Source organism: Novipirellula caenicola, assembly GCF_039545035.1.
Lineage (GTDB): Bacteria > Planctomycetota > Planctomycetia > Pirellulales > Pirellulaceae > Novipirellula > Novipirellula caenicola.
Genome location: NZ_BAABRO010000017.1, coordinates 1 through 57671, shown reverse-complemented (window position 1 = coordinate 57671; position 57671 = coordinate 1). Strand labels below are relative to the sequence as shown.

Genomic DNA, 57671 nt, shown 5'->3' with positions numbered 1-57671 from the left:
CGAACCGTCGGCACGTTGGTGATTTTCAATGATGGCAATCATGGCACGCCCGGTCGCCACTGCGGTCCCATTGAGGGTGTGAACGAATTCGGTTCCCTTTTGACCGGCGCGTTTAAAGCGAACATTCAAGCGTCGCGCTTGATAGTCGGTGCAATTGCTGGTGCTGGTGACTTCGCCCCATTCGCCCGCATCCCCCCGTCCTGGCATCCAGGCTTCGAGATCATACTTTCGGTACGCGGGACCGCCGAGATCGCCGCTGGCGGTATCGATCACGCGGTAGGGCACTTCGAGCTGGTCAAAGATTTCGCATTCCAACGACCGCATTTCTTCATGCAACGCATCGCTTTGGTCCGGCGAACTGAACGCAAACATCTCCACCTTGCTGAATTGATGAACGCGGTACAGGCCTTTGGACGCACGTCCGGCGGCGCCCGCTTCGGTGCGGAAACAGTGGCTCAAACCACACAGCCGGATTGGCAACTGCTCGAGATCGAGGGTTTGACCGGACATCATCCCGCCAAGAGGAATTTCGGCTGTCGCAACGAGATTCAATTCGGTGTTTTCGATGCTATAGATTTGGGTCTCGGGGCCGCGTGGGTTGAACCCGGTCCCTTGCAACACGCTTGTCAGCGCCAAGTCCGGGGTGCTGACCGGCGTGAATCCTCGCTCGGATAAAAACGAGACCGCAAATTGCTGCAGGGCCAAATCGAGCCGAACGGCCGCGTTTCGCAGAAAGTAGAATCCGGCTCCGGCCACTCGGGCGCCGGCTTCGAAGTCGAACAGATCGTGTTTTTCGCCCAGCTCGAGATGGTCGAGCGGCTTGAAATCGAAGGTGGGTTTTGCGGTTTTGCCAAACGACAATTCATTTGCATCCTCCTCGCCGCCGGTCGGTGCGTCGGGATGCGTCAAGTTCGGAATCTGAGCTTGGATCTCGCTGATCTGCTGTTCGAGTTCGTCGTGTTCTCGCTGGGCCGCATCCTTCTGCTCTCGCAGTTGGCGTCCCTTTTCGATCATCTGCTGACGCGTTTCGGCGTCTTTTGCACCGCCGATTCCTTTGCTGACCTCGTTAGCTTGTCGATTCAAATCCTGAGCGTTTTGCAACGCAACAAGCCGACGTTCATCAAGTTGGACCAGTTTTTCAATATCACAATCGACCCCACGACGCTGGCAATTGTCGCTGACCGCTTGCGCATTCTGAATGATAAATTTTCGATCGAGCATAATCTCTATTTGCTTTCGCTTAGTTTTCCGAGTTCATCCCACAGGATCGCCGACGCTGCAATGCCACGGTGGTAATCTTGAATTTTGAATTTTTCGTTGGGGCTATGAGTGTTGTCGTCGGATAACCCCCACCCCATTAACAGACAATCGCATCCCAGCACATCTTGGAAACGGGTGACAATCGGGATCGAGCCGCCTTCGCGAATCATCACCGGCGCGACTCCGAAAGCCGATTCGATCGCCTGCGATGCCGCCACCGCAAACTTGCTTTGCGGGTTGGCCAACATGCCTGGGGCGCCGTGATCCGGTTTCAACGTGTATCGAATCCCTGTCGGGGCATGCTGTTGCAAATGACGCTCGATCGCCGCGGTCAACTGAACCGGGTCTTGGTTGGCGACCAAGCGGAAACTGAATTTGGCCAACGCGGTGGCCGGGATGATGGTTTTGACGCCCTCGCCTTGATGCCCACTTTGCAATCCATTGATATCAAAAGTGGGTCTGGCCCAGCGGCGTTCATCGCTGGTAAAGCCTTTTTCGCCGAACAACTCGCTGACGCCGACCGATTTGGCGAATGCTTCGTCGGACTGAGGCAATTTGGCCCAAGCGTCCCGTTCGGCTTGGCTTAGTTCGATGACATCATCGTAGAAGCCTTCGATCTGAATTCGTCCTTCGCGATCGACCATGGACGACAGCAAATGGCACAGCGCGATCGCCGGATTCATTACCGCCCCCCCAAACGAACCGCTGTGAAGATCTTGGCTTGGTCCGTTGACTTCCAATTCATAGGTTGCGATCCCACGCAGTCCGTAGGTGATCGCGGGCTGGCCGTCGGCGTATTGGCTGCTGTCGCTGATCACGACGCAGTCGCAGGCCAATCGATCGCGAAGCTCGGGCAGCATTCGCTCGAGGTTTTCGCTGCCAACCTCTTCTTCGCCTTCGATCAAAAACTTGATCTGCAGCGGCAGCGGCTGGCCGGTCGCCAACCACTCACAAACGCTTTGCACGTGAGTCAGCAGTTGGCCTTTGTCGTCGGTTGCCCCGCGAGCATACAGATTGCCGTTGCGAACGGTCGGTTCAAAGGGAGGCGATTGCCACTGGTCAATCGGCTCGACCGGCTGGACGTCGTAGTGGCCGTACACCAATGCGACCGGAGCCCCGGGAACGGCGGGCGTTTCGGCAAACACCATCGGATGCCCGTGGGTGGGGATCAATTCGGTGGCCAACCCCGCCTGTTGCAACTTCGCCGCAACCCAATCGGCCGCCGCGGCGGTCTCTGTGCGGCGGGAAGTGTCGCTGCTAATACTAGGAATTTTCAACCACTCGACTAAATCGCTCAAATGGCGATCGGATTTTTTAGCCAGAGTGTCCAACAAATCGGGTAAGTTCATCGAATCGGACTAGGGGATTTTGAACGAAGGAAAATACGGAAGTGTCGTCAAAGCTTGCCACCGCACGACTGAAATTTGCCGCACGAGGCTCAAAAACGTGATAATCAGGACTGCCGACCGATTTGGGACGGCGCTACAATATAGCTTTGTCGCAGAGAACGAAAACGTGAGGCAATCCTACGTTTTATGGCTCAGGGAGACTACCATAGCAGTGCCGGGACCACCTCCGTTTTAGGGGGCCGGCATTTTTGCACGAGGGGCCCTGAGCAGCATGCTCGAAAAAGACCTGCGGTTCGGATCACGATTCGAACGCTTGATTTTGCAGACCACCGAGCGTGCGCCAGCAGCGTCACAGGATTGCCGCCCGAAACAGGCGACACAAAAATGGAAGGGAGGCGAAACGGCACCGATGCAAATCGGTGATTTTCCGACATCGCTTCGCAGAACCGATTCCTCAAGAATTTAACGTATTCGAAAACGATTTTACTGGATCCCCAGTCAACAACCATCAAATGTTGCAAGGAGCATGGTCAGCAATGGCAGATCATCAAACAATGGTGGCCGAACCCGAAGTGGCCAAACCCGAAGTTGAACGTCGCAATCAATCCAAAGCAAAGAAGCAGCCTCGTTACAGCGTCGTGCTGTGGGACGACACCGATCACAGCTACGAATATGTCGTGCTGATGATGAAAAGTCTGTTTCGTCATCCCATCGAAACCGGATTCCAAATTGCCAAGGAAGTCGATAACAGCGGTAAAGCAATCTGCTTGACCACGACGCTCGAGCACGCCGAACTGAAACGCGATCAGATCCATGCGTTTGGCAAAGATGAATTGATCGCCCGCTGCAAAGGCAGCATGTCGGCAACGATCGAACCCGTTCACGACTAATCATGCGGCGTGTCGACCGAGGCAGCCTTGACGCGGTGCAAGGGGCCCGAGGCCGTCAATGCCGGAGATTATTAGGGCCCGAGAGTGCGAGGGCCTGAAAACGTGAGGGCCCAAAAGATTGGTGCCGTCACAGCGGATGGCGTGCGAAAGGCTCACTGTAATTGCGAGTGATCCATCGATATTTACTGCTATCGATACTCACTCGCCAGCGCCCATCATTCACTCGCCAGCGCCCATCCGCGATCACCTAAGAGGCTTCGCCACGCATTTTCGATCGCGCCCGGCTCAGCACCGGGCCGATGCTATTTTCGGCCATGCCAACGCTCTGACTGATCTCTTGGTAACTCTTACCTTCGAGATGGTACATCCGCACCACGTTGGCTTCTTGCGGATCCAGCCTCAGCATCAACTGCTGGACCTCTTCGCGATTTTCGATTCGTGATTGATGCCCGTTGTCGCTCACGGCCTCCTGATTGACCGTTTCCAATTGGCTGGCGGTCTGCGGACCGATTTGCGATGTAGCCAAGCGCCGCGCGATCACGCGGCGTGCGACGACGGTCAAATAGGTCGCCAACGAACAATTGCGGCGGAAACGGCGGAGCACACCGAAGTCGTTGGCGATCAACGCCAAAAACACCTCGGCGACCAGATCATCACGCGTGGATTGATCCAACGTGATTCCACGCGATTCCGCTGTGTGGTTCGCCACATGAACCACCAAACCTAAAAACCGATCGACAAAGTTCTGCCAGGCGCGTGGGGCACGCTCAAGGCATCTTTGCAGAAACTGGCGGTCAACCTCGGAAAGACTCACTGGCGTGATACCAAAACGAATGAGAAATCAATTGCAAACAATGTATCGAGCAACACTCCGCCTACCCCCCATTATGACAGGCGAGAACCGCTGAGTCATTTTCCGCCGGTAAAAAAACGCCAAGCAAAAAACGAACTGTCTGTATTTAGGCAGGAGCCTCTACTTAAGCATGGTAGGTACGGGAGACGCCATTCGCAAGCATTAACCCTATATTCTGCACGGCATCCAACCTTGCCCCCCAACAGCACCGCTACATCGGGTGGTTTTGGAGCCCAAAAATGCCATCGGAGCCCCCGTGTCGCTGCTTCTGCCACCCCCGGCACTTGACTCGCCGAAAGACCGGTGTACCATGACACCAGTACACGCAATCGAGGTAGCGTCCGAATTTTCCGGCTGGGTTGGGATTTCCCAGTCCGGTTGAAATTTTTTGGCTCCCTTGGGATTGCGAACGTGCATGACGCGATGTGGCGTCCTCCCTCTCTTTTGACTTGGGCTCGAAGGCAGTCATGTTCTTTTCAATCGAAACGAGCGGCGACATTCCGATCTACGAGCAGATTGTTCGTCAGGTCAAATTGGCGGTCGCCGATGGCGTGCTCTCGGGCGGCCAGATGCTGCCGAGCGTCCGTCAATTGGCGGCCGATTTAGCGATCAACTCCAATACGATCGCCCGCGCGTATCAGGAACTGCAAAACGATCGCGTGCTCGAACCGCTGCGTGGCCGTGGGATGGTGGTCCGCCGCGATGCCTTGGCTCGCTGTACCAAGGCTCGTAACACGCTGGTTGCCGATGGCGTTCGCCGTGCACTTGCCGACGCGATCGCGGGCGGAATGACTCGGGACGAGCTGCGAGAACTCTTCGAAGCCGAACTCGCCAAGCAGGAAAAACAGACCGCGCCGCTGCATGCCGGAGACGATTCATGCGACTAAGACGCCACCGGACCGAATCCGCTTCCCCGCGTTCACTGTGTCAACGAACGACTTTTCTAGGATCACGCCAATGCAATCGGTAATTTCGCTTCGTCACATCTGCAAACGATTCGGCAACACGATCGCGCTGGACAACATTAATTTGGAAGTGCCGGCGGGAGTCGTCTTCGCGTTGCTGGGCGAAAACGGCGCAGGCAAAACGACGATGATTCGCATCTTGACCGGCTTTCTAAAACCCGATTTTGGGGCGGCCAGCGTGATCGGGCATCCCTGCGACACCGCGGGACTCGAGATTCGCAAATCGATCGGCTACGTCTCGGACGCCCCCGCACTTTATGAATGGATGTCCGCGGGTGAAATTGGTTGGTTTACGTCCGCGTTTTACCCCGAGGGATTTCTCGAGCGTTACCGCGAATTGATTGCCGAATTCGACGTCCCCGAAGGCGTCCGCCTGAAAAGCCTCAGCAAGGGACAGCGTGCGAAAGTCGCATTGGCGTTGGCGATCGCTCATGACCCGTCGCTGTTGGTCCTGGATGAACCGACCAGCGGACTTGATCCGATGGTTCGACGACAATTCTTGGAATCGATGGTGGACCGCGCCGCGCTTGGGCGCACCGTGCTGCTGAGCAGTCATCAAATTAGCGAAGTCGAGCGGGTCGCCGATTGGATTGCGATCCTGCATCAAGGCGAACTGAAACTCGTTCAACCTATGGATGTTTTGCGTCAGTCGACCCACATCGTGGTCGCGACGCTTGACGACGCCATTGCAGCGGTCGAGTCCCCTGCCGGGCAAGTGCTTTCCGAGTCACGCAGTGGTCGCCAAGTCCGCTGGATCGTCAAGGACTTGGCCGACGATTGGCAATCGCGTTATGACGACGCATCGGGAGTCAAGAATTTATCGGCAAGCCAAGCATCGCTGGAAGAAATCTTCATCGCGGTATGCGGTCGCAGCGATCGTCGCACGATCCGTGATGAAAAAGTGAACGCGCAAGTTTAATCAAACGTCGACAAAACCCCGGCCCCCGAACGCCGCACGGTTGTTCAAGAATCACTCGCGTAAAAGTACGACGATGAAACAATTACTGTGGAAAGACGTGCTCACGCTTCGCCCGCTTGTCATCGCGGTCGTCGCTGGCATTCTGCTATTCCAACTGTTTATCACGGCCGGTCAGTACGTTTTCAACGACGCCCCCCTGGACATTGATCCCTACCTTCTGGTTTGGATTCTGATGCCAAACTTGATGGCGTTGGGCGCTCCGGCGATGTTGGTTGGCAACGAAGAAGAAGCAAAAACATTCCTTTGGTTACGCACGTTGCCAGTGCGGTGGCAACGAATCGTCGACGTGAAGTTTGCGGTCGGTTTGGTTGCACTACTTGTCGTCTGGGCGATTGCGTCGCTGGTACTCGCGGTCGTTGTTTTGTTGATTGACGACTCGAGCTCTCCGATGGCGGACGACGTGATTCATCCGATCGGCGTGGCGAGGCTGCTGTTTTTCAGTGTGTTGTTGCTGATTTGCGGATTCATCACCGCCTACCTCGTCCGTTCGCCAATCGGCGGATTGATCCTGTTGATTCCCGTGATCGTCGTGACATCTTGGTTTGCGGTCGGAGTCATCCAAACGATTCTGTTTGGCCACTTCGACACCTATGGCTCGCTGAGCAATGTAAGCACGCGTGATTTTCAAAAGGCGGCGATCTTCGCGATCGGCTATCTCGTTGTGCTATGGGGTGTCCAGCGATTGTTGGGACGTCGACGATTGGTCTCGGTTGACCGCGCGCCGCTGCTTACATCCAACGAGATCGTCCGGCCCTATCAACCACCCGTGGAACGAATCTTCAACCGTCCGAATCCAGTTTTTGCGTTGCTATGGCAGCACGTCGAACAGAGCAAGTGGTTGATGGGGACATTGACGGTGATCGGCTTGATCGTGTTGCTGTTCTGGTATGCGCATCCGTCACGTCTGGACGACGGCATGCAAGTTTTGTCGCAAGTGGCGATGGCCACGATCGCTTCTTGGCTGGGGGCGTTGGCGTTTTATGGCGACACGGTGCGGAGTCGGTCAGTGTATTTTGCGGACCATGGCATTCGCCGGAGTGTGGTTTGGGGAACCCGGATCGGGCCGCCACTGGCGTGTTGTTTGTTACTGGCGGGGATCAGTGTTTGGATGACCGGCGCCGTGACGATGGCGGCGATTATGTTGGCTGCGTTTGCCTTCGGTCAACTCGCCGCGACGGTCACCCCACGGGCGACGCTTGGGTTGCTGACCGCACCGATTTATCCGGCGTTCGGTCTCAGCATCCTGGTTCCATTTTTCGGGCTGTACCCAAACTACGTCTACACGGTCATCTTCATCTTCCCCGTATTACTGCTGGCAACATGGCGGCTCACCAATCGATGGCTCGAACAGCGCCGAGATGTGTGGTTTCAGTGGACGGTGGTTGCGTTCGTCCTGATCGCCTTTGTCACGCCGATGGTGATGGTGGCCGGTTTGCGTTACAGCAGCATGCCCTCGATCGATCCACAGTGGCGAAGCGAGATGTTTCAGCGAAGTCTTGCGATTTCAAACTTGCAAACCAAGAGCACGCTCGAGTCATCCAGTCAAGCGGTTTTGGTCGCGCCGTTTGAAACGGTCTACCACGAGCCTGAGTTTTCGAGTCTGAACGATCGTTTACTTGCCGAACTCAACGAGCTGCAGGAGATTGGTGACGAGGTCAAATTCGGTGAAATCCATGCTTTGTTTCGCGCCAACGAAATCCATCTGCGGCAACAAGGGTTGACCGTCGATGAGGTAGCCGAGATGAAGCGGAACGCACTAAAAGTGATGGCGGCGTGGGCGACAGCGGTGCGTCAAAATGCAGTTCAAGCCACCAGTTCGTTTGGAACCGTCAGTTTGGTTGCGGACTTTGGCGAGGAATTCTTGCTGCGTTACATCGACACGATCGAAGGAACCGACGAACAAATTGCCGAGATTGTTTCGCGGATCCCCGATCAAGAGTTACGCCGAGCCTCGCGCGCAGTCGTGCTCGTGCAAGCTTGGGACGAGTACCAGCGGGGGCGATGGACCAAAGTCACCCCTGATGCGTGGCGGTATGAACGACGCTTTGCCGACGTGCTCTTGAACTCGCCTGCGACATTTTTAAGTCTCGAGCGAGCACGCAGTGACCGTTTCCTCGACAAAGCCGTTCGATTGACGCTCGACCAATTGGAACATGAGTTGCCTCGCAAAGGTTCGCCCGCGTTCGCACAGCGAGCGGAATACTGGAACGAATTTGCTGGCCAGCGAGCGTTTGGTGATGCTCACAAGCCCGCTCGGGTTGCCGATTGGTTCGAGAACTGGACGCTCGATCATGAAAACGCGATCGCCGGTTTACGCAAGCGGTACCTGCAGGCTGAGTAACGGCTAGCAGGTTTTCGACGGCATCCGGATTAACGGGCCACCGATCGACGCCGTCCGGCGTGGGAGAGGGCCAGCCAGGGGGCGGGCAGCGAAGGGACCGGGCAGCTCTGTCGACGGCATTGGGCGCCCCCCAAGCTCGGCCATTTCACTCGCGGATCGACCAAAGATCCTGCGGCGCTCGACCGATACCTTGCTGCATGCCATTAACTTTTCGCGGGGGCATTAACTTTTCTGGGGGAAGATCAGCCGATTTCAGTTTGGGGCACTGCGCAAACTGAACAATTGGAGTGCGATGGCGTAATATGCGAAAACGCTTCCGCAGCCCCCGCTTCAAGGCGACTTCCGCACGCATAGCGTCTATAATTGGCTGTGAAACGATTGTAAAATTCGATTCTCGAACAAGACTTGCTCAATTCCTCAAGGATTTTCACTGATGCAGAATACCCCTTCTCGCCGCAAATTCCTCAAACAATCTACGGTTGCAGCCGCGGGTGCCGCAGCAATCGCAACCAATGTCGCTCGCACCGCTCACGCTGCGGGAAGCGATGAAATCAAATTCGTTGTGATCGGATGTGGCGGACGTGGGTCCGGTGCCGCAGCGAACATCATGAACACCAAAGGCAACGTCAAACTTGTCGCGGTAGCAGACGCGTTCCAGAACAAAGCCGAATACGCGGTCAAACGTCTAGCCCAGTCGCACAAGGACAAAGTCGCCGTCCCCCAAGACCAAATTTTCGCGGGACTGGATGCCTACAAAAAAGCGATCGACACCGATTGTGATCTGGTCGTGATTGCCACTCCCCCCGGATTCAAACCTCAACAATTTGAGTACGCGATCGAAAAAAATCGTCACGTGTTCATGGAAAAACCGGTCGCCTCGGACGCTCCCGGCGTCAAACGCGTGTTGGCGGCTGTCGAAGAATCGAAGAAAAAGAACCGCATGGTCGGCATCGGGCTGCAACGCCGTCACGAGCCACGGTACATCGAAACCATCAAACGAATTCACGATGGTGCAATCGGCGACGTGATCGCACAGCGTGTTTATTGGAACGGCGGCGGTATCTGGTACCGTAACCGTGACAAGGATATGACCGAAATGGCATTCCAAACCAATAACTGGTACCACTTCAATTGGCTCTCGGGCGACCAGATCTGCGAACAACACATTCACAATTTGGATGTCGGTTGCTGGGTCAAGGGAGATTTCCCGGTTGAATGTAACGGCATGGGTGGTCGTGCCCAGCGAGAAGGTGGTGACGCGACCAAGTCACAGATTTTCGACCACACATTCTGTGAGTACACCTTTGCCGACGGATCCAAGATGTTCAGCCAAGGCCGTCACTTGGCGGGCGGTTGGAACCACGTCGGCGAGTTCGCTCACGGCACCAAGGGATCAGCCGATCCATCGGGCACGATCGAAGGCGAAAATCCTTGGAAGTTCAGCGGCAAGAGCCCAGGTGGACATCAACAAGAGCAGCACGATTTGATCGAAGCGTTGATGCGAGGCGACATCTACAACGAAGGTGAATACGGCGCGAAGTCAACCTTCACCGCGATCCTCGGTCGCGAAGCCTGCTACTCGGGCAAGATCGTCAAGTGGGACGAGTTGATGGAAAAGGGTGCAAACCTTTCTCCTGGAATCGACGAGTACACCCTTGAGAGCGATCCTCCGGTGATGCCTGGCCCTAACGGCGAATACCCTGTGCCAGTTCCTGGAAAACACAGCCCGTTCGCGTAACGCGGCATCGAGTTTGACCCGCATTTCAAAAGGCGGTTTCGAATCATCAGGTTCGAAGCCGCCTTTTTTTCTTGCACGTCGTTACTACACGCATGTGTCTTCAGAATCGACCGTCAAATTGACGATGCTGACAATGCCGACGCGATTAGGTTGAACTACACGCTGGCCAAGACGGTCGCGATTGCCGCGCCTTCGGAGGTGTGACTCAGGCACAGAACATGCGACTTCTGTAGCGGCTTAGCAGCGGTGACCCCCGGCTTCGATTCAGCCGAACCGTTCCACTGCAGCGACGGTGGAATTTGCTTGTGCTTCAGCGCTAACACGCCGACTAAGATTTCGATCGATCCGCTGGCCGCACCGGTGTGCCCGAGTTTGGCAATCGGCGTCACCACCGGTACCTCGGGCAAACTCGATTCAAGAGCTTGTCGTTCTTGTCGATCGATTACCGGATCTCCCATCGCGTGTGAAACCACCATCCCGATGTCAGCCGGACTTAGCTTCGCTTTTCGCAAGGCATCGTCGATAGCCAACTTGATCGCTGCGGCGGATCCACGGATGCCAGGCGTATCGATATCACAGGTTCGCTTGACCAACTGCATCCCTTCGGATGCGACAAACCGCGAGGTCATCGCAACCACTTCGGCAATCGGTTTTGCTCCTCGCTGCACCGCCGCCTCGAGGCGTTCCAGCACAAACACCGCTGCGGCTTCGCCTCCGACCACCCCTTTTGCCGTGGGATCAAAGGGACGTGATGCCTCGGCAACGTTCTCAGTCGACTCGGCGATAGGCAGGTCATTGCGGTAGTTCAGCCGAGTGGCGTTGATCCGGGTGCCAGCAGCCCCGCTGATCATGCACGTCGCGATGCCACGGTTCAGACACGAGATCGCCTCGTCCAACGCAGCGGGTCCCGACGTATCACCAAGCACCAGCGTGTTGTTGGGGCCGTGGGCATTGATTGCGATCCCAACGTGACAGGCGGGCATGTTGGGCAAGTATTTCAGCATCCACAGCGGCATCACGCTTCGCATCGCCGCTTCGCCAAAACGCGACTCGTCCATCGTGCCATCGTCGTCGAGACATTTCTGGAACGCCTCGGCCAATTCGGTAGGCGGTCCATACAGCATCTCGCTGCCAAAGACGGTTCCGATTTCCTTGGGAGCAAACCGAGTCACGTTGTCGTCGGACGCGGTGGAATCCGCGTCCGATTCGGCAGCGGGAAAGACCGAATCGAGTCCGGCATCTTCAATCGCCATCATCGATGCGACGTAGGCGAGTTGGATCTCGCGAGACATCACCTTCAGGGCTTTGCGAGGTTTTACGAACTGTTTTCCGTCAAACCCGACGATCGGGGCGCCGATCCACAGTCCGTCGTTTTCGTGCCCCGCCGGGGGAGTTGGACCGTCATCGTCGCGATCGGCCAGCGATCGCACTCCGGAATCCCCGCGAAGAAACGCAGCAAAGAAATCTTGATGTCCCAGTCCGATCGCAGACGCCACGCCCGCTCCGGTAATGACAATTCGGTGTTCCGGCATGTTCGAGATTATGGCGATAGGTGGAGCAGTGGCGATTTTGAAGAGAAACGAGCAACCAGCGTCAAAGTATGATTACCAAGGCACCTGATGACCAGGGTTGTAGTTTAACTCGGGAAACTTCGCAGCGGGGGTGCCCGAGCAGGGTCGGTTTGTAGCGAACAAGCCGACGATGACCAGCGGGGGGCATCACTGCAAGGATCGATCGTACAGCCGATGCGTCTTGGTTCGCGTTGCCCCGCCACGTTCGATCGTGCCTCGCGAGAGTGAATTGCTTTCCAAAACCCAAGAAAACTCGCCAATCTGGATGCCAAACTCGATCGCATCGGGCAGGATTCGCGACAGCGTGACCAATCCGAGTCCCCATTTCTGGTACTCCGGCAACACATTGGTGCTAATCAACCGCAACCGATCGATCTTTCGTTTCCCCGTCAGCAGTTTCAGCCATCCAAATGGAAACAGCTTGCCATCGATTTTGCGAATGATTTGGTTGTAATCCAACAGCCCAAAGCCGGCGCCGACAGGGCGACCATCGATTTCCGCGATGCTGGTCAATTCGGGCACGATCAAATGCTTCAAACCATCGCTCTGCACCTTGATTTCCGCTTCGCTCATCGGGACATAGCCCCACGTTCGCTGCAGCGATTGATTGTAAATTTCCAAGAACGAGCGAACGTCTTCCTTAAATCGCTTGCGATCGATCGGCCGGCAATTCACTTTGAATCGACGTGTCGCCTCTTCGATCACGAACGCCAATTTGGGATCCAAGTCTTCGAGGATGTCCATGTGCGCGTCGTAGCTGAACAGATCTTGGACTTTTTCAAAGCCTGATTCGAGAAACAGACGCTCATAGTAGGGGTGGTTATAGGGGATCATGAATGTGGGTGACGAATCGAAACCGTCGACCAACAACCCGACCTCGTAATTCAGACTCGGATGAACCGGGCCGCGAACATCGGTCATCCCTTGTTGTCGCAGCCAATCAAAGGCATGCTGGAACAGCAATTTGCTCGCTTCGCTGTCGTCTTCGCACTCAAAGAATCCGACAAAGCCACGTTTTTCGTTGTGGCAACGATTGTGAGCATGATTGACGACCGCGAGAATGCGGCCGACCGCACGTCCATCGCGGCGGACCAGGAATGCTTGGCGATCGGCATCGTCATAAAACGGATGGTGTTTAAAACCAACGATTTTGCGGCGTTCGGCCCATAGCGGTGGCACCCAGTAGGCGTTGTCCCGATAGAGTTCCCGCTCTAAATCGAGGAATTCCTTTTGGTCGCGTTTCGAGCTGACTACGTCACAGATTGGCATCTTGCTCATCTCGTCGATTTTCCGTTTTCCAGAGTCACAATGTTAAAAGGCCGTGTTGATGCCGACGCGAGCCCATCATCAACGTCTATCAAGAGTTTGGCATGAGCGATCCGGAGCCACTGGTACTTCGCAGCCCCGCAAACCCCACCGTTCGACGCCTGATCCGATTAAGGGATAATCGTACACGACGACGCGAGAAGCGTCTGCTTGTCGACGGTTGGCGGGAAACGCTGCAAGCGATCGATGCCGGTTTGGACTTGGTCGGACTTTACCTGCCCGAATCAGGTCCGGCAGATCCGAAGAATCATGATTCCGGCGATCGGACCCGACACCACCACGCATCGTCCGCGGATCCCCTACCTGCGAACCAGGAGCGTGCAAACCATGATCCGAGAGTTCGTATCGTCATTGAAAAAGCCAAGACTTCACAAACGATTCGAGTTGTTTCGGATGCCATCATGTCGCGAATTGCCTATGGCGAGTCGCCTCGCGGGGTGGTCAGCGAATTTGTGCAACCCGACCACTCGCTTGACGATTTGACGCTGCCGCCGAACGCACTGATATTGGTTTTGGACAGTTTAGAAAAACCGGGAAATATCGGTGCCGTTTTTCGCTGTGCGGACGCTGCCGGGGTCGATGCGGTGATTTTGTGTGGGGGCGGCAGCGATATTTACAATCCCAATGCAATCCGCAGCAGTCTGGGGACCGTCTTTCAAATCCCCGCGGCGGTCGGCAGCGAATCCGAAGTCGCTCGCTATTTGAGCGACCACAAAATTCGTCCGCTAGCGGCACGGGTCGAGTCATCGGATGAACTTTGGGCGACCGATTTCTCAGGTCCAATTGCCGTGATCGTGGGCAGCGAAGCCAACGGACTCGGTTCGCGTTGGCAGCGTGATGGCGACGGCAACCCGGTCGCTGGAGTGCGAATTCCCATGTTTGGCAAGGTCGACAGCCTAAATGTTTCGGTTTCCGCAGCGGTCGTACTGTTCGAAGCCAGACGCAACCGACCACGAGGCTGATGCGACGGCCCGAGTCGCGTTTTTTACGGCAAAACGAATACTTTTTGCGTTGAATCGTCCCCGCTGCGGAGGGAAAACCGTCCCGATATCAGGCATTTCGGGCACGACCCAAACGACTCGTACGACGCAAACGACCGCTCGAGACGTCAGAATCGTTAATGTCCTTGCAGATCGCATCCGATAACTAGAGCAACCGGAAGACTCGTGCAATTTTGCAGGTTTCTTTCATGATGTGCCGAGGGGGGTGCATCAACTCGTTCGGACGCAAGGATGCGGCATGCGTGACAGTAGAACTATCTCGAAGAATCGACGACGGACCCGAGCACGGGCCGCTCTCAGCTTGCTCGTTATCGCAGCAGGTTCGTCCTTGACCGCAGCATCGGTAGCGTTTGCTAGCGAACCGGAAATCATGGCACCTGCAGCCACGCGTTTCCTAATGCCACCGTTACCGCTGCCAACGATCCAGCAAACGGGGCACTACCAACAACCCGGTCACGATTCGCAAACCGGTCGTTACCCGGTGAGCCAATCCAACACCACCGCTCGGCCCAACGTCCGCGCCAATCCCTTCTTTGATCGCGAAGAAGAGGTGAACCGATCGGATTCGGCGATCCAATTGGCATCGGGCGATGACCAACCCGCCGTTCGGCTTAAACCGATCGGTGCTGCGATTGGGCTGCAACCGATTGGCAGTCCCAAAATCGTCCGTCCCTCGGGTTCGGCGATGACGATCGAAACGCCACCGGCGGCTGCGGTGCGAACCAATCCGCTGATCGGTTCATCGCATCACGAAAACGGTGACCTCGTCGAAGCCGTGGTAGCCCACCCGGCCGAAGAGCCCAACCTAGCCGCTCCGGTAGCCGCGGGTCCGGTTTCGTCGGGTCCTGCTGCCACAGGTCCTGTTGCGTCGGCACAGCCATCGATGGTGATTTCGATGGTGACTCCGCCGACGATCGACGCCGAGAACGCATTCGAACAAAACAAATCGGCGGCGTCCGACGACGATGCGACCTTGCAACCGATCGAGTTTGCTGCGGTGCCTCAAGGCGAACCCGCCGCGGGCAGCGAGAATGCCGGCGGCGAATTGGTTTCGGATTCTGAGCCTATCTTCTTTTCGTTTTCGGATGACAGCGAAGGGTTGACGCCGCCTAGCAACGCACCAAGCGAGACGAGTCACGAGGCAATCACCGAGGTTGCGGTCGCACCCGAAGTGACGGCAAGTGAGCCTATGGCCTACGAGCCAGTTGCAAACGGGCCAACGACATCCGGGCCAACGGCAAACGAAGCGGCGATGTCGGGGCAAGACACGCACGAGATGGTGATCGATGAGCCAGCCAGCAGTGTGGCTTCGGACAACGTTGACGCCGAGAGCCGCGAGACGAATCATCACGAAACGAATCTTCATGAAACCAGCGACAACGCAGCCGCGTTGGTACTGCCGGCTCCCGTGTCGATCGTCGATCCGGTGATCGAACACGTCCCCGCAGTAACATTGCAGCCGTTAAGTGATGTTGCGACATCACCTGCGGAATTGATGGAATTGTCCGAGTCGGACGAACTGCGACCCCGCGGTCCTTCGATCAACGTGGCTCCCGAGATCAACCAGCATGCGGGGCAAGCTCGCAAACCTGCCAAACGCTATCGTCCGCCGGTTGCAGTGGAATCTCCGCCACTTGGATTCGAACGACTGGTGGACCAAGCATCGCTTGGCACCGTTCAACCGGTCAGCCCACCGAGGTTAAACGAAACTCGCGATACCTCAGCCGGTCATTCGTTTGCGAGCGAGGTTACGCAGCCAACCGGCAGCGCCATCCCGCTGTACATGACCCAAGCTCAGGTCCGATCATTGACGATCGGTGGCGAACTTCGACGCGTCAGCATCGAAGACCAAAACGTGTGCCGCGCCATCGCCTCGGGTCACAACGAATTGAAGTTAATCGGAGCCGGACGAGGCGTTACCCGTCTAGTCGTCTGGGCGGATGGAACGCCTGACGCTCCGGCGAAGGTCCAACATTTTGATGTGCATGTTCAAGACGCAGTGGATGCGACCGGCGACTCGCTCGGCGATAAAGCAGAGCTGCTCAACCGAACGATTAGCAAATCGTTTCCTGATAGCCGCGTGCTAGTCAAAACCGAGGGTGACCACTTGGTCATTAGCGGATCGTGTACAAGCGAGGACACTGCAACGAAGATCCTTCGTATGGTACGCAAGACTTGCTTGATTCCTGTGCATGACGAACTGAAGGTTCGCTAGTTTGCACTGCCCATTACTTTCCCGTTATACAAACCGGTCAATACCCAGCGGTGCACTCCAAGGCACTATGAGTCTACGAGGTTCGATCATGAAGATCCATTCGATATTAAAACACTTCAGTAGCACAGCCGCTCGCAATCTAGCGGTCTGTGGACTGCTCGCCGGCACGCTGACCGCATCGGACGTCTACGCAGACCCGGGGTTGCGAAGCGTGTTTGATGGCCCTGCGGCATCCACGTCCGGTTCCACTTCGAAATCGCTCGTTCACGGCGACCAAACGTTCCGTGTTGTCAACGCGTCAGGATATCAAACTGGTGCGGGGAGCAATCCGATTTCGACCGTCGGACATATGCCTGAATCGGCGGCCGCAGGAGCGGTGGTCCAAACCAGCTGTCATTCGTGTGGCACCAGCTGTGGTGGTGCTTGCGGATCAAGCTACGGTGGCGGCTATGGTGACTACTCGGCAATGAATCTCAGCGGCGAATACGGTGGCTGTGGCATCGCATGCAAACCGTATTGGTACATCCGCGGCGAAGCGGTCTACATGGAACTGAATTCAAGCGACCGCGCGACATTCAGCCGCAACTTTGCTCTCGATGAATTCGACTTCGAATTCGCACCACGGATCACGGTGGGCTCGGTTCCCGATTGTGTCCACGGCTGGGAAGCGACCTACGTCGGCCCGCTTGAATGGGACATGGCAGCCAGCTTGACCAGTCCGACTGGCGGAATCAACACACTGCTGGTTCCGGGGGATCCCATTGTCGCCGCCGACCTGAGCACCTTCAACGATTCGGTGTTTCAATTTCAAGCGTACCAAGCCGAGTACTGGAGCATCGAAGCGAACAAGACACTTGTCGGCTGGGAAGTTGCCAAGATCCTCTTCGGAGCTCGCTACATCGACTATGACGAACTGTACAACTACAGCAGCCAAGACGCAGGCGGTAACCGAGGCCTGTTGATCAGCGATGTCGAAAACTCGTTGTTCGGTCTACAAGTGGGGCTGGACCTGTTGTACCCCGTCTCGTGCCATGGCTCGGTCGATTTCCGTGGTCGTGCCGGCGGTTATCTGAACTTTGCTGAATCCGACACACGGCTGTTTAACGCCGGAACCACGGTCATCGCCAATATCGACGAAGACACCGAGTTGGCCGGAGTGTTCGAAGTTGGTGCAGGTTACAGCTACGCTCTGGGCGAAATGTTGACGCTGCGAGCCGGCTTCGAAGTTTGGTACGTCGCCGGTTTGGCGACCGCCAGCGATCAGATCAGCCCCGTCGTGAACACGAACTTTGGTCGCAGCACCCAAATGGATGACGACATCTTCATCACGGGTTTGACCGCGAGTGCTCAGTTCAAGTTCTAAGTCATCGCTGCTCCGCCGCCTTCGCAGCGGAGGATGACTCAAGACCCAATCCCGCAATGCTACGCTTCGCCCTCTCCGGGCCGGCGTAGCATTTTGCGTTTCAACCAACTTTGTACCGAGCGACCTGGCTGGTCCGGCAGACGTGAGCCATTGGAGATCGTATTCTCGGTGATACGGGTTTTCGCCTTCCGTATTTCACGACCGCAGTGCGAACACATCACCGGCGGTTCAGCAACCGGGTGATTGCACTGAGGACAAAAGTATTCGATGGTCGGACGCATCGCCGCTTCGAACAATCCACCGACTTCGGCCGCATGAAACCAAGCCGAATCATCCTTGCGGATCAGTGTGTCCGGTTTGACGTCGCCACTTCGAACCTTCTTCAATAGATCACTTGGCCGCAATGGGCCAAGGTCTTCGGGCGCATTCAGCTGCTGGATATACCACTCGGCCACGCCAAGGTACCTCTTTCCACGACAAAATTACCACGACTCGAAACGTTCTTGACGCGGAGACTCGATTGCCGATGGTTTGTCCAAAACGTCAATGCCGCAACGCGTCCGAAGAGTGCCGCCTCGAGGCCGGCTCTTTGAATCACGCTCGGTTGCTCCGGTTGAAACGCTGCTACGATTGTATCGCGTCGGAATGAGCTGAGCGACAGCCCCTCTGACGAATCGCGAATCTCGGCTCGAGCGACCAAGTCTCAGCACGAGGCCAAGCCCCAGCACGATGCCCAGGCCCAGAACGATAAAGAGACAGAAAAATTCTGCCGGCCGCGGTCAGCCTGGATCCCGGGTGCGGCCGTCTCGTCCTCTTATTCCCTTCTTTTCCCCGTCTCGCCCCATCGTCACGAGTCGATCGAGGCCGCACGACCGGACGTTCGCATGCAAAAAGAGAGGTTCTCGCGTTTTTGCTGGTGCTGCGTGGCCTGCAAGCCCTTGCGACACGGCCCCTTGGTTTCCGATACTATGGAATCAACTGCCCCTCATATTTTTTGACTGACTTGACGCATGCGTTGCCCCTACTGCCACGTCGACAACGACCGAGTTCTTGAAACCCGAGCCGCCGAAGGGGGCTACATCGTGCGGCGAAAACGGGTCTGTTCGTCTTGCCAACGACGCTTTTCGACCTTGGAAAAACTCGAACAATTGAACGTTCGAGTCGTCAAAAACGATCAAACACGCGAACCCTTGGACCGCGAAAAGATTCGCCGAGGTATCGAGCGAGCCTGTTCCAAACGTCCGATCCAAAGCTCGAAAATTGAGCAGGTCGTCCAGTCGATCGAAGCCGACATCTACGAGTCATTTGATTCGGAAGTCACCGCGACGCAGATCGGCGACATTGTGCTGAAACATCTGGCATCGCTGGACCAAGTCGCCTTTATCCGCTTTGCCAGCGTTTATCGTGAATTTGATGGCGCCAATGACTTCATTCGGGCAATCTCCAATATCGGCGGCTCGGCGCCGGATCCGCCCCGCTGATGACCGTGTCGCGATGATCGATTGCGGTGATCCATTGCGAGCAAAAACTCGCAAACGGCTGGGTTGGATCACGGGGGCTGGGTTGGTTGACTGGAGCTTGCGTTCGAATCGCAACAATAGGCTGAATCCGCGAATCCGCTCGCCCAAAAAAATGGCATTGATTCCGAACCTCTCCGCAAATTATTAGATAGGTTCAAATCCCGCTCAAAGTCGGTTCGATCATCGAGACGTTGAAACGTCACCACGGTTCGAATTCGGCAAAAATCTTTTACACCCAGTCTGCCGGCCATTGGAACACCCCCGCGTGAATGCGGTCGGCAATGCAAGGACGCTAACTATGATTTCGAAATCAAGCTTTCGCTGGTGGATTATCAGCTCGATCGCCATTTTTCTGCCAAGTGTTGGGTACGGCCAAGCAGGTACTCAGCGTGGTGCCACGTTGGGCGGATTGGCCGGCGCCGTTGCCGGCGGGTTGATCGGAGACCACAACGGCGAAGCGGGCGCGGGTGCCGCAATCGGTGGTGTCGTTGGCGCCGTCACGGGTGGATTGCTTGGCAACGCTGCCGACAAAGAACGCCAATATCAGCAGCAACAACAGTACTATCAATCGCAACAACACTATTATCAAGCTCAACAGGCCAACACCGCAGCGACCCAATCCGCGGTTTCGATCGCAGACGTGGTATCGATGAGCCGCAGTGGTCTTAGCGATAGTGTGATCACAAACCAAATCAACCAACGCGGAGTGCAACAAAAGCTGCAAGTCGCCGACATCATCGCGCTGCACCAACAAGGCGTCAGCGAAGTTGTGATTTCAGCAATGCAACATGCCCCCACCGGCATCCAACAATCCGCTCGCGTTTCGGCGCCGACAATCGTCGCGCAACCGGTGGTTCGCCAACCGATCATCGTCGAAGAACCGATTGTGGTTCCAGCTTATCGACCTCGCTACTACTATCACGATTACCATCACCACCATCACCCGGCACACCGCCGTGGTGGAATCCACATTGGATTCTAAATCAGACGCTTTGTTTGGCGGATGCATCACGCCCGGTGAACGGGCGATAGAAAGCGTACGATTTTTCCATCATCGCCAATCGCTCTCGGTAGCACTGCGAATCAGGAAACAGACTTGTCATCCGCTCGCAGCTGAGCACTCGCGTTTCGCGAATCATGTCGTACCACTCGGGTAACTTCTTCTGCCACGACCGATGCAAACGGTTCCGCATCGTGTCGGGCAGTTTCCAGTAGAAGGGAACACCGGTGTGTACTTCGAGCGGGAATCGGTCACTCGGCGTTTGAATCCAATGCGACGCTGCGAGTCGATGGACTTCCGAAGCAAAAGCCGCTTGGCGAGGTTCGTCGCCGACATGTTCGATTACCGAATTGCTAAACACAATGTCGAACGACTGATCGGCAAATCGATCACGCAGATCACAGGCGTCGCCGTCGATGAATCGGTAACGCGGATCGGTTTCGGCATCAGGGTCATTGAATCCCGGCAGATTAACGAGCGTGACTCGGTAGTTGTGCGGGATCAATTTCCAGACCAGCGGAGAACCACCGAGGTCGAGAATGTTGGCGTCTTCGGGCGGTTTCACACGATCCTGGAACGCCCTCATCCGTTTGGCCCGGCCCTTCAAAACGGGAGAGTTGTGCGTGTAGGCCCATCCCGAAAGATGGCGAAGCAGCGTCTGCATAAGCCGCAAACTCCAAGAGCGTTCCGAAAGACGCGATGCAGCACGCACCGCGTTTCATGTTCGAGGTGGTAGTCTAGGCGCGGCCAAGATAGCCGTCAACTAAATCGTCAATCTGACGCTGAGCCGCATTGATGGCCTCGCGTTGTTCTGCGGTGACAGGAACTCGTCCAGGCCCCAAGTTCCAACCTCGCGATCTGGCCCCGGCGCGAAAACCTTCCGGGAATTCGCCAAGTCCGATCATCGCGTCAAACAGCGGAAGCAGCTGGTACTGCAGCCGCATCGCTTCGTCGATATTTTTGTCCTTCACCGCGCGGTGAATGTCGCGAGTCAACTCGGGCACCACGCCGCTCGAGGCATTCGTGCCACCGTCGGCGCCGGCGATCAACATCGGTGCCAGCGCGGCGTCCCATCCGGTCAAGAAAGTAAAGTCATCACGAGACGGGCGAATCGCGGCAATCATTCGCATCATCAACGGCAGATCCCCCGAGCTGTCTTTGATGCCGATGACTCGAGGACATTCCTCGGCTAACCGGACGATGGTGGGCAGATCGATCGGCGATGCGAACATTGGAATGTTATAAAGCGTCACATCCACCGAGACGGTGTCCGCGATTTCTTTGAAGTAGGCGTAAACCCCTTCGGCACTGAGCCGGTAATAGAAGGGGGCTACGATCGCCACCGCACGAACTCCCATTTCGCCATACGCATCGCAGGCCGCAATCGTTTCTTTGACATTCGCCTCGGCCGCTCCGGCCAAAATCGGTACGCGACCGGCCGTATGATCCACGACCACGCGAATGATTCGACGTCGCTCTTCGGGCGTAAAACGAACAAACTCACCCGTGCTGCCGTTGGGGTACAACCCGTCGACACCATGGTCGATCAGCCAATCGATGTATTCACACAAACGGTCTTCGTCGACGCGTCCCTGTGAGTCGACCGGAGTGATGTGAGGCGTCAAAATCCCAGAGATGCGGTTCGTCATGGTTGATTGCGGTTCGCGGATTGCGATTATTGAACGTTCGCTTAGAAAATCCCCATCGCAACAAGCGAATAGCGAACGACTAAGCCTGCAACGACAACGCTCACCATACTCATTAATTTGATCAAGATGTTCAAGCTGGGACCGCTCGTATCTTTAAACGGATCTCCCACCGTGTCTCCGACCACGGCGGCTTTATGGGCATTACTCCCTTTACCACCGTGATTTCCCGCCTCGATATATTTTTTCGCGTTGTCCCACGAACCGCCGCTATTCGCCATGAACACCGCCAGACAAAAACCGCTGGTCAAACATCCGACCAACAATCCCAACACGCCCCCCACACCGAGAACGACCCCCACCACGATCGGCATCAACAATCCAAGCAAACTCGGCAAGATCATTTCGCGCTGTGCCGCTTTGGTACTGATACTGACAGGCGTCTCGTAATCGGGTTTGACCGAACCGTCCAAGATCCCTGGATTCGCTTCGAATTGGCGACGTACCTCGATCACCATCCCTTGCGCGGCACGGCCCACCGATTTCATCGTCATCGCACAAAACATGAACGTACTCATCGCGCCCAAGAAGACACCGACCAAAACACGAGGATTCATCAACGTCGCATCGTAGAAGATCAGGAAATCTTTTAAGTTCGCGTTGCGCACCGAGACGAGCGAGGCTCCGATCGAATCGACTCGTCCAAAATGCTTTTCGCCAGGCAATGTCACCGCCGTCGAATCGAGCAGGGGTTCGGTTGCGGTTCGCCATACTTTGACTTCATCGCCTTTATCAATCGACGGATTCAAGACAAGAAAGACCTCTGATTCATCCCCTGTTTTTTCCACAATTAAATCGGGCGTGATTTGGTACACCCCATCGCTGGTCACGTCTTCGTGATGAACATACTCGTCACCCCAGCGGACCATGCCGTCGCGAACCCCTTCGACATACGCCGCCAACAACGCCAACGCCGTCAACGCAGCCGACCCGATCGCAAACCCTTTGCCCGTCGCTGCGGTGGTATTCCCAAGACTATCCAGTGCATCGGTGCGCTCACGCACCACGTCCTCCAACCCCGACATTTCCGCATTGCCACCGGCATTGTCCGCGATCGGACCATACGCATCGGTCGCCAACGTGATCCCCAGCGTGCTTAGCATTCCCACCGCGGCAATCCCGACCCCATACAACCCCAACGAAAAACTATTCAAATCGTTGAACGAACCGCCGTTGGCAAACCCAAACGACAACAACATTGCCGCACACACAATCACGACCGGAACCCAAGTGCTAAGCATGCCGTCGGCAATCCCGCAAATGATGATCGTCGCCGGACCGGTCTCGGCTTGTTTGGCTAATTTGCGTGTCGCCGTATACTCGTCGCTGGTAACGCGTTCGGTCCATTGGCCAATGCCCCATCCCGCTACCAGACCGACAATAATGCTGACGGCGATGCCGGGAATGATCCCGAAAACCAACGTGCCGGGGACCGGCGGCATCAACCATACCGAAAGCACCACCGCGGCAATCATGACCAACAACGAAGATCGATTGATGCCTTTGCCGAGCGCCTTCAGCAGTGCTTTCTGAGTCGGCTCGTCTCCCGTTTTGACGGCATAGATCCCGACAATCGACAGCAAGATCCCAACCCCGGCGATCGCCAACGGCAACAACATGGCTTGCAGCTGAGCCGTGGTCACATCGTAACCCTCGGGCAATCCGCGACTTGATTGAAATGCGGCCACCCCCAGCGCCGATGCAGCCAAGATCGATCCGCAATAGGACTCGTACAAATCGGCGCCCATTCCCGCGACGTCGCCGACGTTGTCACCAACGTTGTCGGCGATCGTGGCCGGATTGCGCGGCGAATCCTCTTTCAAACTCTGTTCTACTTTGCCCACCAAGTCCGCACCGACGTCGGCGGCCTTGGTAAAGATGCCGCCGCCGACACGCGCGAACAACGCTTGCGCACTCGCTCCCATACCAAATGACAGCATTGCAACCGAAATCTGCTGCAAACTCATCGCGTACGATTCGTCGATCATCGGCAGAATCCAATACAGCAGCGCGAACCAAAAGCAGATGTAGACCAGCCCCATGCCGACGACAATCAACCCCATCACGGCGCCACTGCGAAACGCGATTTGCAGTCCATCGTTAAGTGATCGCTGGGCGCCGGCTGCGGTACGACTGCTGGCGTGCGTTGCGGTTTTCATTCCGAACCAACCACACAGCCCGCTGAAAAAGCCTCCCATCAAAAAGGCGATCGGCACAAATGCGTTCTGTACCCGCAACACAAACGCGGCGACGGCCAACAGCAGGGCGACAAAGACAAAAACGATCGCAACCCATTTGTATTGCTGTTTCAAATAAGCGTCGGCACCTTGGCGAACACTTTGGGCAATCTCTTTCATCAAGGCGTTACCTTCGTCCGCCCCCATCATTTCCCGATAGAAACGGTAAGCCCAAACCAGGGCCAAAATTGAAGACCCGCAGGCGATCAACCAAACCATCAACGCCAACATAGTTTCATTCCTTTGCTCATGAAAATTGATCAGGCTGAGAGAACTGGCAACACACAAAACCGATTCGATCGTGATCGTGTTCTACGAGGCTATTCGATGACCAACCGCAACGCAACGGTGGACACAGCATCCGTGAAGGCCAAAAGGGGAAGAATATTCGCCTGTACAGACATTTTCGATCAATTTAAGCAGATTGGCCGTCGTCTGCGCTCGCGGCCCCCAAAAAAGATTGCTCTCGCTCTCCCAGCGAGCTTATTCGTACAACCGACGCGACGACCCAGGAATCGCCTGCGTCGCTAAATTCGTCCGAATCCAAAGGTTTCGACCATGTCGCAAATCAGCCAAACCGGCACCGCGAGCTTCACCGCTCAAGAATCGGCTGGACAATCAAGCAGCAACGACAGCTTTTCGTCGGTCGATACCGACAGCTTCATGAAACTGCTGATCAGCGAATTGCAGAATCAAGATCCGCTGAACCCGACCGATAACGCAGAAATGATTCAACAGATCAGCCAGATTCGAGAAATTGGGGCAACCGATCAACTGACTCAAACGCTCAACAACCTCTCGAACAGCCAAGAACTGGTGACCGCCAGCGGGCTGATCGGACGCACCGTTCAGGGGCTTGCCGACGATGCCAGCCCCGTGGATGGGGTAGTCGATCGCATCACTGTAGAAACAAGTGACGATAACAATACACGTTCTGTCAAAGTTCACGTGGGTGAAAAGACGATGGAGATTAACAACATACGAGAAATTCAGACTGGGTAGAGTTTGACGATTTGGCAAAGCAGCGGTTTCACCATGCTTTCAAATCGACTTTTTTCTATCCGGCGACGCGGATAGGAAATTAAGTCGATGGGATTAACCTCAGCACTGACCACCGCCCTCACGGGACTTTCAGCTTCCGAAACACAGATCGATGTGATCGGAAACAACCTGGCGAACTCACAAACCGTCGGCTTCAAGTCCTCCGAAGCGGTCTTCGCGACTCAGTTTCTGCAAACATTGTCGCTCGGCGGAGGTCCCACGAGCGACAACGGGGGCACCAACCCACGTCAAATCGGCCTTGGGGTTCAAGTCGCTGAAATCGCGGCGAACCATAACCAAGGGACGATCGAAATCAGTAGCAGCCCTTCGGATTTGGCGATCCAAGGTGACGGATTCTTCATCGTCGAAGGTGCATCGGGCGAACAGCTCTACACTCGCAACGGTATCTTCAAGCTGAACAGCAGTGCGGAACTGGTGAATTCGACCGGTCAGCGACTGCTCGGCTACGGCGTCGACGAACAATTTCGTCTGCAGGAATCCGAACTCGTTCCCATGACCGTCCCGCTTGGGACCGAGAGCGTGGCGAAAGCGACCGAAAATGTTTCCTTCGAAGGAACCTTGTCGCCCGAAGGCGATATCGCCACCCAAGGCCAAATCATCGAGAGCTTGCAGCTCGGCGACGCCAAAGTGCCTCGTGCCGACGGCAGCAGCGTCGTCGTCGAAAGTGCTCCGCTTTCGGATCAAACCGATATCACGGTGGACACCAGTGGCGTGGGAACCTTGGCGGCAGGCACCTACAAGTACCGCGTCGCGCTGGTCGACAGCCAAGGCAATGAAGCCGCTCCGAGTGGTTCGCTGAGTGTCACCGTCGGATCGGGAGGCAGCGTGAACCTTAGCAATCTGCCCGCGGACCCGAACGGGGGCGACTATCCCACGGTCAACATCTACCGTACCGGTCCCAACGGCGAGGAATTCTACAAACTCGGCTCGGCAGCGGCCGGGGCAAGTTTCAGTGATACCGGCGCGACGGCGTTGTCAGCGAATGAACTGGACACCGACACGCTGACCGGAAACTACACCTACATGATCACCTACGGTCGTGCCGGCGAACCGGAAACACGTCCCAGCGTGATGATCGGTCCACAAAACATCGTGGCCGGCCGGATCTCGCTGTCGGACTTTCCCACGCCGCCGACGCCTTCGATCACCGACGGATTTCCGAACTACAACGAAATCAAGATCTACCGCAACTTGTCCAATGACCAAAACAACTTCTATTTGGTCGACACCATCTCGCCGGGCGAAACCTACACCGACGGCAAATCAGACGCCGAAATTTCGGACCTGACCATCGCCGGCAACAAAACGCTCGACATGGATGGCCCTCAAATCAACGCGGGTACGCTGTTGACCGATGTGCTTAAACGCGACGGCGTCACCTATGAAAATGCGTTTCAATTGGGAACGCTCAGCTATAGCGGCCGCAAAGGGGAACGGGCCTTGGGTACCCAAGAGTTCGAAATCACCGCCACGACAACGCTTCAAGATTTCATCGACTTTATCGAAGAGTCATCGGGGATCCAAACGGTCCAAGTCGATGCACAAAACCCGATCCCGCAATCGGAAAACAACTTGCCAGGACAAACCGGAACGATTTCCGCCGGCGGTTATATCCAAGACGGCAAGATTCAATTCGTCAGCAACAACGGCGTATCCAATGCGTTGGACATCGATCTGGCGGCGTTCCGTATCGTCGGTGTTGACGGCAACGTGACGACTCCCAACTTGGCCTTTGGAACCGTTCAAGAAGCCACCGGGCAAAGTGCGGTAAGCGACTTTGTCGTCTATGACTCGCTCGGGGTGCCGATCAATGTCCGTATGTCGACGACCTTGGAAAGTCGCACCAACGAACAAACAATTTATCGTTGGTACGCCGACAGCAGCGGCAACCAGTCCAATGACGGCACCGATATCGCAGTCGGCACCGGGTTGATCAAATTCGACGGTAACGGCAACTTCATCAACGCCACCAATGATCAGATTGCGATCGCACGCGAGGGGACGCCAAGTGTTTCGCCGCTGCAAATCACCGTCGACTTTGGCCGCGTCTCGGGACTCGCTACGGAATACTCGTCGATCGCAGCGACGCAGCAAGACGGTAGCGGACCGGGCGTGTTGAATAGTTTTGCGATTGGTGAAGACGGTACGATCCGAGGCGTTTTCAGCAACGGGATCTCGCGTGACCTCGGCAAAATTCAACTCGCTCGCTTTGCCAACCCCGCCGGATTGGAAGCTCGCGGGTTGAACCTGTACGCCCAGGGGGTCAATACTGGACTTCCCGTTCAAGGCGGCCCGGGACAAAACGGGATCGGCAGCGTGATCGGGGGTGCGTTGGAACTGAGTAACACTGACATCGGCAAGGACTTGATCGCCTTGGTGTTGGCCAGCACGCAGTACCGAGGCAACAGCCGGGTGATCACGACGAGCCAACAATTGCTTGACGAACTGCTGAATCTGCGTCGATAACGCTCCGCGGGCATCGCCGCCCTAGCGGCCGAAGACGGCGAGGGCAGTGGGCGAATGCTCGTGTAATTTTAGCATCGGGGTTTTCAGAACGGTGAAGATCGACGGGGTCTAGCCAAACTCGCTACAGCCCCCACAATCTGCGTTTTCACACGCGACCGTCCGCTATCGACATCCCTGCCTTGGTTTCGACCGCGTCGCAGGGGTTATTTCCAAGCGTTGTTCGACGCGTCTCCACTCCCTTTACTTCCTCGTGATCCCATGGCCAAAGCACCTCAGACCGCCATCCAACCCACTCGCGCCGACGACTATCCCGAGTGGTATCAACAGGTGATTCGCGCCGCCGATTTGGCCGAAAATTCGCCGGTCCGCGGGTGCATGGTGATCAAGCCATGGGGCTATCGGTTGTGGGAAAACATGCAGCGGGCGTTGGACGACATGTTCAAAGCAACGGGGCATCAAAACGCCTATTTCCCGCTGTTGATCCCGATGAGCTTTCTCGAGAAGGAAGCCGAGCACGTCGAGGGGTTCGCCAAGGAATGTGCCGTCGTCACCCATCATCGACTCGAGCCTGATCCCAATGGTGGATTGCGGCCTGCAGGCAAGCTCGAAGAACCGCTCATTATTCGCCCCACCAGCGAAACGATCATCGGAGCCACCTATGCCAAGTGGGTCCAAAGTTATCGCGACCTGCCGATCTTGATCAATCAATGGGCCAACGTGATGCGTTGGGAGATGCGAACGCGGATGTTCTTGCGGACCGCCGAATTTTTGTGGCAAGAAGGCCACACCGTTCACGCGACATCCGAAGAAGCGATCGAAGAAACCGAGCGGATGATCGATGTGTACGCCGATTTTGCCGAAAATTGGATGGCGATGCCGGTGATCGTCGGCAGCAAAACGCCGGCTGAACGCTTTCCCGGTGCGGTCGACACGCTGACGATCGAAGCGATGATGCAAGATCGCAAAGCCCTGCAGGCGGGCACGAGTCACTTCCTGGGTCAAAACTTTTCTAAAGCACAAGAGATTGTGTTCCAATCCGAAGCGGGCGAGCGAGAGTATGCCTGGACCACGTCCTGGGGCGTCTCGACACGCTTGGTCGGCGCGTTGATCATGACTCACAGCGACGATGACGGCTTCGTGCTGCCGCCTCGATTGGCACCGGCGCAAGTCGTGATCCTGCCAATCTATCGCGACGCAGATCAGCGAACCGAAGTGATGCAGTACGTCGAATCGCTGCGAAGCGAATTGATGGACCAAACCTATGCCGGGATGCCCATCCGCGTCGAAATCGATGATCGAGACGTGCGTGGAGGTGAAAAGAAATGGCACCACGTCAAACGCGGTGTGCCACTTCGTGTGGAAGTCGGACCAAAGGACATCGAGAAAAATTCGGTCTTCTTAGGACGCCGCGATCAACCCAAGAGCGTCGGATTGCCGCGTGAGGAGTTCGTCGCCACGTTTGCGACCATCCTCGGCGACATGCAGCAAAATCTGTTTGATCGCGCACTGAAATTGCGAAGCGACAACACCGTCACGATCGACAACGAAGCCGATTTCCGTGCGTTCTTTACGCCAAAGAACGAAGAGCAACCCGAGATCCACGGTGGTTTTGCCAGCTGCTATTTCGCCGACGAAGCCTCCATCGACGCGTTACTCAAAGAGCTGAAGGTGACCATCCGCTGCATCCCACGCGATCAAGACGCGAGCAGCGGCGTATGCTTTGCCACCGGCCGTCCCGCGACGCAAAAAGCGATCTTCGCGAAAGCCTACTAATAGCGGCCGCATGCATGCGGTGTTCATTGCCGCTCGGGCTCGGTCGCAAACCTTACATCGTTTTCGTTTCGCTCGTTCGTCGTTTCGGGCAATGGCGAAGCGTTCTGTAGGGGAACGCGTGTGAGGTTCGGGGGGCAGATGCCAACCAGACGAAAGTCTTGACGGCTTTGGCTACGTCAAAACCTCGATCCATATCAGTGGCCCCGAATGATTGGGCTCTGTCTTTGCGGCGCTGTCTCTTCTGCCGGGCCGCCCGGTCTGATTTGATCTTCTTTTCGCACCGCCATCGAGCGGTTTGTGCCATACGTCGCCGCAGCTGCGTGGGGGGTAATCGGCAGCCCTTGGCAGCAATTCTGGTAACCGAATCCGCAGCCACTTTTGTGCACAAAAACCAGGCACGTCCTCTTCAACCTGCCTACCTCGCTAGCTCGCACGATCTTCACCGCTGCCTAACCGGACCAACACGAAAACAAAAAAATAAACTTAAGTCGTTTAGCGGCGGTGGTTTGCGAAAAGAAAACAAACGAGCGGCACGGGTTTGGTCCACCCCATGCTAAGACTCTCCGTCAACAAGAAAGCACTCCCACTTTCTCAGCGATTTAGATTTCATCATTGAGGCGAGTCAGTGGAGTCCGGTGCTTTCAGACAAGTGTTTGGCTCGTGAGTGATTGGCACCAGCGAGCGTTCATTCATCACTGTTTCAACGATTCAAGGTTTACAGAAAGAAGGCGGATTAATGGTTTATGGCATACGAACGCCGATGCTTTCGGCATTGGTACTTTTTGGCATGTTGTTGGGGAGCGGCATCGCGCTCGCGCCGGTCGCTTCAGCTCAGGATGAGTCTGCGGCGGTTACGGAAATTGCGGAAACGATCGGTGCGGGCGACGCCGCTACCCCCAGCGAAGAAGCGGTTGTAGAAGAAGCCGATTTGGGAATCGGCTACGCACTGGACAACTTTGTGTTGTTCATCTGTGCGGTTTTGGTTTTGTTCATGCAAGCGGGCTTCGCGATGGTCGAAGCCGGGCTGAACTCGGCCAAGAACACCGTCAACATTCTCTACAAGAACTTGATGGACTTGGCCGTCGGCGGGCTGTTGTTTTTCGCTTTTGGTTTCTCGATCATGTATGCGGGCAGCTATGTGTCGGAACCCAACGCTTACTTCAATGCCCCTCACTACGGCATCTATGATTCGGCTGCGGACCGTACCTTCAGCCCTCAAGTTGACTGGTTCTTCCAAGCTGTCTTTGCCGCAACCGCAGCCACGATTGTTTCGGGTGCCGTTGCAGGACGTATGAAATTTGTCGCCTACTTGGCCTACAGCGCATTGTTGACCGGTCTGATCTATCCGATCAGCGGTTTCTGGAAATGGGGCGGCGGCTGGTTGATGCAGTTCGGTGAATTGACCGCCGACGGCTACAGCATGGGCTTCCAAGACTTCGCCGGTTCGGCAGTCGTTCACATGGTGGGCGGATTCGCCGGCCTTGCTGGTGCGATCGTTCTCGGCCCTCGCTTGGGACGCTTCACCACCGATGGAAAATCGGTACCACTTCCTGGTCACAACATCACGTTCGCTGCACTTGGCGTATTCATCCTGTGGGTCGGTTGGTATGGGTTCAACCCCGGCAGCCAACTTGCCTTCCAAAGCACCGGCGACATTGACGCGACCGTCTTGATCGCTGTGAACACCACGCTTGCTGCTGCAGCCGGTGTCGTCGTAGCAACGCTGATCAGCTGGGCATTGTTTGGTCACCCCGATTTGACGATGAGCCTCAACGGTGCTCTGGGCGGACTTGTTGGCATCACCGCTTGCTGTGACTGCTTCACTAACGGATGGTCGATTGTTGTCGGTGCCGTTGCGGGTGGATTGGTCGTGTTCGGTGTCATGCTGTTGGACAAACTGAAGATTGATGACCCGGTCGGTGCATGGCCCGTCCACGGTCTATGTGGAATGTGGGGATGTTTGGCAATCGGCTTGCTTCCCAACACCCATTTGGCTGGCGGCAGCACGTCGCTGATGATCCAAGCGACTGGCGTCGTGGCATACGCGATCTGGGCATTCGTCACGATGTTCGCCTTGTTCTTGGTCCTGAAGGCCATCGGAATGTTGCGAGTATCGCCAGAAGAAGAAAAAGCTGGACTGGATGTTTCCGAGCACGGCATGCACGCTTACCCATCGGATTCATACAGCGGAGCAGGGGTCACTGCTTAAAGCAGCGACCCACGGAAGGCTGAGGACGATGCCTTCGACAAGAGCTACCTACCGCAGTCCCGCCGTTGCACGAGATGGATTCTCTCACTGCAACGGCGGGGCAGCCCGGTAAGGCGGGAAAAACCAAGCTGTTTTTTTTGGCTCCTCACGGAGTCAGAATGAGCCCCAACGGCCCGTGGCGAGTGTCCGCCTCACTCGTCCGGGTCGGGGTTTCGCACACAAAGTCTCGTGATTAACATCGCGAGGCTTTTTTTATGCACTTTTCGAATCGGCGACGCCCTACGCCCTCGCTGGCTGTCACCGTACAATGCCGTTATCGTGTCTGTTTGCCCCTGATTCCAAGTCGCCACGGACTCCAAGTCGTTAAAGGTCCAAGACGTCACTGGGAATCGCTCGCCTTCCTCTTTTCTCGATCGTGCTTAGTCGTGAAGCTGATTATCGCCATCATCCAGCCGAGTCGGCTCGAAGCCGTCAAAGAAGCTCTGACCAAAGTCGAGGTCTTTCGTTTGACCGTGATGGATTGCCAAGGATTTGGACGTCAAAAAGGGCAATCTGGAATTTATCGCGGGCACGAATTCAGCGTGAATTTGCTGCGAAAAGTCCAGCTGCAAATCGCCGTGAACGAAGAGTTCGTCAAACCCACCGTCGATGCGATTCTCGAAGGTGGTCATACCGGCGAGATTGGCGACGGGAAAATCTTTGTGCTGCCGATGGATGACTGCATCCGCATCCGTACCGGTGAACGCGGCAGCGAAGCAATCTAGCAGCCACCGCCCCCTGTCTCTCCCCGAACTCCACAACCCCAACGAAAGAAATCCTCTGATGTCGAGTGACGATTTTCCGCTATCCGGCCGACGCATCCTGATCCTGGTCGGTGAAATCTACGAAGACCTCGAACTGTGGTATCCGAAACTGCGACTCGAAGAAGCAGGCGCTAGCACGACCATTGCCGGCCCAGCGGCCAACCAACACTACAACGGCAAACATGGCTACCCGTGCACAAGCGACGCTGCAATCGCCGATATGGCCGCGAACGATTTTGACGCGTTGATTGTGCCGGGCGGATTCATGCCCGACAAACTGCGGCGCGACCTCGTGCTACTGCAATTGGTTCGTGATTTTGATGCCGCTAAAAAGCCGATTGCCGCGATTTGCCATGGCGGCTGGATCACCATCTCGGCAGGCGTCTATCGCGGAGTTCGCGTGACGGGATCACCGGGGATCAAAGACGATTTGGTCAACGCCGGCGCCACCTACGAAGACCAAGCCGTCGTCGTCGATGGGCACCACATCAGCAGCCGTCGCCCCGACGACCTGCCGGAATTCTGTCGAGCGATCATTCAGATGATGAGCAGCCAAAGCTAGACCGGTCAAAGCTAAGCACCGCCGGAACAATAAGTGACGGGTTTTCCCGTAGCGGAAGTCGTCAAGACTTTCGTTTTCCAGGCTGGTCGAAACTCTTGACGCGTTCCGCTACATCCGTAATTACTTCGACGATCCTAAGCAGGTCAAAACGAAGCAGGCCAAAACGGAGCCAGCAAGTTTGCGAACTGCTGATGGAATCAGCCGTCGACGTTTGAGTCGCCGGTGATTTTGTCTTTGTAGGTCGACAATTGACCGAGCGCTTGATCCACATCGGATTCCTTCGCCCCATGCGCTCGGGCGGCATCGGCAAAGTGGCTGCAGAACTTGGCAAAGTGGCCTCCATCGATCCCGCGATTGTGATGAATCGCGGTCAACTCGGCTCCGGTGTAATTAACAGGACCTTGAAAAGCCGAAGCCAAGAATTCGTACTGCATCTTTTTCAACCGATCGGTCTGCACATTCTTAAAGAACGGCGACAACTCGGGGTCATTAAAGATACGCTCATACATATCTTTGACGATTGCGGCGAGCCCATCGGCTCCCCCCATTCGATCAAACAATTCGGGCGAATCATGATTCATCGAAGCGAAGCCTTGCGTGTGGCGGTGTAGAGAACGGGTGTAGCATACTGAGTTCCGCCGGACCCGCCAAGCGTTTCGGCGACGCTTCGGGGGTCATCCCAAACGACTTACCGCAGCCAACCCATTAGCGGTTTGCAATGGTCACCTCAGAAGCGCAAAAGAAAACCCGGTGTCCTGATAAGGGACACCGGGTTACTTGTCGCTAGCGACGATTCAGTGAGGGCGCTGGGACTCGAACCCAGGACCAACGGATTAAAAGTCCGTTGCTCTACCGACTGAGCTACGCCCTCGGATTTTCGTTGGCAGGAAAAACCAACCCAACTGAAAATCACCTGACTTTGGAAGTACCGAATAAAAAACCCAAGAGCAACCAAGTTTTTCTTGGCTTGATGCTTTTGGGTCTTCAACTAAGCGGAGCGGACAGGATTCGAACCTGCGGACCCAGTTTCCCGGGTCACCGATTTAGCAAACCGGCGCTTTCGACCACTCAGCCACCGCTCCCTATTTGCTTTGCTTCGCTAAACTTCAGTCAAGCAAGCCAGATTGTGCTGAATCCGCTCCGAAAACGCAACCCTCGCTTGGCCGATGTTGGCAAGGCTTTTTTTCAGCCGCTGTAAAAACGTTAAGAACGGCATATTCTCCGTATTTACCAGCAATTGACGGGGTCAACGCCGCTAGCGACTCACCAATAGACAATTGCATCGGTTCAAAGTTCACTACAAGCTGAAAAAAAATCTCGAACTTTTCGCATCCTTTTCACGCCCGATTCCTCCAAACACCGACTCTCTGGATGACGCCGCCCCCCTCTTCCTCGGACGACCATCACAGCCGTCACAGCGATCCCGACGGCTCGCGGGAAACACGCCCCTCGGCGGCCGCCGATGACTACTCGATCTGCCAAGTCACTCGCAGGGCGATGGCAACCGATTTTGTCATCCTGCTGCCCAATCGCGAGACCGCTAGCGGTGATCCACCAGGTCGCGATTCGGCGGTCTCCGCCGACGCAGCAGCGGCGACCGCGGCAGCCTTGGATCCTCACGATCCAGCGGACGCTCGATCCGGCCGTGCGGTCGAGGCGGCCGTCGAAGCAGCCGACCTGCTCGAGGGGATCGAAGCGGACCTGACCATCTATCGTCCGACCAGCGAAATTTCGCGAATCAATCTACTCGCGAGCGAAACTGCTGTCTCGATATCCCCATCGACGTTTGCCGTGTTGCAGCGAGCGGTGCACTGGGGCGAACAAACCGGCGGCGCATTCGACATCACCGCCGCACCGCTGGTCGAAGCCTGGGGGTTCACCCAACGCAGCGGCAAAAAACCATCGGACGCTGAAATCGAAAAAGCACGCCGCTTGGTCGGCTATCAACATCTGATCCTCGATCCGGCGGATCATACCGTCCGCTTTGCCGTTGCCGGCATGGCGATCAATTTGGGAGGCATCGGCAAAGGGGATGCGTTGGACCGATTGGCCAACCATCTACGCAATCGAGGCGTCAATGACTTTTTGATCCATGGCGGCAACAGCAGCGTGATCGCCAGCGGCGATCAAACTCCCGGCAGCGGTCTGGGGTGGGCCGTCGGACTCGCCCATCCCACGAAATCGAACCGGCGGTTGGCAGGCATCTGGCTTCGCAACCAAGCACTCGCGACCAGCGGATCAGGAAAACAATTCTTTCATCACCAAGGCCGACGCTACGGTCATGTGATCGACCCGCGAACCGGCTACCCCGCAGGTGATTTGTTGTCACTGACGCTGCTGATGGATAACGCAACCGATGCGGATGCCTTGGCCACCGGGCTGTTTGTCTCGGGTTCGAAGGTTGTCCGCGAACAGTTTCAACAAACGGCAATGACCGCCGCGATGATGGTTCACCGAGGCGATCGACAAGATTCGGCCAAGATTGAAACGCTCGGCGATTTTCACTGGATCGACCCTCCGGCTGAAAGCGATCGCGTTTGAACTGCGATCGTGTCGCAAGCAGGATCAACCAGGTTCAAGCAGGTTTGCGTGCCAGCGAAACTGGCCAGCAAAATTGGCCAGCGAAACAGGAACGCGAGTGATAGTCGCAGCGCGATTAGCGGCAATGGCGGCGATCAACGGCACTCAAAACAAACCACTCGCTCGTCGCCTCGCACCAACATCCGGTTGCCCACCACAATCGGCGCCGACCAACAGGGATAGCGGATCGCGGGCACATCTCCATCGGGTTGATCGAGTTCCCATTGGTTGATCAATTCAAATTTTTCGGGATTGGCCTTCACCGCTTGCAACGTGCCACGTTCCTCGAGCACGAGCAGCACGTCCCCCACTCGCGTTGCCGAAGACCGGGTGCGACGTGGATCGCTCCATTTGACTTCGCCGGTCTCCCAATCGATACAGCGGAAATCGCTATCCGGAGCGTTCCGGCCGCTGCAACCATACAAGTACCCATCGATCAACACGGGGGTGGCCCAGTGCGATCGCATCGCTTGACTGCGGCGGTCAAAGGGTGGGTCTTTCCAAACCGCTTCGGCTTGCTGATTCGTCACGTTCAGTAGCACGCTGCCGATTTGATAACACTCACTCAGAAAAACCTGGTTGGCATCCACCACAGGAGTCATCGCGATCGCGCTTTCAAGAATATCGGCGCGGTGCGGATATTTCCAAAGCACTTTGCCAAGCTTGGGATCAACGCACAACAAACTTTCGCGTGCATACGCCAGCACTCGCGTTTGTCCGTCGATTTGCATCGTTCGTGGACTGCTGTAACTCGCCAAATCATCACCGCACTTCCAACGCTCTTTACCGGTCGCTTTGTCAAACGCCACTAGCGCCGAACCATTGGGTGACACCCGATCCAATCGACCGGGCGCGATCGATGCGTCTTCGGCAGGGCTGCCGCCGACCATCACGATGACCAAATCATCCACAAGTAGCGGAGACGATCCGACACCAAAAAAGTTCTGGACCACGCCATAGGTCTTGTTGGTGTCCACGACCCAGCGGACTTGATGCGTTTGGCGGTTGCGGCAAACCAATTCGCCGGCGACGCCAAAGGTGAACACCGATTGCGAATCGAGTGTCGGGGTAGAACGTGGACCACTTTCGTAGCCGTACATGTCACGGTACACCAGCGGCCGGGCGTCTTGCCATTTGACGTTCCCAGTATTCAGGTCGATACAACGAAGTCGCTCGGCTGGGCCGGAGGCGGTTGATTCCGCGTCGAACTGGAAATACTCGTCACCCCAAACGGAGCCCAATCCATAGCCATCACCCACTTCGATCGACCACAGGAATCGCGGTTTGCGGGACCAATCAAACGTCTGGTCAGTCGCGGCATTGCCGTCAAAATTTTCTCCTAACAAACGAGGCCAACGCAATGTCGATCGCTGCGTGGTTGCTTCGTCGTCCGCCGCGACCCACGGTAGCGACACGACAACCATGCCAAAGCAAATCAGAAAGGCGGATCCAATTTGACAACGCGAAACAAAAACCATGCAAACGTCTCCGGGGGGGATTTCGATAAATCAATCAGAACGAATCGCACTCAAGTTACGTGATGTTGGTTGGGAATACCAACGTCGACGAAAAACATTCCGGCGGTCGACGCCACTTCGATGTGGTCTACAATTTAACGCAGAACCATGAACGATCTATTTGTAAACACACGGCTTTCGATCCCGGCGGGGGATTTGAATTTCACGGCGGCGCGTAGCAGCGGCCCGGGTGGGCAGAATGTCAATAAAGTCAACTCGAAAGTAACGTTGCGGTGGTCGTTGGCGGATTGCCGCGGTTTTGACCCGGGGTGGCGTCGGCGATTTATCAATCGATATCAAAATCGGATCACCCGCGAAGGCGAATTACTAGTCCACAGCGAGCGATATCGCGACCAAGCTCGCAATCTCGCGGACGCCCGCACCAAATTGGCTGAAATGCTATTGGAATGCCAAGCTCCGCCAACGCCACGCAAACCGACTAAACCGACTCGCGGTAGCCAGCGACGAAGGCTGGATAAAAAGCGTCAAAACTCGCAAAAAAAACACAATCGCCGCGGCCCGCGGATGGACGACTGATCCCCCCGTCGACCGAACAACGGCGGTTTTCCGGCCAGAATCACAGCCCACTCCCGGCGAATAGCGGCAGAGAATCTGCCAACCAGCGGTGCAGAACGAGCGTCCCAGCGGCGTTGGATTGGCTCTGGAACAAGAGTTTGTGAGTTCCACCCCAGCAGAGCGACGGCATGCAAGCCGATGGGTGGTAAAATGTCAACAATGCTTCACCGAGCTTGGCGGGCTGTTATACTCAAGACTCGGCGCTGAAACAGCCGGTTTTCAACCCTATTGAACAGAACGGATTGATGAAGCGAGCGATTCACTTTGACGAACTACTTTCCAAGTGGGAATTCGACCCCGGAAATCTGAATGTCCGATTAGTCAAAGGCAAAGACGGACGCGATGTCATCCAAATGCGAATCGACATGGGGATGCTGCAGCTTGAAACCACCGGCCGCCCCGACGGTGCGGTCTATGAGGAAAGCGAAACGTATCTCGAGCACTTGCAACACATCCGTTTAGAAGATCCCGAGCACAAGTTAAACGAAAACGAGTGCAACGAAGTTGATCGCGAGTTCATGCAGTTTTATCACCGACGTATTTGTTGGTTGCGACTGCAGTATTACCACCGCGCGGTGATGGATGCCGATCACACGCTAAGGCTGATGGATCTGAGCAGTGAAATGAGCCCGGATGAAGAATGGGGGGCGGCGCATGAACAATACCGTCCGTTCGTTTTGTTTCATCGCACCCAAGCGCACGCACTTGGTGAACTCGAAGATCACACGGCCGAAGAAGCGATCCAAGCCATCAATCAGGGTTTGGATGTGATCTACCAATTTTTTGTCAAGCACGAAGCCGAAGACCATTACGAAGATGACGAATTGGTCATCCGCTTGATCGAAATGCGAGAATCATTGCGGAACGAATATTCGGTAGGCAAGACGCTGAAGGAACAATTGGCCGCCGCGGTCGAACAAGAGCAATACGAATTGGCCGCGAAGCTTCGTGATGAACTTACCCGTCGCGAAGCAAACTAGGGCAGAGGGATCGTCACGAATCGTGCTTGCTGCTCGCGACCCCATTCCGATTCCCTTGATCGCCCCAGCGCGACGCGGATCGTTTACATGGCTGCTGCACTTGCGATGGATGGCGGTGGCGGGCCAATTGATCACGATCTTGGCAGCGGTGTTTTTGGCCGATGTCAAAATTCCTGTCACGCCGCTGCTGATTTTGGTGGCGATCACTGCGGTCACCAATCTGATGTGCGTGGCTTGGTTGTATTACACCCAAGCCGGGCGATCCACATCGGGGCTAGTCATTCAATCAAACGACTCGGGTGAAAACCCGACGACGGACCCGTTTGCCGCCGAAGACGACCCGACGCTGTTACAGTCGATCGCACTCGCGCTGATGTTACTCGATTTGGTGACGTTGACGCTGATGCTCTATTTCAGCGGCGGAGCCGACAATCCGTTTAGCTTCTTTTACTTTGTCAACTTGGCTGTTGGCGGCGTCATGATTCGGCCTCGTCCGGCATGGTCAATGACCGCGTTTGCGATCATCGGCTACATGATCTTGCTGCGATTCAATGTCCCGGTCGAAGGCATCACGATTCGCCAACCGGCCACCGACTTTAATCTGCACACCGGCGGATTGCTGTTTGCGTTTTCCACCTGTGCCACCGTGGTCACGTACTACGTCACTCGCACCGCCGGAGAACTGCAAAACCGCGAGCGTGAACTTCGGCGAGCTCAAGCCGCGCAAGCGGCGAGCCATCGGCTCGAAGGATTGACCACGCTGGCAGCCGGTGCTGCACACGAATTGGCGACACCGCTGTCGACGATCGATGTGATTGTCCGCGAATTGTCACGCCATCTCGAAGATTGCGAAAAACCACCCTCCGTCGACACCGATCTGCGTCTGATCGATGGACAACTGGAAATGTGCCGTCAAATCCTGGCTCGGATGCGGTCCGCCGCGGGCGATGCCATGGCCCATCGCTGGGATCAAACCACCGTGGGCGACCTGATTGACGCCACGCTCGAAGGCATTCGCGATCCGCACCGCGTCGACGTGGACGACGGCAGCGATCGCGTCGAGAATCAAGAATTGTGGGTGCCACGCGAAGCGGTCGCTCAAGCCATCCGCAACTTGATTCACAATGGACTCGATGCGAGCGGCAGTGAGGGCCGCGTGCGAGTCGAAACCGCGCTCGACGATCAACACTTGCAACTGATGGTGCACGATTGCGGTAACGGCATGACCGGCGATGTCCTCGAACGTGCCGGGGAACCCTTTTTCACCACCAAGGAACCCGGCCGAGGCATCGGATTGGGGTTGTTCTTGACTCGCAATGTGATTTCACAACTCGGTGGCGATCTGAAATTTGAATCCAGCCCAGGTCAGGGCACGCGGGCGATCGTTCGTTTGCCGCTGCAACAAGACGACATTCGGCTTCATTCCAACAGCGGAACGGAATTGAATGCGGTCAGTCCCCTCAGCGGGGTGGACACCAAGCTGGCCGATTCGAAAAGCGGATAGGTGTCGATTGCTTTTTGTCGTGCACGGTTCGTGATGAACCGAGTTTGTGTTACGATAGGTGCGAAGCGGATCCACCGTGAAAGTTAAATCCAATGATTGACCCCACAAGCGAAACCCCACCTGTTTATAACGCTGCGACGGTAGGCGCCGACAGCATTCTGTTGGTCGACGACACCCTGGTCCTGCGTGAACGTTTGTCGTTGGCGATGCAGCAGCGTGGATTTCGCGTCGAGATGGCCGCGGATTACGACCAAGCGGTCGAAGTATTCAGCCAGCGTCCCACCGATTTGGCCGTGCTCGATTTAAGAATGCCGGGCAAAAGTGGATTGGAACTGCTGCGAAAATTGCTGCAGATGAAACCCAACACCCGCGTCATCCTGTTGTCAGGTTTCGGCAGCATCCCCGCGTCGATCGACGCCGTGCGAGCCGGTGCGGTCAACTTTCTCAGCAAACCTGCCGACGCCGACGACATCTTGTCCGCGTTTGTCCGCGGCGTCGAACCGAGCGTCCCCGATGGGGCGACCGCCTTTCCCGCCCCTTCGCTTGCTCGCAACGAATGGGAACACATCCATCGTGTGTTGTCCGAATGTGGCAATAACATCAGCGAAGCGGCGCGGCGATTGGGAATCCACCGTCGATCGCTGCAACGCAAACTTCGCAAACGGGCTCCCGAAGATCCGGCGATCCCTGACGTCGATGATGATTCCGAAGACGACGAGTGATTTCTTCACCGACTTCGTGTCGGACTAATTCATCACCGAGAAGTAATTGTCGACGGCAAAATCGAAGTACTCGTTCTTGAGTTCGACCTGCAAGTCGTTGTAGAGGCAGTAATTTCGCACCTGCAGCAACAAGTCACGAGGTTGGCAATTCCGAAACGGACGGTTGACGGGCAAGTAGTGCGTTTTGATCAAGTAATCGATTGCATCAGCGTTGTACGGGATCTTGGTGATCTTGCACATGATCTCGAACAGCTTACGAAAGTCCGCTTCGGGCGGATTAGGCACTTCGATCTTGTAGGGAATTCGGCGCAAGAATGCGTCATCGACCAAATCCTTTGGTTCAAGGTTGGTACTGAAGATGACCAATTGATCAAACGGCACCTGAATCTTCTTTCCGTTGGCCATGTTCAGAAAGTCATAGCGTTTTTCAAGCGGAATGATCCAGCGATTTAATAGTTGATCGACACTCATCTTTTGACGTCCAAAGTCGTCGATCACCAACGTGCCACAATTGCTTTTTAGTTGCAGTGGAGACTCCGAAATATTGCTCTCCGGATTGAATTGGACTTCCAACATGTCCAGCGTCAATTCCCCCCCTGCGACAATGGTGGGCCGCTTGATTCGCACCCATCGCTTATCAAAACCACCGATATCAAGTAGACCGCTGCCCGCTTCGGGCATCGCGATTTCGTGGTTCATCGGGTCATAGACTCGCATCACCGCGCCGTCAATTTCAACCGCTCGCGGAATCCACAAGTACTTCCCAAACGCTCCGGTGACACGTTCGGCAATCGACGTTTTCCCATTGCCGGGGAATCCAAACAGAAACATCCCACGACCGCTGGCGACCGCGGGGCCTAAGCGAAGCAGCATTTTAGGGTTGATCAACAGATCGCTAAACGCGCGTTCAAGATCGACCTTTTTGGGATATTGGCCTTCGATCGTTTGTCGTTTGACGCTGTTGACGTAGTCGTTCAGGCTGACCGGACACGCGCCGTAGTACGTACAATCCTGCTGCATCAATCGTGCGATTTCTCGGCCCGATTCGGTTAGGACATAAACGTAGTCATTGGTTGATGTCGAACTCTTGTAGGCCACACGTTGGTCGGCTTTCAAGCGATTCAAAATCGGCTCGACCATCCGAAATGGCAACTTGACTTGATCGGCCACCTGACGACCGGCGCATTCACCGATGTTTCTTAGAAAGCGATAGATGATCGCTTCGAGCAGCGTTTCATTGATACGAGATTCGTAGGAATCTTGGGGCTCGGCCGGCCGCCATGGCTCGTCACGCGACGGTTTGAACCCGAGCAACGAGGCCGATGGTTGACGGACTTTCGCGTTTGCCGATTGCGGCTGCGACGATGGCGGTTGCGACGCCGATGGTGCGGACGCTGTCGGCGCGGGTCTTGCCGGGGTGCCCGCCCACGAAACCGCCGCAGCCCCGCCTGCGTTAGGCGGCGTGGCCGCTGCGGGACGCGGCGTCTGCTTCGGTCGCGGCTGCTCCGCAGCTCGCGGCGTTGCACCTTCTCCGCTAAGCGAATGGATTCGCGACAGCAGGGCGTCTAGTTGATCTTCGGCTGCACTTTGTTTGGTGTCACTGGACGGTTTCGCGGGATTCATTGAGTAATTCTTTGAAAACTTTGGACCAAATTGGTTCGCCCCTGATCAAGATCGCGTGACGCACACGAATCACTGCTTGATGTTATCGGCTGGCAACGAAAACAATCCGCTATCACGTCAGCAACAAACGGATGAACCCCCTGTCCGTGGCACGTCGTTTTTTCCTACTCATCGCTACAATCGTTACCACCATGCCATCAAGCCAAGTCCAACACCGCAGCCGGCAAAAAGGCGACAAAGCGTGAGTACGTTTCGGCAAACGAAGAATGCCCACCCGCAGCATGATGGGCAATTTTGCCGATTGATTTAGAAACGCGAATTAGCAGCGTCTATCAAAAGTGCGATTCAGCTTGAATGCGTTGCGGCGGCGCGATGGATGCGATCCATGATTGCCATGCCGATGCCGACTGGTTCGCAGCGATCGATCACGATCAAATCGAGCCCGGCGTGGTCCAATCGCCGGAGTGCAGCAAACAACCCTTTGGCCACTTCGTGAAGATCCCCTGAATCGCTCAACGTTTCTACGACCGAGAATCTTGCCGCATCGGCATCCGACAACGGCTTGAACGCGATCCGGCCAACCCTCGCTGGCAACGCCATGCGTTGTGCCAGGTCGTACAAGACCAACGGGGTCGTTGGCGAATAATGCTCTTTCATCATGCCGGGCGCTAACATCGCAGCGTTTTCCGTCTCGCTGCCTTTTGACGTGGCTTCCGATTCCGCGATGGCGCCAGTCAACTCGGACACCGAGACAGCGAAACGTTCCGCCAACGTTTCGGCGGAAACCCCGCCAGGCCGCAGCAACTTTGGCCCCTCTGGACGCAGCGCGACGATGGTGGATTCGACTCCGAAATCGCAGTCACCACCGTCAATCACCATCTCGATAAATTGATGAATCCCCGGCTGGCCGATGGGACCATCACAATGTTTGGCCATGGTGGGGCTGACGTAATTCGATCGGTTCGCGCTGGGGGCTGCGATCGGAAACGAACAACGCTCGAGTAACCGCAGTGCGACCGGGTGCGAGGGAACTCGAACCGCCACCGTGTCGCGTCCCGCTGTGACAGTATCCGAAATACGATTCGATCGAGGCAGCACCACGGTCAACGGCCCCGGCCACAAATCGACAACACAATCGAGTTGTCGCTGCAGGGTTGGCTCAAGTGGCATCCTCACCGCTTGATCCAACCGATCAATCGCCGCGATATGAACAATCAACGGGTTGGTCGCCGGTCGCTGTTTCGCCGCAAAAATTTTCGCCACCGCATCGGGATCCCATGCATTCGCCGCCAATCCGTAAACCGTCTCGGTTGGAATCGCAATCAGTTTCCCAGCCGCCAGCAGCGCTGCGGCGCGATCCAGCACGTCATCCGAAGGAGGTTGAATTAAAGTCATCAAGCCCAAAGGGGTTCGAAACGAGGGAGAGAGGGGAAAGGGTGGCCGCCAGCGATTAAGGACTTCCGTGAACGACTTGATGATTCTCGGAATCACCAAGCAGGTAACCAAAACCGTTTGCATAGGCGATGCCGTGAGGACGTTTCAGTTTCAGCGGCCCTTTGCCTAAAACCGTTTCCACCGTATTGGCATCAACATCAATCCGACGGATCAAATGGTTCTCGGTATCAACGACAAGCAACCGGCGCTGATCGTCCATCACCAATCCCTTGGGACCATTGAACGTGGCCTCGGTCGCGGGTCCTCCGTCGCCGGAACGTCCTTTTTTGCCACTGCCCGCCACATGATGAATCCGACCGCTGTCGCGATCCATTCTCCAAATACTGTTGCCTTCGCGAAGTGCGATCCAGATCGATTGCTCGTCGATCGCCAGCGACCGAGGACCGTATAGCGTTGTTTGGAGAGCCAATGCCCCGTCGCTTGGCAACTTACCGGCTCCGGTCCCAGCAATCGTTTCGATTATCCCGGTGCCGAGATCCAGACGGCGAATCCGATGATTGTGCGTATCCGCAATCAAAACCCCGCCTTCGCCATCCAAGACAACGCTGTGCGGATGTTTTAGACGAGCCTCGGTAGCGGGACCGCCGTCGCCGGAAAAGCCTTCGGTACCGTCCCCTGCAATCGTGGTCACGATGTTGGTCTTGGCATCAATCCGGCGGATCACATGATTGCGGGTGTCCGCGACAATCAAGTTTCCATCGCGATCGACGCGAACTTCGTGAGGCCAATTGAAGGTGGCCTCTAAAGCTGAACCGCCATCACCGCTATAGCCTTTCAACCCACAACCGGCCACTCGCACCATCCCACTCTGCTGCCCTGTGGATGCAGCGTCGCGCGGCTCACCCGTTTCCGACGAACTTGTCTTAGCGTTTGGATCGATCGAGGCTCGCCAAATACAGTGATCGTCGACCGTGGTGATCCAAACGCGGTCTTCGATGATCTCGATCCCAAACGGATTGCCCAACGGCGTGGCCGTAGGTGAACGCATGGTCGGTGGGTTGGAGTAGCGAGCGTTCGATGACGGGGATGCTCCGGTCCCTGCCCACACGCGGGGCAATGCGGTGTCCGGCGACTGTCCGAGCGAACACTGCGAAACGGACGTCAACCAAACAATGTTGGAAACGGCGACGATGGCAAGTAAACAGGATGATTTCATGGCGATGGTGGCTTCCTGGAGGACGGAATGGGGCGAATGCGTGCGTGGTGTTCGCCACACGCCCGACTCAATCTAATCCCCCCACCGGCAATAAAAAAGGAGAGCAGGGGATGTCGTTCGATTTCCCCGCATACGCGTCCCAAACGCCCCGCGAAGCTGGATGCGCGTTTTCATCGTCCGTATCAACCGATGGGAAACTTGGGTACGGGTTTGCGCCGATTTGCAAACAAGGCGCGGTTAGTCCACTAGTCATCACGCGTACAATTTTGCCTCGTCGGCCATCGTCACCCCCTTGGGAAAAAAACGTTGATTTGCTCAAAAAATTTTGCGGTTTGCTCACTCCAAATACGCATTAATTTTGGACAGCCCCCAACGTACTGGACGACTGCAGCCCCAGTGGTCAAGAAAATATTTTGACTCACATTCTGATTTTCATGGCACTTATCGAATGGATCTCTAATCGAATCCCTTCGGCCCCCGAAAACGAAACATCGTTCCAATTTCACAGGCGACTCGTAATGCAATCAATCACAGCGACCCCCAACCCGCAAACGCAGACGGAATCACAACCGCAGCAGATTTCGCCAGCGTCGACGACGGCGTTTGATTCCGTCATCGCTTCGATCTGCCGCGACGCCCGTTACCAATCACGTCTGTACGTGACGCGTTGCAACACGGGAATCGACGGCGAATAGGGACTCAGCGGCGAATCAACGCCATCGCTGCGAGCGAGATCCTAGCGTGATCTCGAAATCACACCGAGCCGCCTGCCATCGATCTCAAAATATCGACCCCTCGTTTTAGTTGCTCGTCGCTGGCGGCAAAACTAATGCGAAAATGCGAATCCCGGCTGCTAAAAATATTGCCGGGAATGATCAGCAGCCCACGCTCAATCGCCTGCTCCACAAACTTGGCTCCGCTATCGATCGGAGCCTTCGGGAACATGTAAAACGCCCCACCTGGCTTTGCGATTTCGTAGCAATCCGACAACGCATCAAAGACCATGTCGCGTTTGCGTTTGTAGTCTTCAATGTGCCCCCCCAAATTGACCTCCATCGCTCGTAATGCTCCCCACTGAGCCGGCTGTGGCGCACACACGAACGTGTACTGTTGGATTTTCAGCATCGTGCGAATGATTTCACTGGGGCCGTGGACATACCCCACACGCCATCCGGTCATCGCATGGCTTTTGCTAAAACCGTCGATCACGATCGTTTGATCGTTGTAGGATGCCGGGGACGCGAATTCGCCGTCATAGAAAAAGCGGCTGTAAATTTCGTCCGACAACAGGGCAATGTTCTTCTCTGCGGCCAACTCGGCAACCGCCTTTAGCTCCGCTTCGCTGGCCGTCACTCCGGTCGGATTGGCAGGGCTATTGAGCAGGATCATTTTCGTCCGTGGTGTGATCGCGGCCGCGATCTTGTTGACGTCCAAGCGGAAATCCGGGTACGAGTCGACCGCCACGGGCACCCCACCACACATCTTTAATAATGCCGGATACATCACAAAGAACGGGTCGAGAAAGATCACCTCGTCGCCGGGATTGACCATCGTTAGGATCGACAACATCAATCCTCCGCTGGTCCCACTGCTGATAAAGACATCGCGATCCTCGTGAGGATACTTTTCGGCGATTTCTTGTCGCAACGCTTCCCGCAGCGGCGCAATCCCCTGGGTCGGCGAGTAGGCATTTTTGCCGCCACGAATGGCCTCGATCGCTGCATCCTGAACCGCTTCGGGAACGTCGAAATCGGGTTGACCAATCGAAAGATTGACGGGATCCTTCAGCTTCGCAGCCAAATCGAAAACCTTACGAATTCCGCTACTATCAAACGTGGTGGTGCGGTCGGCGATCCATGGGTGCATGATGAAACTTTTGAGGGACAAGGGAAGGAGGACGGAAAGCGAGCGAATCCACTTCGCAACGAAACGCGGGCCGATTTCCAAACCAGCCGATTTGTACCAAATGAAATGGCGTTGGCCTCGTCCCCTTAGATTACCCGAGCAATCCCCGAAACTAAATCCCGCAGAACAATTGCAAAACGATGGCAGTGATCCAGTTTGTCGAACCCGTAGTCCGATTTTGCGCCGTCATCACGCGGCATGACGCGGTGCGTGACTGGGCGATCCGCCGCTTGAACGAAGCTTGGGGCGAAACCTTTGTGCAAACGCCGCAAATGCCCTTCGAAGCCGGCGGCTACTACACTCGCGAAATGGGCGGCGAGCTTGAAAAGACGATTGTCGGTTTTCGTGATTTCGCAGACCCCGCAGGACTTGCCGACTGGAAAACGCAAACCAACCTTTGGGAACTCGAGTGTGCCCAAGCGATCCCGACCGACGAACCGCGTCCCTTGAACCTTGACCCCGGCTATGTGACGCAAGCCAAATTGGTGCTGGCAACGACCAAGGATCGCGACCACCGCATTTACCTTCACGACGGGATGTTCGCCGAAGTCACATTAACATATGTCCACCGCCAGTGGATTGACCACCGCTGGACCTATCCCGACTATCGCACGGACGATGTCAAGCAATTCGCGCAGCAGTGTCGAGAACATCTTCGCGCTCACCTCAAATCGATTCGGAAATTCCGAAATCGCCCCTCCAGCAAACGTGGCGACTAATGTTCGGCCCAGCCGCGGTGATGTCATGCGAACTCGGCCGACTCCGCAGCCATGACCAGCGCGACTGAGCAAAGCCTGAACTCTATTGACCTTTGTACACCTCTGGTGAACGCGATAGCGATAATCAGTAAAGAGTTCTTGCCTCTTTTCACTTTTTTCTCATTTTTGTCGGTAAGTCGAAAATCCCGCCGGACAAGAAGTCTATAGCGTTGCGCATTTATGGGTGGTATGCACCACCCGCTCGATTTGCTGCATCTTTTTTTTGCTTGTAGATCTGGAGTGCGCTGCTGGCTCTCCAGAATTTCCTCTCTCCTCTTGCGATTTCTTTCCTCTTTTTTTCAGGGTATTTCTATGAAACGAAATGTTCGCTCTGGCTTCACGCTTGTGGAGCTACTCGTCGTTATCGCCATTATCGGCGTCCTCGTTGGATTGTTGCTGCCGGCGGTCCAAGCCGCTCGTGAAGCAGCCCGGCGGATGAGCTGCAGCAACAACTTTAAACAGCTCGGTCTTGCTCTTCACAACTATCATGCAGCCTATGACAAACTGCCCGTATTGATGGGAGGAACAAACAAAGGCGCGGGGAACACCGATTCAGCAGGCCTTGTGGCTCCGACCGGGCACAATCGCCAAGAACTCAGCATCTTGGTGGGACTGCTTCCATTTATGGAACAGCAAGCGCTTTGGGAACAGATTTCCAATCCGTTGTTGGATCCTGTTACTGGAAACACTTGGCAGCCAATGGGCGGCAATCCATTGATGCAGATCAGCCATCATGCGACCTCACGCTATGAGCCCTGGCTGACCGAAGTTCCGGGGCTTCGCTGTCCAAGCGATCCAGGAACCGGATTGCCATCGGCGGGTCGCACCAACTATGTTGCCTGTAGCGGTGACTCGTGTTACCTGAGCAATTGGGGCTTTGCTCGAGACGATGGCAATCGGGTTAACCCATCCAACCTTGGCGAATTGGCACGAGCATCATGCCGAGGCGTGTTCACGACACGCAACCCCACGGCGTTTCGCGATGTCTTGGACGGATTGGCCAATACGATTTGCATGGGTGAAATTGCCACCGACCTCGGCGATTCCGATATCCGCACGCACGCTAAGCAAACCACCGCGAGTGGATCCGACTCAGGCTCGGGACAACAGCTTCGTCTTGTCAACAATGCATTGTCCTGCCAATCACTAATTGATAGTACGCGGCCTCAATTCTGGGGATCAGGTACCACGGTCGGTAACCCGGAACAACGTCGGGGGTACAAATGGGGTGCGGGACGTCCGCTGTACGGGCAATTCAATACGATCCGACCACCTAATAGCGAATACTGTATCGCCAACAACAATACCTACCATGGCAACTCCGCGATCGCTCCGGCCAGCAGTCGTCACCAAGGCGGATGCCACGTTTTGTTGACCGACGGTGCCGTCAAGTTCGTTACCGATTCGATTGAAGCGGGCAACCAGAATGCGGAACAAGTATTCCAAGGTAGCTCCCTGTCACCGCCAGGATCCAAATCGCCATTCGGATTGTGGGGATCGCTCGGCACCCGCGGCGGCAACGAAACGATCGATGGCGAGTTTTGAGCCAGACAATCTAAAACCCAACAAGGACTCGCCCGGCTTGTGGCATCCTGATGAATTAACCGTCTCTGCACAATCATGGTGCAGAGACTTTCCCCCTCGCATCCTATCCTTTGCAATTTTATAGAGACCAAACGTGAAATATCCTGCATCCATTCTCAATGCGGCTAAATCGTTCCGCTCGGCCACGCTGATCTTGGCAATCACTTGCTGTTTCGTCGGACTTGTCGGCTGCAGCGAAAAGTCAGGTGCGATCGCCGATCAAGACGAGATGGCCGAGTACCTCGAAGCCAATCCGGAACTGAAGGAAACCAATTCCGAAGAACCTAATCTAGAACGCGAAGAATCGGTCCGAGCGGCACCGGAACAAGTTTGATCGCGAACGCAACGCTTGTGATCGGTTGACCCGATCGAACGCGATTCCCAGCACTGGTCTATGTTGACGTTTTCGTCGGACCACTCAATGCGGCCCCATGTCTGTACCAGGCATGGGGCCGTTTTTGTTGATTGCTTGAAAATATCAGGGCAAACGTGGTCTGTCCCCTCATTTTTTCGGTAAGTCGGCCAGAGCAGCGGACGAGCTATTTATAGTGGCAAGCGTCCTCAACACAGGACGCTCCATCGTCGCCCCCAACCCCGGCACGGACATGACCGACGAACCCCGTCAAGACGCCGATTACGAACACTTCCTCGAACACTTTTCGCGAGATCGCGATCGCTTGTTTGGCTACATCTACGCATTGTTGCCACACAAGGCCGACGCCGAGGATGTTTTTCAGCGAAGTAGTTTGCTGCTGTGGAAAAAGTTTTCCGATTACGATTCATCGCGGCCCTTCCTGCCTTGGGCGTGCACGATCGCGCACTACGAAGTCAAAAATTTCATCCGCTCGGTCCACCGGGATCGATTGCAGTTCGATGCCGACTTGGTCGACAAGATAGCCGAAACCCGAGGTGCATCCACGACGAAACCCGACCTTCGCTTGGACGCATTGCGGCTTTGTTTGCAAGGCATTAAATCGGTCGAGCGGGAATTGATCGAGCTCGCCTATCGCGATGACACCACGGTCAAAGAGTTCGCCGAAACGAATGAGTTGTCGGTGCAAACGCTGTACAACCGCATCAGTCTGACACGACGCAAGCTGCTGAGTTGTGTCAAGCGACGACTCGCTCAACAAGGGGCAGCCATATGAACGACTCGCATGATGAACTGCTTGATCTACTCGATGAACTGTTCCATCAAACCATCGACGTGGATCGACATCAACAGCTGCAAGAAATCCTCCGCAGCGACGCGGTGGCACGAGAACGCTACCTCGAGTATCTCGACCTGCACTTTGATCTGAATCGATTGCATCAATCCATCGGCGACCTGCCACTCAGTACCGTCGATCTACAACGGTTTGCCGAATCGATGCGAGCGTCAACTTGCGATTGGACGTGCGAGTCAGACACGCCGGATCGGTCGAAATGGGCCGAATCGAGGAAACGGCCCGAATCGTGGAAACCGACAGCGAGATGGAATTGGTGGGCATCGTTGGCCGCTGCGATAGCGTTGTGTATCGGTGCTGCGTTGATTGCCACGAATCGCAATCCGTCTGATTCATCTGCGATCACCCAGCGTGACGCCGCTCCTTCGCAGCCCAGCACGGAAAATCGTTCTCGCGTCAAGTTGACGCAAGCTTTGGCAACGAATTTTTTTGGTGAACCGACGCCGCCGCTCGGTAGCTCCGTTCCACTGGGGCACGAATTTGCATTGACCCGGGGAATGGTGGAACTGCGGTTCCCGGCCGGCGCCACCACCATCATCGAAGCCCCGGCGGTCTTTGTCGTCTCGGATGATGCACGATTGGAATTGGCCAGTGGCAGTTGTTCGGTGCACGCTCCCGAAGGAGCCAAAGGATTCCGTGTCGACACTCCGCTTGGCAACATCATTGATCTCGGCACCCGGTTTGTCGTGGACGTGGACCAAACGGGTGACACCAAGGTCCAAGTAGTCGAAGGCGAAGCCGATCTGATTGCCAAACAGCAAACGGACGATGCATCACCGTCGGCGACGACTCCCATCAATTTGCAGCGTGGACAGGCTCGTCAGTTGTTAATCGGCGACCGTGTCGACATTTTGGAAATCCCGTTCGACGACGCAGCCTATCGCGACCAAATCCCTGATCGCATCGTTCGCTTTGACGCCAGCCGAGACGAGCAAGGGAACGCCAAAGAATTGCAATCCGTTACGGTCCAGCGCGGCGGGATCGAGCACGAATACCAAGTGGATGAGCTGATTGGTTTTGACATGATTCATTTCCAAGGCGGCTCGGATGCAAACATCATCACAGCGGAACAACAGCGAGATCCGATCGACACCACGCACAGCAAACAACCTCGATCACGTTACGCCGACCGCGACCGCCACCTTTGCAGCGGACTGATCAACCCCGGCGGAAGCAACACGCCGCTGAGTGTGAATCCAGTCTTTGGCGACGAAGCCGATGGCGCTAGAAGCACGCCGGGGTTTGCAATTCGCTTCCAAAAACCGGTTATCAATTCAGCGGGTCCCGATGTGGTCTTCTTTGAATTGCAGGTGATCATCCATCCCGAGCAAGGTGATGCGTTTCACGTCAGCCCGTTGCAATTTACCGACAGCCTCCGCACCCACACGATCAAGTCTTACGACATCGACCTGGCGTCCCCCGAGTCCAAATTCCTGACTCCCTTTCGGCTGTATCGATTTAGCGAAACACCAACCTCGCTTAGCATGCTCAATCGCCTGCCGCACGCCGGAGGCACCGTTCACTCGGTACGCGCCAAAGTGATCGCGGTCGGCATCGACCTCAGCGATCTCGGTTACGCCGCCGGCGCCGAAGTCAACGGTTTGTTTTTCCAAGATGTCCAGGACGACGAAAACCGAATCGATCCCGTCTTTATCGGTGGTCTTCCTCCGACTCGATAACCCTCCCTCCTCTCTCTCTCCAATTTCCCACCTATGTCTCACTACCACACTTTTTGGCCCCTAAGACTGCTGGTTTTGTCGACGTTGATCGTGTGTCCACTGGCAGTGGCCGATGAGCCGATCACGAAATCCCAGATGCACTTTTTCGAAAACGAAGTGCGTCCGCTGTTGGCTGAAAAATGTTTCGCGTGTCATGACGAGGAAAAGCAGAAAGGCGATCTGCGACTCGATTCGCTCGGCCACATGTTGCTTGGCGGCGAATCAGGTCCGTCGTTGGTGCCCGGCAAGCCGGACGAAAGTCTGTTGATCGAAGCGGTCCGCTACGAGTCATTCGAGATGCCTCCGTCGGGGCAACTTGCCGACAAACAAATCGAGGTGCTTGAGCGATGGGTTGCCATGGGCGCACCGTGGCCCGGCAGCGATCCCGATGCGGTGCTCCGCGAGCCACGTGATTTTTTTAGCGACGAAGACCGAAATTGGTGGGCGTTCCAGCCCGTCGTGAAACCGGCGGTGCCCACGCAGAGTGGCGACGGATGGGCCCGCAACGAAATTGACCATTTCATCGCTGCTCAATTGCAATCGCGTGGACTTACTCCGGCCCCCGAAGCCGATCGTCATGCGTTGGTGCGGCGTTTGTATTTCGACGTGATTGGGTTACCGCCGACGCCCGAACAAGTCGCTGCGTTTGTCAACGACACGTCGCCTGAGGCCTATGACCGGTTAGTTGATTCGCTGCTGGATTCAAAAGGCTATGGTGAACATGCGGCGCGGCAGTGGTTGGATCTGGTCCGCTATGCCGATTCCGACGGCTACCGCGCCGATAGTTTTCGTCCAACCGCATGGCGTTATCGCGATTACGTGATCGAGTCTTTTAACGACGACAAACCGTACGACCGATTCACACAGGAACAGCTCGCCGCGGACGAAATGTTCCCAGATGACGTGGACGCTCGGGCGGCCCTTGGTTACCTGCGTCACTGGGTTTACGAATGGAACATTCGTGATGCGCCGGGTCAGTGGAAAACGATCCTCGAAGACCTGACCGACACAACCGCCGACGTCTTTATGGGCATGGGACTGCAATGCGCGAAATGCCACAACCATAAATTCGATCCGCTGTTGCAAAAGGACTACTTTCGCTTGCAAGCGTTCTTTGCACCGATCATGCCCACCGACATGACGCTTAGCAGTGATGAAGAGATCCAGGCGTATGAAGCGGAACTGAAGAGATGGGAATCCGCGACTCAATCGATTCGCGACCAAATCGACGAGATCGAGCGACCGTATCGCGAGAAAGTTAAGAATCTAGCCATTGACCGCTTTCCCGAAGACATTCAAGCGATTGCCCGTAAACCGTCAGCGGACCGTACGCCTGCCGACGAGCCAATCGTTTATTTGGTGCAGCGGCAAATTCAAGCCGAATACGACCGATTGAACAACGTCATCAAAGCGGCCGACAAGGACCGCTTGGTCGAACTTCGCCGTCAACTCAAAGCACACGACAACTTAAAACCGAAACCGCTGCCGACCGCCATGGGAGCAACCGACCAGGGTGCGATCGCGCCACTAACGGTGCTTCCCAAACGACCGGACGAACCGATCGAACCAGGATTCCCCTCGATTTTGCAAGAGTCCGCAGCCGAGATCCATCGCGTTGCCGTCGCCACGACGGCTCCCACGACCGGTCGGCGAACGACGCTTGCGCTGTGGTTGACCGATCCAACGAATCCGTTGTCCACTCGTGTGATTACCAACCGTATTTGGCAAAGCCACTTTGGCCGCGGGCTTGCTGAAAACGCCAGTGATTTTGGCAAGCTTGGCAAACCGCCCACTCATCCTGAACTGCTTGATTGGATGACCGCCACGTTTGTCGAAAACGGCTGGAGTCTGAAATCCCTACATCGAATGATCTTGCGGTCGGCCACATATCGGCAATCGACTCAACATCCCGATTTCGACACTTGCCACACGATCGATCCAGGAAATGAATACTATTGGCGTCGCGACACTCAGCGGTTGCAGGCCGAACAGATTCGCGATGCGTTGTTGACCGTCACCGGAGCGTTGAAAGACCGCAGCGGTGGTGGCCCCGTGCTCGGCGATTCACCGTACCGCAGCATCTTTGTTCGCAGCATGCGGAATTCGCCGGATGAATTGCTCAGCAGCTTTGATTTGCCGATGTTTTTCTCGAGCAACTCGTCGCGAAACACCACGACCACGGCGGTCCAGTCGCTGATGATGATCAACAGCAATCAGGTGCTTGGGCATGCACGCAGAATGGCGTCGGATCTTTCCGGCGTGACCAGCGACATTCCCACGCAAATCTCGCTGGCGTGGCAGCGAGTGTATGGCCGCCAGCCGTCGGTCGACGAATTACAACAATCGTTAGCGTTTGTTGACCATCAAACTCAACAACTGAAAAGCAAACAAAGCGATCGCAACGAAGGAAAAATTGAAACATCCAAGTTGCCTTATCGCGACGGGCAGGCGGTTCGTTTTATGGTGGACGATCCGTCGCTGAAATTGGCGATCGCCCACGATGATGCGATGAATGTCGGCGACTTTACCATCGAGACGTTCTTTCAGCTGCGATCGATTGCCAACTCTGGAACCGTCCGCACGATCGTTGGCAAATGGGACGGTGACAAGGGCGGCGCGGGATGGCGTTTCGGTGTCACCGGAATGGGATCACGCCGTAAACCTCAAACCTTGGTGCTGCAAATGTTCGGCGAACTAAGTAGTGGCAAGTACGGCGAAGCGGCGATCTTTTCCGATCACCATATCGAGATGAACACGCCCTATTATGCGTCGGCAAGTTTCCACGCGGGCAAAGACGGCAAACCGGGCAAGGTCACGTTTTACTTGAAAGACCTGTCTAATGATGACGAGCCGCTATTGCCCACGGTCATCGAACACAACATGGCCGGAAATTTTTCGAACAAAGTGCCGCTAACCATCGGCAGCGTCAGCGGTCGCAACTCGCAAACCTTTGACGGGTTGGTCGACGATATCCGCTTCGTCGGTCGTGCATTGAGTGTGGATGAGATCCTTTACACCGTCGAGCGTTCCGTTGGCGACACCATTGGTCATTGGCAATTCGAAATCGACCCGGGGGTGATGCAAAACAGTGCCGGTGATCGTTTGCCGATTATGGCGCGAGGCGATTCCATCATCGCGTTGTCCGCATCCGAAGCGGCGTTGGTTGATTTCTGCCACGCGTTGCTCAATTCGAACGAGTTCCTTTACGTCCATTAATCGTCGATCGCGGTGCAATCGAAACACCGCGATCTCTCAATCCAATACGACATCCATTCTCTCGTCGTGCAACAGGAAAAACATGTCCATCCACAAACACCCCAATCGTCTCGCGACCATCGATTTGCCGCACTACGCACAACCGACGAATCGTCGGGAGTTCCTAACGCGAAGTGGTGCTGGTTTTGGCGCACTGGCTTTGGCGGGGATGATGTCTGACGCCACCGCAGGCCCTGCCGCAGCAAGTGTCGCAAATCGAGCCAAGCCATCCGAGTTGGAATTGAACCCACTCGCTGCGAAACCGCCTCATTTTGCTCCGACGGCCAAGCGAGTCATCTTTTTGTTTATGGAGGGTGGCCCCAGTCATCTCGATCTTTTTGATCCCAAACCGCTACTGCAAAAATTGGCGGGCAAACCGATCCCAGCTAGCTTTGGCGAGGTGGTCACAGCGATGGGCGAGATGCGATCGCCGCTGCTGCCCACCAAACGTAAATGGAAGCAGCATGGTGAATCGGGAACGTGGGTTTCGGATTGGTTGCCGGAAACCGCCAAATGTGTCGATGACATCGCCGTGATCCGGTCATGCTGGGCCAACGGCATCAATCATTCGGCGGGGGTTTGCCAAATGAACACCTGTTCGATCTTGAGCGGTCGGCCATCACTAGGCAGCTGGGTCAGCTACGGATTGGGCAGCGAAAATGACAACTTGCCCGCCTTTGTCGTGATGCAAGACAACAGGGCACAGATCGTCAATGGACCGCGCAGCTGGGGGTCCGGATTCATGCCCGCGGTCTACCAAGGCACTCGGTTAAGCGAAGGCAAACAGCCGATCCCCTACTTGAATCCTCCCGAAGGAATGACCGATCTGCAGCAACAAACCAAGCTGGCATTCTTAAATCAATTGAACCATCGATATGCAAACCGCCATCCAGAGCAAACCGAATTGGAAGCTCGCATCTCGAGTTACGAGCTGGCGTTTCGCATGCAGTCCGAAGCGCCCGATGTGATCGATCTGTCGCGTGAATCCGAAAAGACCAAAACGATGTATGGGATCGACCAAAAGCAAACGGCATCTTATGGACGCCTTTGTCTGCTGGCCCGGCGGATGGCCGAATGGGGTGTCCGGTTCATCCAACTGTACCACGGTGCAGGTAGCAAGTGGGATTCACATTCGAATATCGAAGGCAACCACAGTAACATGTGCCGTTCGATGGACTTGCCGGTCGCAGCGCTGCTGAAGGATTTGAAGCAGCGTGGGATGCTCGAAGAGACGCTGGTCGTTTGGGGCGGCGAGTTCGGTCGTACGCCGATGTCCGAAAAAGGCAACGGCCGCGATCACAACCCCAGCGGGTTTACGATGTGGATGGCCGGCGGCGGAGTCAAAGGAGGGCAAACGATCGGCGAAACGGACGACCTCGGACTGCATGCGACAGTGGACCGATTGCATGTTCACGACCTGCACGCTTCGATCCTGCATCTGCTCGGACTTGGCAACCGGCAATTGACCTACCTGCACAAAGGCCGTCCCGAAACACCTACGGTCAACGAAGGCGAGTTCTTTCGCCGTCTGGTAACGGGTTAGCGGCCGCCTCGTTCCGCGGCAAGCATGGTGACGAGTTGTTAGCGTGTTCATTGAACGTTAGGACGCATTGGTTTGTAGCCACCTTCGCCCGAAGGTGGTGACTCGTATTTGGGCGGCAACCATCCACGCTCTGGCAACTATCCACGCTCTGGCGAGTCCTCATTCCGCTTCGCGGCACCCTAAATAATGAAAACGGCGGTTAGTGTATAATTTACGATGGCTGACGTGTGAGTTGGGTCGCAGATCGTGCTCCACTGGCGTCTAGAGCCCGTTGGCGAGTCTGATCCGGACGGTTGCTGCGAACCCTCAATTGTTGCCCGGACGGTTTGGCTGGTACAACCCGTCCGGAGTACGCGGAGCAGCTTGGTCGCTTTCGCTCC

Annotated in this window: 44 protein-coding genes and 2 tRNA genes (1 of these 46 running past the window's edge); 29 read left to right on the top strand and 17 right to left on the bottom strand. The window is 55.8% G+C overall.

Going from position 1 to position 57671, the window contains the following annotated elements:
- A protein-coding gene (gene serS, locus ABEA92_RS24725) for a serine--tRNA ligase (RefSeq protein ID WP_345687307.1) crosses the window boundary here: on the bottom strand, positions 1–1221 show its 5' portion. It extends 54 nt beyond the left edge of the window; 1221 of the gene's 1275 nt are visible here — the first part of the coding sequence; the start codon lies at positions 1219–1221; its stop codon lies beyond the left edge, outside the window.
- A gap of 5 nt (positions 1222–1226) precedes the next feature.
- The gene (locus ABEA92_RS24720; protein ID WP_345687305.1) at positions 1227–2609 is read right to left on the bottom strand and encodes a dipeptidase; all 1383 of its coding nucleotides are present in this window, start codon (positions 2607–2609) and stop codon (positions 1227–1229) included.
- A 536-nt stretch (positions 2610–3145) separates the two neighbouring features.
- Between ABEA92_RS24720 and ABEA92_RS24715 the strand changes: the two genes are divergently transcribed.
- Positions 3146–3499 carry an ATP-dependent Clp protease adaptor ClpS gene (locus tag ABEA92_RS24715; RefSeq protein ID WP_345687303.1) on the top strand — a complete coding sequence of 118 codons (354 nt, stop codon included), beginning with the start codon at positions 3146–3148 and terminating at the stop codon, positions 3497–3499.
- Between the two features lie 247 nt (positions 3500–3746).
- Here ABEA92_RS24715 and ABEA92_RS24710 read toward each other — a convergent pair whose 3' ends face one another.
- Positions 3747–4313, bottom strand: a complete 567-nt coding sequence (locus tag ABEA92_RS24710; protein ID WP_345687301.1) for a sigma-70 family RNA polymerase sigma factor — start codon at positions 4311–4313, stop codon at positions 3747–3749.
- 506 nt (positions 4314–4819) lie between these two features.
- Between ABEA92_RS24710 and ABEA92_RS24705 the strand changes: the two genes are divergently transcribed.
- The 4 genes from ABEA92_RS24705 to ABEA92_RS24690 all read left to right on the top strand — a co-directional run bounded on the left by ABEA92_RS24705 (position 4820) and on the right by ABEA92_RS24690 (position 10375).
- A complete protein-coding gene (locus ABEA92_RS24705) occupies positions 4820–5239 on the top strand; it encodes a GntR family transcriptional regulator (protein WP_345687299.1) in 420 nt (139 codons plus the stop codon).
- Between the two features lie 70 nt (positions 5240–5309).
- The gene (locus ABEA92_RS24700; protein ID WP_345687297.1) at positions 5310–6236 is read left to right on the top strand and encodes an ABC transporter ATP-binding protein; all 927 of its coding nucleotides are present in this window, start codon (positions 5310–5312) and stop codon (positions 6234–6236) included.
- Positions 6237–6309: 73 nt separating this feature from the next.
- The gene (locus ABEA92_RS24695) at positions 6310–8637 is read left to right on the top strand and encodes a hypothetical protein (protein WP_345687295.1); all 2328 of its coding nucleotides are present in this window, start codon (positions 6310–6312) and stop codon (positions 8635–8637) included.
- Positions 8638–9070: 433 nt separating this feature from the next.
- Positions 9071–10375 carry a Gfo/Idh/MocA family protein gene (locus tag ABEA92_RS24690; protein WP_345687293.1) on the top strand — a complete coding sequence of 435 codons (1305 nt, stop codon included), beginning with the start codon at positions 9071–9073 and terminating at the stop codon, positions 10373–10375.
- A 155-nt stretch (positions 10376–10530) separates the two neighbouring features.
- Here ABEA92_RS24690 and ABEA92_RS24685 read toward each other — a convergent pair whose 3' ends face one another.
- A complete protein-coding gene (locus ABEA92_RS24685; protein WP_345687291.1) occupies positions 10531–11907 on the bottom strand; it encodes a beta-ketoacyl-[acyl-carrier-protein] synthase family protein in 1377 nt (458 codons plus the stop codon).
- A gap of 186 nt (positions 11908–12093) precedes the next feature.
- Positions 12094–13224: an N-acetyltransferase gene (locus ABEA92_RS24680; RefSeq protein WP_345687289.1), complete on the bottom strand. Its 1131-nt coding sequence runs from the start codon at positions 13222–13224 to the stop codon at positions 12094–12096.
- A gap of 92 nt (positions 13225–13316) precedes the next feature.
- Here ABEA92_RS24680 and ABEA92_RS24675 point away from each other — a divergent pair, with 92 nt between their 5' ends.
- The 3 genes from ABEA92_RS24675 to ABEA92_RS24665 all read left to right on the top strand — a co-directional run bounded on the left by ABEA92_RS24675 (position 13317) and on the right by ABEA92_RS24665 (position 17851).
- On the top strand, positions 13317–14234 hold the full coding sequence (locus tag ABEA92_RS24675; protein ID WP_345687287.1) for a TrmH family RNA methyltransferase: 918 nt from the start codon (positions 13317–13319) through the stop codon (positions 14232–14234).
- A gap of 409 nt (positions 14235–14643) precedes the next feature.
- Positions 14644–16488, top strand: coding sequence for a pilus assembly protein N-terminal domain-containing protein (locus ABEA92_RS24670; protein WP_345687285.1), 1845 nt, complete (start codon positions 14644–14646; stop codon positions 16486–16488).
- Positions 16489–16576: 88 nt separating this feature from the next.
- On the top strand, positions 16577–17851 hold the full coding sequence (locus tag ABEA92_RS24665) for a hypothetical protein (RefSeq protein ID WP_345687283.1): 1275 nt from the start codon (positions 16577–16579) through the stop codon (positions 17849–17851).
- A 59-nt stretch (positions 17852–17910) separates the two neighbouring features.
- On the opposite strand, the gene ABEA92_RS24660 is transcribed toward ABEA92_RS24665, so the two are convergent.
- A complete protein-coding gene (locus ABEA92_RS24660) occupies positions 17911–18306 on the bottom strand; it encodes a GYF domain-containing protein (protein ID WP_345687281.1) in 396 nt (131 codons plus the stop codon).
- 555 nt (positions 18307–18861) lie between these two features.
- On the opposite strand from ABEA92_RS24660, the gene nrdR reads away from it, so the two are divergent.
- Together nrdR and ABEA92_RS24650 are read left to right on the top strand one after the other, a co-directional pair.
- Positions 18862–19332, top strand: coding sequence for a transcriptional regulator NrdR (gene nrdR / locus ABEA92_RS24655; RefSeq protein WP_345687279.1), 471 nt, complete (start codon positions 18862–18864; stop codon positions 19330–19332).
- Between the two features lie 337 nt (positions 19333–19669).
- Positions 19670–20353 (top strand): glycine zipper domain-containing protein, encoded by a 684-nt coding sequence (locus ABEA92_RS24650; RefSeq protein WP_345687277.1) that lies wholly within the window; start codon positions 19670–19672, stop codon positions 20351–20353.
- Between the two features lies 1 nt (position 20354).
- On the opposite strand, the gene ABEA92_RS24645 is transcribed toward ABEA92_RS24650, so the two are convergent.
- The 3 genes from ABEA92_RS24645 to ABEA92_RS24635 form a co-directional block, all read right to left on the bottom strand.
- Positions 20355–21035 (bottom strand): class I SAM-dependent methyltransferase, encoded by a 681-nt coding sequence (locus ABEA92_RS24645; RefSeq protein ID WP_345687275.1) that lies wholly within the window; start codon positions 21033–21035, stop codon positions 20355–20357.
- A gap of 73 nt (positions 21036–21108) precedes the next feature.
- Positions 21109–22020, bottom strand: coding sequence for a dihydrodipicolinate synthase family protein (locus ABEA92_RS24640; RefSeq protein WP_345687273.1), 912 nt, complete (start codon positions 22018–22020; stop codon positions 21109–21111).
- A 41-nt stretch (positions 22021–22061) separates the two neighbouring features.
- The gene (locus tag ABEA92_RS24635; protein ID WP_345687271.1) at positions 22062–24545 is read right to left on the bottom strand and encodes a sodium-translocating pyrophosphatase; all 2484 of its coding nucleotides are present in this window, start codon (positions 24543–24545) and stop codon (positions 22062–22064) included.
- 327 nt (positions 24546–24872) lie between these two features.
- On the opposite strand from ABEA92_RS24635, the gene ABEA92_RS24630 reads away from it, so the two are divergent.
- From ABEA92_RS24630 to ABEA92_RS24605, 6 genes are all read left to right on the top strand, one after another.
- On the top strand, positions 24873–25316 hold the full coding sequence (locus ABEA92_RS24630; RefSeq protein ID WP_345687269.1) for a flagellar hook assembly protein FlgD: 444 nt from the start codon (positions 24873–24875) through the stop codon (positions 25314–25316).
- Positions 25317–25403: 87 nt separating this feature from the next.
- Positions 25404–27842, top strand: coding sequence for a flagellar hook-basal body complex protein (locus tag ABEA92_RS24625; protein WP_345687267.1), 2439 nt, complete (start codon positions 25404–25406; stop codon positions 27840–27842).
- 258 nt (positions 27843–28100) lie between these two features.
- A complete protein-coding gene (proS, locus tag ABEA92_RS24620) occupies positions 28101–29615 on the top strand; it encodes a proline--tRNA ligase (RefSeq protein WP_345687265.1) in 1515 nt (504 codons plus the stop codon).
- A gap of 787 nt (positions 29616–30402) precedes the next feature.
- Entirely contained in the window at positions 30403–31824 is a 1422-nt protein-coding gene (locus ABEA92_RS24615) for an ammonium transporter (protein ID WP_425572492.1), read from the top strand.
- A gap of 425 nt (positions 31825–32249) precedes the next feature.
- Positions 32250–32588 carry a P-II family nitrogen regulator gene (locus ABEA92_RS24610; protein WP_008702781.1) on the top strand — a complete coding sequence of 113 codons (339 nt, stop codon included), beginning with the start codon at positions 32250–32252 and terminating at the stop codon, positions 32586–32588.
- Positions 32589–32646: 58 nt separating this feature from the next.
- Positions 32647–33189: a type 1 glutamine amidotransferase domain-containing protein gene (locus ABEA92_RS24605; protein ID WP_345687258.1), complete on the top strand. Its 543-nt coding sequence runs from the start codon at positions 32647–32649 to the stop codon at positions 33187–33189.
- A 197-nt stretch (positions 33190–33386) separates the two neighbouring features.
- On the opposite strand, the gene ABEA92_RS24600 is transcribed toward ABEA92_RS24605, so the two are convergent.
- The 3 genes from ABEA92_RS24600 to ABEA92_RS24590 form a co-directional block, all read right to left on the bottom strand.
- Positions 33387–33770 carry a group I truncated hemoglobin gene (locus ABEA92_RS24600; RefSeq protein WP_345687256.1) on the bottom strand — a complete coding sequence of 128 codons (384 nt, stop codon included), beginning with the start codon at positions 33768–33770 and terminating at the stop codon, positions 33387–33389.
- A 217-nt stretch (positions 33771–33987) separates the two neighbouring features.
- Positions 33988–34060 (bottom strand) — tRNA-Lys (locus ABEA92_RS24595).
- 122 nt (positions 34061–34182) lie between these two features.
- Positions 34183–34271, bottom strand: a tRNA-Ser gene (locus ABEA92_RS24590).
- A gap of 289 nt (positions 34272–34560) precedes the next feature.
- Between ABEA92_RS24590 and ABEA92_RS24585 the strand changes: the two genes are divergently transcribed.
- Positions 34561–35730 (top strand): FAD:protein FMN transferase, encoded by a 1170-nt coding sequence (locus ABEA92_RS24585; RefSeq protein ID WP_345687253.1) that lies wholly within the window; start codon positions 34561–34563, stop codon positions 35728–35730.
- A 134-nt stretch (positions 35731–35864) separates the two neighbouring features.
- Here the strand turns inward: ABEA92_RS24585 and ABEA92_RS24580 are convergent, their stop codons facing one another.
- A complete protein-coding gene (locus ABEA92_RS24580; RefSeq protein WP_345687251.1) occupies positions 35865–37247 on the bottom strand; it encodes an outer membrane protein assembly factor BamB family protein in 1383 nt (460 codons plus the stop codon).
- A 147-nt stretch (positions 37248–37394) separates the two neighbouring features.
- Between ABEA92_RS24580 and arfB the strand changes: the two genes are divergently transcribed.
- The 4 genes from arfB to ABEA92_RS24560 all read left to right on the top strand — a co-directional run bounded on the left by arfB (position 37395) and on the right by ABEA92_RS24560 (position 41068).
- A complete protein-coding gene (arfB, locus tag ABEA92_RS24575; protein WP_345687249.1) occupies positions 37395–37823 on the top strand; it encodes an alternative ribosome rescue aminoacyl-tRNA hydrolase ArfB in 429 nt (142 codons plus the stop codon).
- Between the two features lie 284 nt (positions 37824–38107).
- A complete protein-coding gene (locus ABEA92_RS24570; protein ID WP_345687247.1) occupies positions 38108–38842 on the top strand; it encodes a UvrB/UvrC motif-containing protein in 735 nt (244 codons plus the stop codon).
- A 22-nt stretch (positions 38843–38864) separates the two neighbouring features.
- Positions 38865–40346, top strand: coding sequence for an ATP-binding protein (locus tag ABEA92_RS24565; protein ID WP_345687245.1), 1482 nt, complete (start codon positions 38865–38867; stop codon positions 40344–40346).
- A 92-nt stretch (positions 40347–40438) separates the two neighbouring features.
- Entirely contained in the window at positions 40439–41068 is a 630-nt protein-coding gene (locus ABEA92_RS24560) for a response regulator transcription factor (protein ID WP_345687243.1), read from the top strand.
- A gap of 24 nt (positions 41069–41092) precedes the next feature.
- Here ABEA92_RS24560 and ABEA92_RS24555 read toward each other — a convergent pair whose 3' ends face one another.
- The 3 genes from ABEA92_RS24555 to ABEA92_RS24545 all read right to left on the bottom strand — a co-directional run bounded on the left by ABEA92_RS24555 (position 41093) and on the right by ABEA92_RS24545 (position 45302).
- The gene (locus ABEA92_RS24555) at positions 41093–42691 is read right to left on the bottom strand and encodes an ATP-binding protein (RefSeq protein ID WP_345687241.1); all 1599 of its coding nucleotides are present in this window, start codon (positions 42689–42691) and stop codon (positions 41093–41095) included.
- Between the two features lie 345 nt (positions 42692–43036).
- Positions 43037–44086 (bottom strand): L-threonylcarbamoyladenylate synthase, encoded by a 1050-nt coding sequence (locus ABEA92_RS24550; RefSeq protein WP_345687239.1) that lies wholly within the window; start codon positions 44084–44086, stop codon positions 43037–43039.
- Positions 44087–44141: 55 nt separating this feature from the next.
- On the bottom strand, positions 44142–45302 hold the full coding sequence (locus ABEA92_RS24545) for a hypothetical protein (protein WP_345687237.1): 1161 nt from the start codon (positions 45300–45302) through the stop codon (positions 44142–44144).
- Positions 45303–45820: 518 nt separating this feature from the next.
- On the opposite strand from ABEA92_RS24545, the gene ABEA92_RS24540 reads away from it, so the two are divergent.
- On the top strand, positions 45821–45997 hold the full coding sequence (locus ABEA92_RS24540; RefSeq protein ID WP_345687235.1) for a hypothetical protein: 177 nt from the start codon (positions 45821–45823) through the stop codon (positions 45995–45997).
- Positions 45998–46055: 58 nt separating this feature from the next.
- On the opposite strand, the gene ABEA92_RS24535 is transcribed toward ABEA92_RS24540, so the two are convergent.
- Positions 46056–47168 carry a pyridoxal phosphate-dependent aminotransferase gene (locus ABEA92_RS24535; protein ID WP_345687233.1) on the bottom strand — a complete coding sequence of 371 codons (1113 nt, stop codon included), beginning with the start codon at positions 47166–47168 and terminating at the stop codon, positions 46056–46058.
- A gap of 179 nt (positions 47169–47347) precedes the next feature.
- Between ABEA92_RS24535 and ABEA92_RS24530 the strand changes: the two genes are divergently transcribed.
- The 7 genes from ABEA92_RS24530 (at position 47348) to ABEA92_RS24500 (ending at position 57291) form a co-directional block, all read left to right on the top strand.
- The gene (locus tag ABEA92_RS24530) at positions 47348–47926 is read left to right on the top strand and encodes a DUF4416 family protein (protein ID WP_345687231.1); all 579 of its coding nucleotides are present in this window, start codon (positions 47348–47350) and stop codon (positions 47924–47926) included.
- 351 nt (positions 47927–48277) lie between these two features.
- On the top strand, positions 48278–49510 hold the full coding sequence (locus ABEA92_RS24525) for a DUF1559 family PulG-like putative transporter (protein ID WP_345687229.1): 1233 nt from the start codon (positions 48278–48280) through the stop codon (positions 49508–49510).
- 133 nt (positions 49511–49643) lie between these two features.
- Complete coding sequence (locus ABEA92_RS24520) at positions 49644–49883, top strand: hypothetical protein (RefSeq protein WP_345687227.1); 240 nt, start codon at positions 49644–49646, stop codon at positions 49881–49883.
- A gap of 271 nt (positions 49884–50154) precedes the next feature.
- Positions 50155–50697, top strand: coding sequence for a sigma-70 family RNA polymerase sigma factor (locus tag ABEA92_RS24515; RefSeq protein ID WP_345687225.1), 543 nt, complete (start codon positions 50155–50157; stop codon positions 50695–50697).
- Positions 50694–52454 carry a FecR family protein gene (locus ABEA92_RS24510; RefSeq protein ID WP_345687223.1) on the top strand — a complete coding sequence of 587 codons (1761 nt, stop codon included), beginning with the start codon at positions 50694–50696 and terminating at the stop codon, positions 52452–52454. The genes ABEA92_RS24515 and ABEA92_RS24510 overlap by 4 nt, the downstream gene beginning before the upstream one ends.
- A gap of 135 nt (positions 52455–52589) precedes the next feature.
- Positions 52590–55709, top strand: a complete 3120-nt coding sequence (locus tag ABEA92_RS24505) for a DUF1549 domain-containing protein (protein ID WP_345687221.1) — start codon at positions 52590–52592, stop codon at positions 55707–55709.
- Between the two features lie 82 nt (positions 55710–55791).
- Complete coding sequence (locus ABEA92_RS24500; protein WP_345687219.1) at positions 55792–57291, top strand: DUF1501 domain-containing protein; 1500 nt, start codon at positions 55792–55794, stop codon at positions 57289–57291.
- Positions 57292–57671 lie beyond the last annotated feature (380 nt).

What these genes read in the sequence shown, in the direction of transcription:
- ABEA92_RS24720 (WP_345687305.1), bottom strand. Translation starts at nt 2,609, where the DNA reads ATGAACTTACCCGATTTGTTGGACACTCTGGCTAAAAAATCCGATCGC.
- ABEA92_RS24715 (WP_345687303.1), top strand. Translation starts at nt 3,146, where the DNA reads ATGGCAGATCATCAAACAATGGTGGCCGAACCCGAAGTGGCCAAACCC.
- ABEA92_RS24705 (WP_345687299.1), top strand. Translation starts at nt 4,820, where the DNA reads ATGTTCTTTTCAATCGAAACGAGCGGCGACATTCCGATCTACGAGCAG.
- ABEA92_RS24700 (WP_345687297.1), top strand. Translation starts at nt 5,310, where the DNA reads ATGCAATCGGTAATTTCGCTTCGTCACATCTGCAAACGATTCGGCAAC.
- ABEA92_RS24695 (WP_345687295.1), top strand. Translation starts at nt 6,310, where the DNA reads ATGAAACAATTACTGTGGAAAGACGTGCTCACGCTTCGCCCGCTTGTC.
- ABEA92_RS24690 (WP_345687293.1), top strand. Translation starts at nt 9,071, where the DNA reads ATGCAGAATACCCCTTCTCGCCGCAAATTCCTCAAACAATCTACGGTT.
- ABEA92_RS24685 (WP_345687291.1), bottom strand. Translation starts at nt 11,907, where the DNA reads ATGCCGGAACACCGAATTGTCATTACCGGAGCGGGCGTGGCGTCTGCG.
- ABEA92_RS24680 (WP_345687289.1), bottom strand. Translation starts at nt 13,224, where the DNA reads ATGAGCAAGATGCCAATCTGTGACGTAGTCAGCTCGAAACGCGACCAA.
- ABEA92_RS24675 (WP_345687287.1), top strand. Translation starts at nt 13,317, where the DNA reads ATGAGCGATCCGGAGCCACTGGTACTTCGCAGCCCCGCAAACCCCACC.
- ABEA92_RS24670 (WP_345687285.1), top strand. Translation starts at nt 14,644, where the DNA reads ATGGCACCTGCAGCCACGCGTTTCCTAATGCCACCGTTACCGCTGCCA.
- ABEA92_RS24665 (WP_345687283.1), top strand. Translation starts at nt 16,577, where the DNA reads ATGAAGATCCATTCGATATTAAAACACTTCAGTAGCACAGCCGCTCGC.
- nrdR (WP_345687279.1), top strand. Translation starts at nt 18,862, where the DNA reads ATGCGTTGCCCCTACTGCCACGTCGACAACGACCGAGTTCTTGAAACC.
- ABEA92_RS24650 (WP_345687277.1), top strand. Translation starts at nt 19,670, where the DNA reads ATGATTTCGAAATCAAGCTTTCGCTGGTGGATTATCAGCTCGATCGCC.
- ABEA92_RS24645 (WP_345687275.1), bottom strand. Translation starts at nt 21,035, where the DNA reads ATGCAGACGCTGCTTCGCCATCTTTCGGGATGGGCCTACACGCACAAC.
- ABEA92_RS24640 (WP_345687273.1), bottom strand. Translation starts at nt 22,020, where the DNA reads ATGACGAACCGCATCTCTGGGATTTTGACGCCTCACATCACTCCGGTC.
- ABEA92_RS24635 (WP_345687271.1), bottom strand. Translation starts at nt 24,545, where the DNA reads ATGTTGGCGTTGATGGTTTGGTTGATCGCCTGCGGGTCTTCAATTTTG.
- ABEA92_RS24630 (WP_345687269.1), top strand. Translation starts at nt 24,873, where the DNA reads ATGTCGCAAATCAGCCAAACCGGCACCGCGAGCTTCACCGCTCAAGAA.
- ABEA92_RS24625 (WP_345687267.1), top strand. Translation starts at nt 25,404, where the DNA reads ATGGGATTAACCTCAGCACTGACCACCGCCCTCACGGGACTTTCAGCT.
- proS (WP_345687265.1), top strand. Translation starts at nt 28,101, where the DNA reads ATGGCCAAAGCACCTCAGACCGCCATCCAACCCACTCGCGCCGACGAC.
- ABEA92_RS24615 (WP_425572492.1), top strand. Translation starts at nt 30,403, where the DNA reads ATGTTGTTGGGGAGCGGCATCGCGCTCGCGCCGGTCGCTTCAGCTCAG.
- ABEA92_RS24605 (WP_345687258.1), top strand. Translation starts at nt 32,647, where the DNA reads ATGTCGAGTGACGATTTTCCGCTATCCGGCCGACGCATCCTGATCCTG.
- ABEA92_RS24600 (WP_345687256.1), bottom strand. Translation starts at nt 33,770, where the DNA reads ATGAATCATGATTCGCCCGAATTGTTTGATCGAATGGGGGGAGCCGAT.
- ABEA92_RS24585 (WP_345687253.1), top strand. Translation starts at nt 34,561, where the DNA reads ATGACGCCGCCCCCCTCTTCCTCGGACGACCATCACAGCCGTCACAGC.
- ABEA92_RS24580 (WP_345687251.1), bottom strand. Translation starts at nt 37,247, where the DNA reads ATGGTTTTTGTTTCGCGTTGTCAAATTGGATCCGCCTTTCTGATTTGC.
- arfB (WP_345687249.1), top strand. Translation starts at nt 37,395, where the DNA reads ATGAACGATCTATTTGTAAACACACGGCTTTCGATCCCGGCGGGGGAT.
- ABEA92_RS24570 (WP_345687247.1), top strand. Translation starts at nt 38,108, where the DNA reads ATGAAGCGAGCGATTCACTTTGACGAACTACTTTCCAAGTGGGAATTC.
- ABEA92_RS24560 (WP_345687243.1), top strand. Translation starts at nt 40,439, where the DNA reads ATGATTGACCCCACAAGCGAAACCCCACCTGTTTATAACGCTGCGACG.
- ABEA92_RS24555 (WP_345687241.1), bottom strand. Translation starts at nt 42,691, where the DNA reads ATGAATCCCGCGAAACCGTCCAGTGACACCAAACAAAGTGCAGCCGAA.
- ABEA92_RS24550 (WP_345687239.1), bottom strand. Translation starts at nt 44,086, where the DNA reads ATGACTTTAATTCAACCTCCTTCGGATGACGTGCTGGATCGCGCCGCA.
- ABEA92_RS24545 (WP_345687237.1), bottom strand. Translation starts at nt 45,302, where the DNA reads ATGAAATCATCCTGTTTACTTGCCATCGTCGCCGTTTCCAACATTGTT.
- ABEA92_RS24540 (WP_345687235.1), top strand. Translation starts at nt 45,821, where the DNA reads ATGCAATCAATCACAGCGACCCCCAACCCGCAAACGCAGACGGAATCA.
- ABEA92_RS24535 (WP_345687233.1), bottom strand. Translation starts at nt 47,168, where the DNA reads ATGCACCCATGGATCGCCGACCGCACCACCACGTTTGATAGTAGCGGA.
- ABEA92_RS24530 (WP_345687231.1), top strand. Translation starts at nt 47,348, where the DNA reads ATGGCAGTGATCCAGTTTGTCGAACCCGTAGTCCGATTTTGCGCCGTC.
- ABEA92_RS24525 (WP_345687229.1), top strand. Translation starts at nt 48,278, where the DNA reads ATGAAACGAAATGTTCGCTCTGGCTTCACGCTTGTGGAGCTACTCGTC.
- ABEA92_RS24515 (WP_345687225.1), top strand. Translation starts at nt 50,155, where the DNA reads ATGACCGACGAACCCCGTCAAGACGCCGATTACGAACACTTCCTCGAA.
- ABEA92_RS24510 (WP_345687223.1), top strand. Translation starts at nt 50,694, where the DNA reads ATGAACGACTCGCATGATGAACTGCTTGATCTACTCGATGAACTGTTC.
- ABEA92_RS24505 (WP_345687221.1), top strand. Translation starts at nt 52,590, where the DNA reads ATGCACTTTTTCGAAAACGAAGTGCGTCCGCTGTTGGCTGAAAAATGT.
- ABEA92_RS24500 (WP_345687219.1), top strand. Translation starts at nt 55,792, where the DNA reads ATGTCCATCCACAAACACCCCAATCGTCTCGCGACCATCGATTTGCCG.